Source organism: Paenibacillus cisolokensis, assembly GCF_050481165.1.
In the GTDB taxonomy this organism is placed as follows: Bacteria; Bacillota; Bacilli; order Paenibacillales; family Paenibacillaceae; genus Paenibacillus_AH; species Paenibacillus_AH cisolokensis.
This window is the reverse complement of sequence record NZ_JBCNFP010000098.1, coordinates 1-56,607: the sequence shown is the minus strand read 5'-3', so window position 1 is coordinate 56,607 and position 56,607 is coordinate 1. Positions and strand designations below refer to the sequence as shown.

General features: G+C 58.6%; 57 protein-coding genes (1 of these 57 only partly in view). 39 read left to right on the top strand and 18 right to left on the bottom strand.

The genetic code is table 11. The features are described 5' to 3' along the window. On the top strand, positions 1-439 hold the 3' portion of the coding sequence (locus ABEV74_RS16465) for a MerR family transcriptional regulator (RefSeq protein ID WP_430147621.1). The gene continues 314 nt to the left of window position 1, outside the view; 439 of the gene's 753 nt are visible here — the last part of the coding sequence; its start codon lies off the left edge, out of view; the stop codon is at positions 437-439. 177 nt (positions 440-616) lie between these two features. Here ABEV74_RS16465 and ABEV74_RS16460 read toward each other — a convergent pair whose 3' ends face one another. The 4 genes from ABEV74_RS16460 to mnmL are packed head-to-tail and all read right to left on the bottom strand — an operon-like array spanning position 617 to position 3,671. After that, positions 617-1,588, bottom strand: coding sequence for a type I phosphomannose isomerase catalytic subunit (locus ABEV74_RS16460; protein WP_062494983.1), 972 nt, complete (start codon positions 1,586-1,588; stop codon positions 617-619). 51 nt (positions 1,589-1,639) lie between these two features. Further along, the gene (locus ABEV74_RS16455; protein WP_062494982.1) at positions 1,640-2,038 is read right to left on the bottom strand and encodes a VOC family protein; all 399 of its coding nucleotides are present in this window, start codon (positions 2,036-2,038) and stop codon (positions 1,640-1,642) included. Between the two features lie 38 nt (positions 2,039-2,076). Further along, positions 2,077-2,703, bottom strand: coding sequence for a tRNA 5-(aminomethyl)-2-thiouridylate-methyltransferase MnmM (gene mnmM, locus ABEV74_RS16450; protein WP_430147618.1), 627 nt, complete (start codon positions 2,701-2,703; stop codon positions 2,077-2,079). Next, positions 2,703-3,671, bottom strand: coding sequence for a tRNA modification radical SAM protein MnmL/YtqA (gene mnmL / locus ABEV74_RS16445; RefSeq protein WP_213530810.1), 969 nt, complete (start codon positions 3,669-3,671; stop codon positions 2,703-2,705). Before mnmL ends, mnmM begins: the two co-directional genes overlap by 1 nt. Between mnmL and ABEV74_RS16440 the strand changes: the two genes are divergently transcribed. From ABEV74_RS16440 to trmB, 3 genes are all read left to right on the top strand, one after another. Further along, positions 3,661-3,885, top strand: coding sequence for a hypothetical protein (locus ABEV74_RS16440; protein WP_430147615.1), 225 nt, complete (start codon positions 3,661-3,663; stop codon positions 3,883-3,885). The two genes, mnmL and ABEV74_RS16440, sit on opposite strands and share 11 nt — an antisense overlap. 137 nt (positions 3,886-4,022) lie before the next feature. After that, positions 4,023-4,235, top strand: a complete 213-nt coding sequence (locus tag ABEV74_RS16435) for a hypothetical protein (RefSeq protein ID WP_430147612.1) — start codon at positions 4,023-4,025, stop codon at positions 4,233-4,235. Between the two features lie 222 nt (positions 4,236-4,457). Then, positions 4,458-5,237 (top strand): tRNA (guanosine(46)-N7)-methyltransferase TrmB, encoded by a 780-nt coding sequence (gene trmB, locus ABEV74_RS16430; protein WP_430147609.1) that lies wholly within the window; start codon positions 4,458-4,460, stop codon positions 5,235-5,237. Here the strand turns inward: trmB and ABEV74_RS16425 are convergent. After that, on the bottom strand, positions 5,156-5,710 hold the full coding sequence (locus ABEV74_RS16425) for a phosphatase PAP2 family protein (RefSeq protein WP_372447202.1): 555 nt from the start codon (positions 5,708-5,710) through the stop codon (positions 5,156-5,158). The two genes, trmB and ABEV74_RS16425, sit on opposite strands and share 82 nt — an antisense overlap. 684 nt (positions 5,711-6,394) lie before the next feature. Here ABEV74_RS16425 and ABEV74_RS16420 point away from each other — a divergent pair. The 4 genes from ABEV74_RS16420 (at position 6,395) to nagZ (ending at position 13,145) form a co-directional block, all read left to right on the top strand. Continuing rightward, positions 6,395-7,633 (top strand): glycosyltransferase family 2 protein, encoded by a 1,239-nt coding sequence (locus ABEV74_RS16420; RefSeq protein ID WP_062497150.1) that lies wholly within the window; start codon positions 6,395-6,397, stop codon positions 7,631-7,633. A 348-nt stretch (positions 7,634-7,981) separates the two neighbouring features. After that, complete coding sequence (locus ABEV74_RS16415; protein WP_430147606.1) at positions 7,982-9,811, top strand: sensor histidine kinase; 1,830 nt, start codon at positions 7,982-7,984, stop codon at positions 9,809-9,811. Positions 9,812-9,866: 55 nt separating this feature from the next. Further along, on the top strand, positions 9,867-11,501 hold the full coding sequence (locus ABEV74_RS16410) for a response regulator (protein ID WP_430147603.1): 1,635 nt from the start codon (positions 9,867-9,869) through the stop codon (positions 11,499-11,501). Next, positions 11,502-13,145, top strand: coding sequence for a beta-N-acetylhexosaminidase (nagZ, locus tag ABEV74_RS16405; protein WP_430147600.1), 1,644 nt, complete (start codon positions 11,502-11,504; stop codon positions 13,143-13,145). It abuts the gene before it with no gap. Here nagZ and ABEV74_RS16400 read toward each other — a convergent pair. Beyond that, positions 13,121-13,381, bottom strand: coding sequence for a hypothetical protein (locus tag ABEV74_RS16400; protein ID WP_430147597.1), 261 nt, complete (start codon positions 13,379-13,381; stop codon positions 13,121-13,123). The genes nagZ and ABEV74_RS16400 overlap by 25 nt on opposite strands. A gap of 222 nt (positions 13,382-13,603) precedes the next feature. On the opposite strand from ABEV74_RS16400, the gene ABEV74_RS16395 reads away from it, so the two are divergent. From ABEV74_RS16395 to rplT, 6 genes are all read left to right on the top strand, one after another. Continuing rightward, a complete protein-coding gene (locus tag ABEV74_RS16395; protein ID WP_430147594.1) occupies positions 13,604-15,004 on the top strand; it encodes an extracellular solute-binding protein in 1,401 nt (466 codons plus the stop codon). Between the two features lie 79 nt (positions 15,005-15,083). Continuing rightward, complete coding sequence (locus tag ABEV74_RS16390) at positions 15,084-15,965, top strand: carbohydrate ABC transporter permease (protein WP_145977267.1); 882 nt, start codon at positions 15,084-15,086, stop codon at positions 15,963-15,965. Continuing rightward, positions 15,965-16,795: a carbohydrate ABC transporter permease gene (locus ABEV74_RS16385; protein ID WP_430147591.1), complete on the top strand. Its 831-nt coding sequence runs from the start codon at positions 15,965-15,967 to the stop codon at positions 16,793-16,795. Before ABEV74_RS16390 ends, ABEV74_RS16385 begins: the two co-directional genes overlap by 1 nt. 313 nt (positions 16,796-17,108) lie before the next feature. Next, entirely contained in the window at positions 17,109-17,666 is a 558-nt protein-coding gene (gene infC / locus ABEV74_RS16380) for a translation initiation factor IF-3 (protein ID WP_430147588.1), read from the top strand. Between the two features lie 29 nt (positions 17,667-17,695). Further along, the gene (gene rpmI / locus ABEV74_RS16375) at positions 17,696-17,896 is read left to right on the top strand and encodes a 50S ribosomal protein L35 (protein WP_062494953.1); all 201 of its coding nucleotides are present in this window, start codon (positions 17,696-17,698) and stop codon (positions 17,894-17,896) included. 73 nt (positions 17,897-17,969) lie between these two features. Beyond that, entirely contained in the window at positions 17,970-18,329 is a 360-nt protein-coding gene (gene rplT, locus ABEV74_RS16370; RefSeq protein WP_062494950.1) for a 50S ribosomal protein L20, read from the top strand. Here rplT and ABEV74_RS16365 read toward each other — a convergent pair. Further along, positions 18,319-18,453: a hypothetical protein gene (locus ABEV74_RS16365; RefSeq protein ID WP_256364498.1), complete on the bottom strand. Its 135-nt coding sequence runs from the start codon at positions 18,451-18,453 to the stop codon at positions 18,319-18,321. The genes rplT and ABEV74_RS16365 overlap by 11 nt on opposite strands. 145 nt (positions 18,454-18,598) lie before the next feature. Beyond that, positions 18,599-18,691: a putative holin-like toxin gene (locus tag ABEV74_RS16360; protein ID WP_430147624.1), complete on the bottom strand. Its 93-nt coding sequence runs from the start codon at positions 18,689-18,691 to the stop codon at positions 18,599-18,601. A gap of 271 nt (positions 18,692-18,962) precedes the next feature. Here ABEV74_RS16360 and ABEV74_RS16355 point away from each other — a divergent pair, with 271 nt between their 5' ends. Next, entirely contained in the window at positions 18,963-19,382 is a 420-nt protein-coding gene (locus tag ABEV74_RS16355; protein ID WP_430147585.1) for a hypothetical protein, read from the top strand. On the opposite strand, the gene ABEV74_RS16350 is transcribed toward ABEV74_RS16355, so the two are convergent. Then, a complete protein-coding gene (locus ABEV74_RS16350; protein WP_430147582.1) occupies positions 19,379-19,891 on the bottom strand; it encodes a GNAT family N-acetyltransferase in 513 nt (170 codons plus the stop codon). The genes ABEV74_RS16355 and ABEV74_RS16350 overlap by 4 nt on opposite strands. A gap of 550 nt (positions 19,892-20,441) precedes the next feature. On the opposite strand from ABEV74_RS16350, the gene ilvB reads away from it, so the two are divergent. The 12 genes from ilvB to ABEV74_RS16290 all read left to right on the top strand — a co-directional run bounded on the left by ilvB (position 20,442) and on the right by ABEV74_RS16290 (position 34,090). Further along, a complete protein-coding gene (gene ilvB / locus ABEV74_RS16345; RefSeq protein WP_430147579.1) occupies positions 20,442-22,187 on the top strand; it encodes a biosynthetic-type acetolactate synthase large subunit in 1,746 nt (581 codons plus the stop codon). Continuing rightward, complete coding sequence (ilvN, locus tag ABEV74_RS16340; protein ID WP_062494943.1) at positions 22,184-22,669, top strand: acetolactate synthase small subunit; 486 nt, start codon at positions 22,184-22,186, stop codon at positions 22,667-22,669. The genes ilvB and ilvN overlap by 4 nt, the downstream gene beginning before the upstream one ends. Positions 22,670-22,826: 157 nt before the next feature. Further along, positions 22,827-23,819, top strand: coding sequence for a ketol-acid reductoisomerase (ilvC, locus tag ABEV74_RS16335; protein WP_062494941.1), 993 nt, complete (start codon positions 22,827-22,829; stop codon positions 23,817-23,819). A 142-nt stretch (positions 23,820-23,961) separates the two neighbouring features. Then, the gene (locus tag ABEV74_RS16330) at positions 23,962-25,506 is read left to right on the top strand and encodes a 2-isopropylmalate synthase (protein WP_062497148.1); all 1,545 of its coding nucleotides are present in this window, start codon (positions 23,962-23,964) and stop codon (positions 25,504-25,506) included. 69 nt (positions 25,507-25,575) lie between these two features. Continuing rightward, a complete protein-coding gene (gene leuB, locus ABEV74_RS16325) occupies positions 25,576-26,655 on the top strand; it encodes a 3-isopropylmalate dehydrogenase (RefSeq protein ID WP_430147575.1) in 1,080 nt (359 codons plus the stop codon). A 161-nt stretch (positions 26,656-26,816) separates the two neighbouring features. Beyond that, positions 26,817-27,365: a peroxiredoxin gene (locus ABEV74_RS16320; protein ID WP_430147572.1), complete on the top strand. Its 549-nt coding sequence runs from the start codon at positions 26,817-26,819 to the stop codon at positions 27,363-27,365. A gap of 179 nt (positions 27,366-27,544) precedes the next feature. Then, complete coding sequence (locus tag ABEV74_RS16315; protein WP_062494935.1) at positions 27,545-27,970, top strand: hypothetical protein; 426 nt, start codon at positions 27,545-27,547, stop codon at positions 27,968-27,970. A 143-nt stretch (positions 27,971-28,113) separates the two neighbouring features. After that, the gene (gene sigI / locus ABEV74_RS16310) at positions 28,114-28,926 is read left to right on the top strand and encodes an RNA polymerase sigma factor SigI (protein WP_307860676.1); all 813 of its coding nucleotides are present in this window, start codon (positions 28,114-28,116) and stop codon (positions 28,924-28,926) included. Further along, positions 28,923-30,470, top strand: a complete 1,548-nt coding sequence (locus tag ABEV74_RS16305) for an anti-sigma factor domain-containing protein (RefSeq protein WP_430147569.1) — start codon at positions 28,923-28,925, stop codon at positions 30,468-30,470. The genes sigI and ABEV74_RS16305 overlap by 4 nt, the downstream gene beginning before the upstream one ends. Before the next feature lie 268 nt (positions 30,471-30,738). Beyond that, a complete protein-coding gene (locus tag ABEV74_RS16300; protein ID WP_430147566.1) occupies positions 30,739-31,143 on the top strand; it encodes an ATP-binding protein in 405 nt (134 codons plus the stop codon). A 3-nt stretch (positions 31,144-31,146) separates the two neighbouring features. Continuing rightward, entirely contained in the window at positions 31,147-32,517 is a 1,371-nt protein-coding gene (locus ABEV74_RS16295) for an ATP-binding protein (protein WP_430147563.1), read from the top strand. Between the two features lie 55 nt (positions 32,518-32,572). Next, positions 32,573-34,090 (top strand): leucyl aminopeptidase, encoded by a 1,518-nt coding sequence (locus tag ABEV74_RS16290; protein ID WP_430147560.1) that lies wholly within the window; start codon positions 32,573-32,575, stop codon positions 34,088-34,090. A 218-nt stretch (positions 34,091-34,308) separates the two neighbouring features. Here the strand turns inward: ABEV74_RS16290 and mgrA are convergent, their stop codons facing one another. Then, the gene (gene mgrA, locus ABEV74_RS16285; protein WP_062494926.1) at positions 34,309-35,301 is read right to left on the bottom strand and encodes an L-glyceraldehyde 3-phosphate reductase; all 993 of its coding nucleotides are present in this window, start codon (positions 35,299-35,301) and stop codon (positions 34,309-34,311) included. A gap of 212 nt (positions 35,302-35,513) precedes the next feature. Between mgrA and ABEV74_RS16280 the strand changes: the two genes are divergently transcribed. The 8 genes from ABEV74_RS16280 to ABEV74_RS16245 all read left to right on the top strand — a co-directional run bounded on the left by ABEV74_RS16280 (position 35,514) and on the right by ABEV74_RS16245 (position 45,593). After that, positions 35,514-36,329 carry a ZIP family metal transporter gene (locus tag ABEV74_RS16280; protein WP_430147556.1) on the top strand — a complete coding sequence of 272 codons (816 nt, stop codon included), beginning with the start codon at positions 35,514-35,516 and terminating at the stop codon, positions 36,327-36,329. A 193-nt stretch (positions 36,330-36,522) separates the two neighbouring features. After that, complete coding sequence (locus ABEV74_RS16275; protein WP_062494922.1) at positions 36,523-37,485, top strand: aldolase catalytic domain-containing protein; 963 nt, start codon at positions 36,523-36,525, stop codon at positions 37,483-37,485. 173 nt (positions 37,486-37,658) lie between these two features. After that, positions 37,659-38,393, top strand: coding sequence for a FadR/GntR family transcriptional regulator (locus tag ABEV74_RS16270; protein WP_430147553.1), 735 nt, complete (start codon positions 37,659-37,661; stop codon positions 38,391-38,393). A gap of 134 nt (positions 38,394-38,527) precedes the next feature. After that, positions 38,528-39,259: a (Fe-S)-binding protein gene (locus ABEV74_RS16265; RefSeq protein ID WP_430147550.1), complete on the top strand. Its 732-nt coding sequence runs from the start codon at positions 38,528-38,530 to the stop codon at positions 39,257-39,259. Continuing rightward, positions 39,256-40,764 carry a LutB/LldF family L-lactate oxidation iron-sulfur protein gene (locus tag ABEV74_RS16260; protein ID WP_430147547.1) on the top strand — a complete coding sequence of 503 codons (1,509 nt, stop codon included), beginning with the start codon at positions 39,256-39,258 and terminating at the stop codon, positions 40,762-40,764. Before ABEV74_RS16265 ends, ABEV74_RS16260 begins: the two co-directional genes overlap by 4 nt. Then, positions 40,761-41,555: a LutC/YkgG family protein gene (locus ABEV74_RS16255; RefSeq protein WP_430147544.1), complete on the top strand. Its 795-nt coding sequence runs from the start codon at positions 40,761-40,763 to the stop codon at positions 41,553-41,555. Before ABEV74_RS16260 ends, ABEV74_RS16255 begins: the two co-directional genes overlap by 4 nt. 391 nt (positions 41,556-41,946) lie before the next feature. Beyond that, positions 41,947-42,405 (top strand): MarR family transcriptional regulator, encoded by a 459-nt coding sequence (locus tag ABEV74_RS16250; RefSeq protein ID WP_430147542.1) that lies wholly within the window; start codon positions 41,947-41,949, stop codon positions 42,403-42,405. Then, positions 42,402-45,593, top strand: coding sequence for an efflux RND transporter permease subunit (locus ABEV74_RS16245; protein ID WP_430147539.1), 3,192 nt, complete (start codon positions 42,402-42,404; stop codon positions 45,591-45,593). Before ABEV74_RS16250 ends, ABEV74_RS16245 begins: the two co-directional genes overlap by 4 nt. Before the next feature lie 150 nt (positions 45,594-45,743). Here ABEV74_RS16245 and ABEV74_RS16240 read toward each other — a convergent pair whose 3' ends face one another. Both ABEV74_RS16240 and ABEV74_RS16235 read right to left on the bottom strand, forming a co-directional pair. Next, positions 45,744-46,190 carry a hypothetical protein gene (locus ABEV74_RS16240; RefSeq protein WP_213530834.1) on the bottom strand — a complete coding sequence of 149 codons (447 nt, stop codon included), beginning with the start codon at positions 46,188-46,190 and terminating at the stop codon, positions 45,744-45,746. Between the two features lie 19 nt (positions 46,191-46,209). Then, positions 46,210-46,842: an iron-containing redox enzyme family protein gene (locus tag ABEV74_RS16235; RefSeq protein ID WP_430147536.1), complete on the bottom strand. Its 633-nt coding sequence runs from the start codon at positions 46,840-46,842 to the stop codon at positions 46,210-46,212. A gap of 207 nt (positions 46,843-47,049) precedes the next feature. Here ABEV74_RS16235 and ABEV74_RS16230 point away from each other — a divergent pair, with 207 nt between their 5' ends. After that, on the top strand, positions 47,050-47,643 hold the full coding sequence (locus tag ABEV74_RS16230; protein WP_430147533.1) for a hypothetical protein: 594 nt from the start codon (positions 47,050-47,052) through the stop codon (positions 47,641-47,643). Positions 47,644-47,654: 11 nt separating this feature from the next. Here the strand turns inward: ABEV74_RS16230 and ABEV74_RS16225 are convergent, their stop codons facing one another. Continuing rightward, on the bottom strand, positions 47,655-47,960 hold the full coding sequence (locus ABEV74_RS16225) for a hypothetical protein (protein ID WP_430147530.1): 306 nt from the start codon (positions 47,958-47,960) through the stop codon (positions 47,655-47,657). 207 nt (positions 47,961-48,167) lie between these two features. On the opposite strand from ABEV74_RS16225, the gene ABEV74_RS16220 reads away from it, so the two are divergent. Further along, entirely contained in the window at positions 48,168-49,541 is a 1,374-nt protein-coding gene (locus ABEV74_RS16220) for a VWA domain-containing protein (protein WP_430147528.1), read from the top strand. On the opposite strand, the gene ABEV74_RS16215 is transcribed toward ABEV74_RS16220, so the two are convergent. The 5 genes from ABEV74_RS16215 to ABEV74_RS16195 are packed head-to-tail and all read right to left on the bottom strand — an operon-like array spanning position 49,504 to position 54,915. Further along, on the bottom strand, positions 49,504-50,373 hold the full coding sequence (locus ABEV74_RS16215) for an ATP-binding cassette domain-containing protein (RefSeq protein WP_213531817.1): 870 nt from the start codon (positions 50,371-50,373) through the stop codon (positions 49,504-49,506). The genes ABEV74_RS16220 and ABEV74_RS16215 overlap by 38 nt on opposite strands. An 18-nt stretch (positions 50,374-50,391) precedes the next feature. Further along, positions 50,392-51,216, bottom strand: a complete 825-nt coding sequence (locus ABEV74_RS16210; RefSeq protein WP_430147524.1) for a hypothetical protein — start codon at positions 51,214-51,216, stop codon at positions 50,392-50,394. Next, positions 51,194-51,790: an RNA polymerase sigma factor gene (locus tag ABEV74_RS16205; RefSeq protein WP_430147521.1), complete on the bottom strand. Its 597-nt coding sequence runs from the start codon at positions 51,788-51,790 to the stop codon at positions 51,194-51,196. Before ABEV74_RS16205 ends, ABEV74_RS16210 begins: the two co-directional genes overlap by 23 nt. A 33-nt stretch (positions 51,791-51,823) precedes the next feature. Next, entirely contained in the window at positions 51,824-54,043 is a 2,220-nt protein-coding gene (locus ABEV74_RS16200; RefSeq protein WP_430147518.1) for a hypothetical protein, read from the bottom strand. After that, positions 54,040-54,915 (bottom strand): ATP-binding cassette domain-containing protein, encoded by an 876-nt coding sequence (locus ABEV74_RS16195; RefSeq protein ID WP_430147515.1) that lies wholly within the window; start codon positions 54,913-54,915, stop codon positions 54,040-54,042. The genes ABEV74_RS16200 and ABEV74_RS16195 overlap by 4 nt, the downstream gene beginning before the upstream one ends. 422 nt (positions 54,916-55,337) lie before the next feature. On the opposite strand from ABEV74_RS16195, the gene pxpB reads away from it, so the two are divergent. Next, entirely contained in the window at positions 55,338-56,141 is an 804-nt protein-coding gene (gene pxpB / locus ABEV74_RS16190; RefSeq protein WP_430147513.1) for a 5-oxoprolinase subunit PxpB, read from the top strand. A gap of 7 nt (positions 56,142-56,148) precedes the next feature. Further along, the coding region (locus tag ABEV74_RS16185; protein WP_430147510.1) for a 5-oxoprolinase subunit C family protein at positions 56,149-56,607 on the top strand (459 nt) is incomplete at its 3' end.

Below are 56,607 nucleotides of genomic sequence, written 5' to 3'. Positions count from 1 at the left end.
TGTGAAAGGAGAAATCGAAATGACAAATGCGGAAAAATTCGAAGGCTTCGATTTCAGCCGCAATCCTTACGAGCAAGAGGCGCGAGAGCGCTGGGGGGACGAGGCGGTTGACCGGTCGAAAGCAAAGCTCGGGAGCATGTCCAAGGCGGAACAGGAGGCGTTGGGAGAGGAAATGAACGCGATATACCGCAAGCTGGCGTCTCTCCGCCATGAATCGCCCGCATCGGAAGCGGCGCAGGACGCGATTCGAGAGTGGTTTGAGCTCCTGAACCGGATGGGCCATTACTCGCTCGACGCATTTAAGGGACTGGGCCAAATGTACGTCGACGACGTACGCTTCACGAAAAACATCGATCAATTCGGCGAAGGGCTGGCGGTATTCATGCGCGATGCGATGGCCGTGTTTGCGGATAACGGTAAAAAGCAAGCCGGCCAGTAAAGGCGGCGATCAGAGCAGGCCGACTTGACAAAATCGAAAGGACTCCGCTTCGATAACGGCAACTGTGCCTCAGCTTTCCTCCATACAACTGCAAAGGCCAACCGGATGCGACCCGGTTGGCCTTTGCATGTATATAGCGACGCTACGATGATGCCTTGCCGCCGAACGGCCCGGCTCTTACGGCAGCGTGCTGCGCAGAACGGTCATATTCCCGTTCAGCTCATAGCTGCCAAGCGTGGCGGGGAGCAGGAAACATTCGCCCGCCCGCAGCGCGATCTCGCCGCCGTTCCACTTCAGCGAGCCTTCGCCTTCGGCGACGACGAGAATGACGAAGCTCTCCGGTGTCGTGGACAGCGCCCACGGGCCCGCGACGACGCCCTTCTCCACCAGGAAGTAAGGGGACGAGGCGATCGTCAGCCATTGCCCGGCCGGCGTTCCCTGCGTTTTCATCCGCGTGGCGCCGGCGCCTTCGTATGCGATGACATTGAGCGAATCTTCGATATGCAGCTCGCGCGGCTTGCCGTCCAGTCCCGGCCGGTCATAATCGTAGAGCCGGTATGTCGTATCCGAGTTTTGCTGAATTTCCGCCACGACAACGCCGGAGCAAAGGGCGTGAACGGTGCCGGCCGGAATATAGAAAGCGTCGCCCGCCTCCACCGGCACCTCCTGCAGCGTATCCATAATCGAGCCTTCCCGGATCGCCTTTTCCATCGCCGCGCGATCCACGCCTTCTTTCAGCCCGTAAATAATTTTCGCTCCAGGCTTGGCGTCGAGAATGTACCACATTTCGGTTTTGCCGAGCTCGCCCTGCGGCAGGCGTTCGTAATCGTCGGTCGGGTGAACCTGGACGGAAAGATCGTCATTGCAGTCCAGCAGCTTGATCAGCAGCGGAAAACGTCCCGATTTTCCATTCAGCGCTTTCGAGCCGAACCATTCCCGGCCGTACGCCTCGCGTATCTCGTCGAGACCTTTGCCGGCCAGCTCCCCGTTTTTGACTTTGGTCGTCCCGTTCGGATGATCGCCGATCATCCAGCCTTCGCCGATCGCTCCTTCCGGGATGTTCAGGCCGAAGCGGGAAAGCGCCTGGCCGCCCCAAACTCTTTCTTTAAACACCGGTTCGAATTGCAGCGGATATGGTTGTACTGTCATGCTTGTAATCTCCCCACTTTTTATCTTGATTTGGATAACACCGGCCCGGCATCAGCCCAGCGGCCGTCCGGGCTGGAACAGCTCCAGCAGCTCGCCGTCCGGGCCGTAGAAGAAGAAATAGCGGCTTCCGTTCGGCAGCGTCGTAATTTCGGTATCGCGAAGCGGCACGCCGAGCGATTGAATCCGCTCGAATTCCGCCTCCACGTCGTCTACGGTAAAGGCGGCGTGATGGACCTTGCCTTCGGCCGGCAAATCCGGATTGTAGCCTTCGATCAGTTCGAGTTCCGTTTCTGCCGCATCCTCGAAGCTGAGGAAGGCGAGCCGGATAACGCCGTTCGTATGTGTCATCGTGTAGCGGTGCTTCATCCCGAGAACGGTAGTGTAAAACTCGATCGACTTTTCCAGATTGCGGACCATAATGCCGAGGTGCTCGATTTTTTTGACGGCCATGCTTCATTTCTCCTCCCGATTTTCGAAAAATGTTTGATTCAGCTTTGCCGGACCGGAAGCGGTGCTTCCGGATCGGCCGGGCGCGGTTTCCGCTTCTCCACCGCAATCAGATAAGGGGCGGCGGGTTTCTGGATATGGCGGTATATGGCCGACTGTCCCCGATCCGGCGGCAGCCCGGCGGCCCACGCCTCCACCGCTGCCGCTTCCGTCTCCCCGCCTTCGTGGCCGGGGTAGAGGACGCAGGTGACGATGCCGCCCGGACGAAGCAGCGTCATGGACGCTTCCAGCGCGGCGAGCGTGGAAGCCGTCTCGGTGATGACGGACGGATCGGCCCCCGGCAGATAGCCGAGATTGAACATGACGGCCGCGACCCGTCCGCGCTTCGCCGCCGGCACCTCGTCTTCCATGCCGGCATGGCTGCCGAGCACGAGCCGCACGTCAGGCAGCCGTCCGGCGGCGCGGAGCGGTTCCAGCCTTGCCTGCGTGCGATCGAGCGCCTGCCGCTGAACGTCGAAGGCGATCACCGTTCCGCGGGGGCCGACCGTCTCGGCAAGAAACAGCGTATCGACGCCGTTTCCGGCCGTGGCGTCGATGACGGTGTCGCCAGGCGAGACCCGTTCGGCGATCCAGCGGTGCGCCATGCTCAGAACCGACAGCAAGCCCATCAGCCGCGCGCCTCCGCGAATTTGCCCTGCCACGTGTTGCGGCGCCGAAGCTCGGCGTCGATCGCGTTCAGCACTTCCCATTTTTTCAGGCTCCACATCGGGCCGATCAGCAGCTCGCGCGGCGCATCGCCGGTCAGCCGGTGGACGATCATGTCCGGCGGCAGCATTTCCAGCGTGTCGACGACGAGGCCGACGTATTCGTCCAGCTCCAGGAAGCGCAGCAGGCCGGCTTCGTACTGCTTGACCATCGGCGTTTTGCGCATCAGATGCAGCAGGTGGATCTTGATGCCCTGCACGTCCATCCCCGCGACGGCGCGTCCGGTCGCCAGCATCATGTCCCGGTCCTCCTGCGGCAGTCCGTAAATGATATGGGCGCATACCCGGATGCCTCGCTCCCGGAGCCTGCGAACCGCGTCGATATAGCAAGCCGTATCGTGGGCGCGATTGATCAGCCTGGACGTCGATTCGTGTATCGTCTGCAGCCCCATCTCCACCCACAAATACGTCCGCTCGTTCAATTCGGCCAAGTAGTCGACGACATCGTCCGGCAAACAGTCCGGCCTTGTGGCGATCGACAGTCCGACGACGCCCGGCTGCTCGAGTATCGCTTCATAATACTCGCGCAGCGTTTCGACCGGGGCATACGTATTCGTATAAGCCTGGAAATAACCGATATAGCGGGCGTTCGGCCATTTCCGGTGCTGGCGGTCGCGGATCGTCGCGAACTGCGTGACGAGATCGTCGCGGCGCCTTCCGGCGAAATCGCCCGATCCGCGCGCGCTGCAGAAGGTGCATCCTCCCGTGGCGATCGTCCCGTCCCGGTTCGGACAAGTGAAGCCGGCGTCCAGCATGACCTTGAACACTTTGCCGCCGAATTGCCGTCTCATTTCGTAGTTCCATGTATGGAATCGTTTGTCGCCCCACATTAGCGGCTGTTCGGCCGCTATCGGCGATCGGTTGGCCAACATCGCAAACACCTTCTTTTTTATCGTCTTGATGTTTTCGCCAGAAGAGGCGCATAATCCTTTCTTCGTCAGGGCAGCCGTTTCGGGCAGCCGCATCGGCCTTGCGCGATTGTCCTCTTCCATTGTAGCGAAAACCGTCTTCGCGCGCCATGATCCGGCTGCAAATCGCGGGTTTCGTCTGACCGGCCACGGCGCCCTTATTTCAATTCAGACTTGATGTATCTTACATGATATGTTATATTTAAAGGGCGAAAAATCAACATTTTTATATACCTGCCTCTTCATCGTATCCATCGTAATAACGCATTTCGCAATCGGGAAAACTGTTTAAAAACCTGGACGAGGTGATGCGAGATGAACGAAGCGGTAAAAATTCCCCAAGGGGACCAGAAAGTAACGGTCGAATTGACGGTCAAGGAATTGATGGCGCTTGCCGGCTTGCGCTTCCACAACAATCACGACGTGGAGATCGCGGCGAAGAAAAAAATTAACGAGGCGATCGAGTCGACCTACGAGATCGAGAAGGCGGGCAAGCATGGCGAGACGACTTCGACATTCCTGAATTAGCATGACTTCGCATAATGGCGGCTGCCGGGTTCAGCAGAATCCGGCAGCCGCCTTTTTGCGGCGCAGTAATCGCGGACGATGCCCCTTTACATCCGGTGCGCCCATAAGGCACAATAGGGACGGGCCAGAATCGCCCGTTTCGCTCGAAACGGGGCGCCGGCAGAAGGCAGACGGCAGCCGCAGGCAAGCCGCAATGGAAAGATGTGACAGGGAGGACGCCGCATGCGTTTGAGAGGAAGAAAAGGAATACGGGAAAGTTTGGAGAATCAGCCGGATCTGGTCGTGCTGGACGCGAAGCCTCACCGCGGGCGCTGGCATCAGTTTTTCGGCAACGACCGTCCGATATATATCGAGCTTGGCATGGGCAAAGGCCGTTTCATCAGTGCGATGAGCGCGACGTACCCGGACATCAACTTCATCGGCGTCGATATGTACGACGAGCTGCTGCGCAGAGCAAGCGAGAAGGCGCGGGCCGTCTGGGCGGAGCGGGGAGTCGAAAGTCCGCCGAATTTGGCGCTTCTGAGGGCCAATATCGAATGGATCGAGACGATGTTCGCGCCCGGCGAAATCGAGCGGATTTACCTGAACTTCAGCGATCCGTGGCCGAAAGCGAAGCATGCCCGCCGCAGACTGACGCACCCGCGGTTTGTGGCGAAATATATCGAGCTGTTGAACGAGCGGGGCGAAATTCATTTGAAGACGGACTCGAAGCTGCTGTTCGAATTTTCGCTCAACAGCTTTTCCGATATGGGGCTTCAACTCCGCAACATTTCGCTCGATTTGCACCGGGGAGGCGTTCGCGAAGATCTGGTGCTGACGGAATATGAGAGCAAATTCATCGAGCAGGGACAGCCGATCCACCGGTGCGAAGTGGTGGTCGGCCGCGAGGCGCTGGCCGAGCATCGCGCGGCGATGCGCCGTCAAGTCGAGGGCCACAAGGCCGACACGCCGTATCCCGTCAGTGAGCCGAGCAGCAGCCCGGCGACGACGTCGGAAGGATAATGCAGCCCGAGATACATGCGGGACCAGCCGACGGATAAGCCGACGAACAGGGCGACGGGCACAAGAGCCGAAGGCAGCGCGTCCTGCATCAGCAGAAACGGCGTCAACCAGGCGAACACGGCGGTCGTATGCCCTGAAGGAAAAGAAGAATCGATCAGCGGATTTCTGCCGGTAATGACGTCCGGCATCGCCTGATACGGCCGCAGCCGCCGGACCGTACGCTTGACGACGGCTACCGGCACATGGCTGAGCACGACCGCCGTCAGGCTCTGCCATCCGGCCGTGTTCCACGGGGGCGGCGCGGCAATGGCGCACAGAAGCGAGCTTGAAAGCGTGAACGTGGCGCCCCCCATATGCGTCACCGTGCTAAGCCAGCCGCCGATCCCGAGCTTCAGCCACCGACGAACGGGACGGCGGTTCGCCCATTTGAGCAGGCGCTTCTCGCGCGTCCGCAACCATTTCCAAAATCCCACCTTCGCCATTCCCCTCCCCGATGCCGACAATTGATGCAAGTTAGGTTGTTCTATTGTACCATGATTTTGTTCGGCAAATATCATCCGCGCTCGTTTTTTTGTAAACGTTTTTATCCGCGCTTCGTTCATGAAACGTTTAACCGTCCGCAGCCGATGGTAAAAATAATATGGAGAGCTTCGAAGCCGGCGGACCGGAACGAGCGGAACCGGCTGTCCGAAAATTAGGGCTTCGGTCTCATTTTTCGGCGGGAGCGCCGCGGTCTTACGCGATTCATCGAAAGTTTTTCACCGACTCGTCACAACTTTTTTGCGGATTCTGTCGTATGTAAGGTCAAAAGAATTAAAAAGGCTGCAAATGGATGAAAATAAGGTTGTGCGTGTGGAAATCAGGGGAACGCAACCGTTGCATGCCCGTACAAGCGTTTTTCCTGCGGATAAGGACGGTATCGGGAGTATTTCCACTTTTGACAAACCGCTCCGAAGCGTGGAAAATCAGAATGGCGTGCGAACTTTAAAAAACAGAGAACACAGAGAACACAGAGAACAGAAACAGATAAGCGTAAAAGGCGGCTCCGCCGCATGGCGGGGAAGCAACGTTTCGCGACAACCGACAAGTCGAACACGCAGCAGACCAGACAGAGAGAATATAAAAAATGGGGTCGCAAGGGGGCAAAACCGAATATGATTTTGAACGCAGTCATGATCGCACTGCAAGTATTTCTGGCTTTTATCGGGCTGTACCAGTTTACGATCGCCTTGTTCGGCATCGTCAAGAAGTCCGGGCGCAAATCGCATGCGCCGCAAAAATCTTTCGCCGTGCTCGTCGCCGCCCACAACGAAGAGCAAGTGATCGGGGCGCTCGTCGAAAACCTGAAAAATCTCGATTATCCGAAAGAACTGTACGACATATTCGTCATATGTGACAACTGTACCGACAGAACGGCCGAAATCGTCCGCAGCTACGGCGTTCGCGCATGCGTGCGCAACAACCGCAAACTGCGCGGCAAAGGTTATGCGATCGAGTGGATGCTGAAGGAATTGTGGAAAATGCCGCGCCAATACGACGCGGTCGTCATGTTTGATGCCGACAACCTCGTAAATCCCGATTTTCTGCGGCATATGAACAACGATTTGTGCGAAGGGCACAAGGTGATCCAAGGTTATCTCGACACGAAAAATCCGGGAGATTCCTGGGTTACAGCCTCGTACGGCATTACGTACTGGTATTGCAACCGGCTGTGGCAGCTTTCGCGCAAAAATTTGAACATGAGCAACTTTCTCGGCGGCACGGGGATGTGCTTCGATGCCGGCCTGCTCAAGGAAATGGGATGGGGCGCGACCAGTCTTGTCGAGGATCTGGAGTTTTCGATGCGCTGCGTTCAGCGCGGCGTCTATCCGGTCCTGAACTACGATGCGAAGGTGTACGACGAGAAGCCGGTAACGTTCAAGGCTTCCGCCCGCCAGCGGCTGCGCTGGATGCAAGGACATTTTACGGTGGCGCGCCATTACTTCTTCCCGTTGCTGTGGGCCAGTCTGAAGGAACGCAATTTCGTCAAATTCGACGCCGCGCTGTACTCGATATCGGTGTACAATACGCTGCTCGGATTGATCGGCACGCTCGTGTTGTGGATCGATTACATCATCCCGAAGGACGACAAGCTTGTGTCGATTTACGCCTACCTCCCGTGGTGGGTTCCGGGTGTGGCGATTTTCTGCACCGTCGCGATGTTCCCGCTCGTCATGATGCTCGAGGGCGTCAAATCGTGGAAAATGTACGCAAGTCTTGTGCCAATGGTGCTGTTCCAGCTTTCGTGGCTGCCGATTACGTTTTATGCTTTCTTTACGCAGAACAACAAGCAATGGAGCCATACGAAGCATACGCGTGTCATCCGGCTCGAAGAAGTGCAAAGCAAGCAGGTGTAGATTTTGCCGTCGTGTCGCATATTTGCGACCTATGGCATCACGAACCGATGCAGTCCGTTCTCCTCTGGGAGACGGGCTGCATTTTGTTTTTGACGGGCCTTGCGATCCGCGTAACTTCAGCGCGAAACGCCCGCACCGCCTTTCCCGCTGCAGCGACACCGGGCAAAAAGAGGGTTTGGCACGCGAGCTATCGAATTTGTTGGCTTAGGCCACCGTGTAGACATTTTTATCCCTCTATCGGCAAAATAAGGACTTAAACCGGCCGATTCGCCGCCCTATAATGAAAGTGCGAGCATCTTCTTGCTGTACCGGACAATAACAGGCGGCCGAAAGGATGGCGCGCGGACGATGAGTTTGGGGAAACGGGTATTTACGGCTTTTTTCGTATTCGTCATGATTCCTTTGGTTGTGCTCGGCACCGTCTCTTCCCTCGCCTTCCAGCATGTGACGAGGGAGAAATACGAAGAGCAGCTTGAACTGTCCATGAACGCTATCGGACGCAACATCACCAACATGATCAAGGAGGCGAACTATTTCTCCGATTTTTGGGTGACGACCAAGGACAGCGTGCAAAGCGTCGAGCAGTCGATCGGGATGGGAAGCGCTCCGCCGCCGGCGGCGGACGATCCGTATATCGAAGAAATGGTGGAGCGGCAAAAGCTGAGTCAGCGGGTGCTGCTGACGTATCCGGGCATCAAATCGGTCACGCTGTACGGCGACGACGGCAAAGTCGTCAACGTCCGGTTCATTCCCGACACGCCGGCTCCGTTCGAGCAGTTGAAGACGAATCCGCTGTACGCCGAAGCGCTCGCCAAAAACGGCGCCCCCGTCTGGATCGGTCCTTACGAAGACCGGCTGCTGACCGGAGAAAACAATCTGTTTACCCAAATCCGGGTGCTGCTCGACATCGACACGCTTGCAAGCAAAGGCTTGCTCGTCATCCGGTTCCAGATGAACGAGCTGAGCCGGATATTCGATTTTTACAATACCGAAGCAAACGGCAACCGCCGTTTCCTGCTTGTCGGGCGGAGCGGCACGGTTATTTACGACAGCGGGGAGCAGCTGGCGGGAGAAAATTTTTATCGGCAAGCGGGCATCAGCGGACGGCTCGATCTTACGCAGCGCTACCAGAGCTCGAAGATGGATTTTCTCGGCCAAAAAAGTCTCGTCTCCGTCCACTATCTCCCGGAAATCAAGCGTCTCGGCACCGGGGACTGGACGCTCGTGACGGTGACCGACTGGGATTACCTGACCGGGGACCAGACGCGGATTCTCAGTTGGGTTGTCGGCATTACGGCCGCTTCGCTCGCCTGCGCGCTTGTCTTCAACCTGATGTTCGTCCGGCGAACCGTGAATACTTTCGTCCGCGTGGCCGGCGCCATGCGGCGCGTCGAACGCGGCGATCTGACGACGAGAGTGCCGGTTACCGGCAACGACGAGACGGTCATTCTCGCCAAAGGCTTCAACAGTCTCGTCGCGCGCGTCTCCGAGCTGCTCGACGAGGTCGTCCGGGAGCAGCATCGCAAGCGCAGGGCGGAGATGATGCTGCTGCAAGCGCAGATCAAGCCGCACTTTCTGTTTAACGCGCTGGAATCGATCAACATTTTGGCCGCCCGCAACGACGGACGCAAAGTAAGCCGCATGGTGCAGCAGCTTGCGAATATTTTCCGCATCAGCATTCAGCAGAAGGAAGAAATCCGCATCGATCAGGAACTCGAGCATGTGCGAAGCTATCTGGAGATCCAGAAATTCCGGTTCGAGGAACTGTTCGAATACGAAATCGACGTGCCGGACCGGCTGCTGCACCATCGGATTTTGAAGCTGACGCTGCAGCCGCTTGTGGAAAACTGCGTCCAGCACGGCTTCGAAGGCATCGATTACCTCGGCCGCATCCGCATCAGCGCCGTCGAGGAAGGGGACAACATCGCCTTCTATGTGGCGGACAACGGGATCGGCATTCCGCAGCGCAAGATGGCCATGTTCGCCGCCGGCGGCGCGACGGCGCTCGAAGCGCTGGACGGGGAGCCGGCGGAGACCGGCGAAAGGCGCGGACTCGGGGTCGGCAACGTGAACGACCGGCTCCGCATCCATTACGGTCCGGGCTACGGACTGCTCCTATGCAGCGCGGAAGGGATGGGCACGGTCATCAAATGTCTCATTCCGAAGTCCGCATCCTGACCCTGGCGGCAGTCGGCATAGCGGAACACGACATTTCCCGAGGAGGGGATGAGCCATGAAGCTGAAGATTTTGCTGGTCGACGACGAAATCAACATTTTGAAAAATCTTCAGGCTGTCGTGCCTTGGGAGGAATTGAACGCGGAGATCGTCGGCCTTGCCAAAAACGGGGAAATCGCGTTGGAGCTGGCCCGCGAGCACCGTCCGCATCTCATTCTGTGCGACATCCGCATGCCGGTCATGGACGGGATCGCATTTCTGGGCGCGCTGCGGGAATTCGACTCCGACGCCGAGGTCATGATGATGACCGGTTACCAGGATTTCAGCTACGTGCGGTCGGTTATCCGCTATGAAGTGAGGGATTATGTCCTGAAGCCGATCGACTACGAGGAACTGACCCGGACGATTGGGCGGCTCGCGGCCGGCATCCGCGAGCGAAACGCCGAGCGGCAGACGATCCAGCAGGAATGGCGGCAGATGTACCGGCTCGCTTACGAAAAGGCGCTGTACGATTTGCTGGTCGATATCGGAGACGGGACGGCCGGGCCGTTTCTCAAGCTCAGCGTACTGTCGGAAGAAAATTTGGCGTTTGCGATGCTGCTTATCGATATCGGGGACTATTCCAGACGGGATATCCGGTGGGACGAGCGGGAGCGCAAGCTGTGGAACTTCGCGGTGCGCAACATTGTGCAGGAGCATTTTGCCGATCTTGAAGTTCCGCACGCTGTATTGCAGGTGCGCGGCGGGGAATGGTGCGTGCTGGTCGAACGGGTGCCGCCGGAGTCGTTCGACCGGAACGAATGCACGTCATGGGCCGAAAATTTGCGCCGGAAGATCGGCCTCTATCTCAAGCTGGACACCCGCATGGCGCTGCATCCGGTCTCTGTCCCGCTCGACCGGCTGGCCAAGACCTACAAGCATTTGCAGCGCTCGCTGCATCTGAGCTCCGGCGCGGAAGGAAGCGTTATCGTGCCCGAGTTCCGCCGCGTCGGCGGGGAGGAGACGCAGCGCTTGTGGGACCGGATCGAAGAGATGGTTACGGGGCTCAAACGCTGCGACAGGCGGAGAACGGAAGCCGCGCTGCGCGAGCTGAACGAAAGTTTCCGCCGGCTGCCGGACGGATCGTTCGAGCGGATCGGGCCGATTCTGCATTATGTCTGCCTTCATCTGCTGCGGGAGATGCGGGCGATGGACGTCATCGGCAGGGACGAAGAAGCCGAATACTGGAGCCAAATCGACTGCAGTCCCGGCATCCGCGAAACGCTGGCGATCATCAACCGGCTGATCGACCGGTCCATCGACAGCGTGATGAAAAAGAAAACGGGCGACGTGCTCATGCTGGCGGCCAAAGATTACATCGAACGCAACCTGTCGTCGGATTTGAGCATCGATCTGCTGGCCGACTACCTCGGTATCAGCGGCAGTTATTTCAGCCTGCTGTTCAAACAGCATTTCGGCGAGACTTTCGTGGAATATGTCACCAGACAGCGGATGGAGATGGCGAAATCGCTGCTGGCTTTAAGCGACAAAAACGTAACGGCGATAGGACAAATGGTCGGCTACTCGGAACGCCGCTATTTTACGCGCGTGTTCAGCAAATATACGGGCATGCTTCCGTCGGAGTACCGCGAGATGTCGCATCGGCGTCATGACAAGCCGGTACTTTCCGGCTGGAACAACAAGGAGAAATGAATGATGACCAAAAAAGCGCAATCATGGCGTGAGATGGGATTAAAGGAAAAGATCGGGCAGCTGTTCATTTGCGGCTTCGACGGCTGCCGGCCGACGCCGGGAATCGCGAGGCTCATCGCGGAGTACGGCATCGGCGGCGTCGTCTATTTCCGCCGCAATTTGCGGGACGCCCGGCAGGTCGCGTCTTTGTCGGCGGAGCTTCAGGAGCTGGCAGCCGTTCCGCTATGGACCGCTATCGATCAGGAGGGCGGGATGGTGGTCCGGCTGGAGGAGGGCGTTACCGTCATGCCGGGCGCAATGGCTATCGGGGCGGCCGGCGACCCTGAGCTCGCATACGAGGCTGCGCGGCGGTCGGGGGCCGAACTGAAAGCGGTCGGCATCAACATGAATTTGGCGCCTTGTCTCGATGTCAACAACAACCCGGACAATCCGGTCATCGGGGTGCGTTCGTACGGCGAGAATCCGTCCGCCGTTGCGCTGCTGGGCGTGAAGGCGTTGCAAGGTTATCAGGACAGCGGCGTGGCGGCGGTCGCAAAGCATTTTCCCGGACACGGCGATACGGCCGCCGATTCCCATTTCGAACTGCCCGTCGTTCCGCATGGGCGGGAGAGGCTCGACGAAGTCGAGCTGCTGCCGTTCCGGGCGGCGATCGCGGCCGGGGTCGACGCCATTATGACCGCTCATGTCGTGTTCCCGGCGTATGAGCCCGATCATATCCCGGCCACCTTGTCCCGGCGCATTCTGACGGGGCTGCTTCGCGAACGGCTCGGCTACCGGGGCGTCGTCGTGACGGACTGCCTGGAAATGAACGCGATCGCCGAAACGATCGGCGTGGCGAAAGGCGCGGTGGAAGCGGTCAAAGGAGGGGCCGATCTGGTGCTGGTCAGCCACCGTCTGGACCGCCAGTTGGCGGCGCTTGAAGCCGTACACGACGCGGTGCTCGCCGGCGAGATTCCGCTCTCCCGCATTGACGAGGCGGTCGAGCGGGTATGGCTGCTGAAGGAGCGCAGGGGACTTATCCGACAGTCTGGCTCCGGCTCCGCACCGCAGCGGGCGGAAGCTGCGGGGGCGGAAGCTGCGGGGGCGGAAGTGCACTCGGCTGCGCAGGAGACGGCCATCCGTATATCCGAAGCGGCGGTAACGGTTGTGAAAGGCGGAGAACGGCTGCCGCTTGATCGCGGCGGCCGTACGCTGGTCGTATGGGCGGAACCGCGAGTGAGCACCGAGGTTGTCGAGGTAATCGAACAGGAGTGCACGCTGGCCGCCGCCTTGAAGGACGAAGGCTATGCGGCGGAAGAAACGCGGATCGGGCTCGACCCGGCGGAAAGCGAGGCTGCCGCCGCGCTTGGCGCGGCCGCGAAGGCCGACACGATCGTGTTCGTCTCCTATGACGCGGCATTTTCGCCCGGCCAGATTGCGCTGATCCGCAAACTGAACGAACTGCCGGACAAAGCTTTCGCGCTCGTCGCGGCCAGAACGCCTTACGATTTGTTGGCGGTGCCGGAGGTTCCGCTTTATCTATGCACCTACGAGAATAAACCGACGATGATGAACGCGCTGGCCGGCGTTCTGTCGGGGCGATTGCCGGCTCGCGGCGTCCTGCCGGTCACGATCGGCCCCTATCCGCGCGGGAGCCGCACCTGACGAAAGCGCAGCGCAGGCTCCCGGCTCGCCGCATGGCGGCGGTCAACCGCATATGAGCCCCTTTCCGCGGCCTGTACGAGGCCCGGCCGCAGGGCGTGCCCGGCAGACAACGGGACAGCCGCGCCGGCGTATGCGGCAGAAGAGCTTCTCCCCGCAATCGAGAGCGGAGAGAGGCTCTTTTGCATTTGCCGCCAGCTTAACCGGCCGCTTGGCGGATACCGGCCCATCTTCGCCATCCCTGCCCTCCCCGCAGATTTTTGTCCCCCGGACCTTTCCTGCGAGTGCGGGGACGAACGAGCGTCATTCCTTCGAACGGGACGCCCGTCTATACGGAACGGGACTGTGAAGACGATTGTATCCCTTTTTTATCGGAATGACGCACTTACTTCGGCGCCGTTGCCCTTTACAATGAAAGTACGGCAGCAAAACCCCTAACATCTTTAAGGAGGGTCCAAAGCGTGAAGAAAACATGTACGTTCGTCCTGGCCGCAACGCTCGCTTTATCCGCACTATTGGCCGGATGCGGCGGAGGCGGCAGCGATCCGTCCTCCACCGGCGGCACCGATACCGGCTCGAGCCCGCCGGCTTCCTCGGGCGAATCCGGCTCGACGGACAAGGTGGAGAAATTTACGATGTCTCTACGTCATATCCAGATTGGCGAGCCGCAGAAATTTCGGAAAGCGATTCTCGACGACGTCGTCAAGAAAACGGAAGAAGAAGTGCCGGGCCTGAAATTCGAGCTGGACGGCCTGGAAGACAGCGTCAACCGGTTTACGAAGCTGCCGGCCGAGATGGCCGCAGGCAATCCTCCGAAGATCATGTCCCTCTTCGGCGGCGCGGGCGATGCGCAGAAGTACGCCAAGGCGGGACGGCTGCTCGATCTGACGCCGATTCTCGAGGAGCTTGGCCTCAAGGACAAATTCCTCAACGTGCTCGATCCGTTCTCGGTCGACGGCAAAGTATACGGCCTGCCCATCGGGGGCAACGCCGAAGGCATTTTCTACAATACGGACATTTTCCAGCAATCTGGGCTGAACCCGCCGACGACGTGGGACGATTTGATCAAGGCGGCGGACACGCTGAAGGAAAACGGCATTACGCCGTTTGCCGTCGGCTCCAAGGGCGCATGGGTGCCGAACATGACGATCAATACGTTTATCGGCAGACTGGCCGGGCCGGAGACGATCACGGGATTCACGACGGGCGCCGCAAAATGGAATTCGCCGGACGTCGTGGCCGCTTATACGCTGTATAAAGAATGGGTGGATAAAGGCTATTTCACCAAAGGCGAATTGGGCAAGGAGTACGGAGATATGCTGAACGATTTCGTCGCCGGCAAGGCGGGGATGATGTTCGACGGCTCGTGGCGCTCCTCGGCGTTCAAGAACGACGCCGTCGGGGCGGCCGTCGCCGGCAAAGTCGCGTTCGTGTCGCTGCCGCCGCTGCCGAACGGCAAGGGCGATCAGACGTCCGTCAACGCCAATTACGGCGAAGGGTACGGCTTCTCCGCCGATTTGAACGACAATGAGCTGAAGGCCGTCAAAGCTTTCATCAAAAACATGTACAGCGACGAAATGCAGCTTCGCGGTCTGCTGGAGGATGGCGTACTGCCTTCGATGAAGCTGTCGGAGGCGTCCGTCGCGCAGGTAAGCGATCCGCTCGTCAAGCAGGTGCTGGACGTGTTGAACGGCGCGGGCGCGACGTTCCCGCACTTCGACTCGGTCGTGCAGTCGAAGGTGTACACCGAGACCGAAACGCAGCTGCAAAAGCTGATTGCCGGCAACGTGACGCCGCAGGAGGCGGCCGACGCCATCCAGAAGGTGCAGGACGCCGAGAACGCGGCCGCAGCAGCGGAATAAAACGGCCTGCGAGAAGGAGCCGCCCGGTCGCGGGCGGCTCCTTCCGCGTCGGACATTATACGACGGCGGAGGAATGCCTGTGAAAAACGCGCTTCGCAATCCATATGTTTACCTGATGTTTGTCCTGCCGGCGATCGCGCTTTATTTTCTGTTTTTCATTTATCCGATGCTCATGTCCGTTTATTACGGATTTACGGATTGGGACGGTCTGAGCAAACCGAACTTTATCGGCTTGGACAACTTCGTTGCGGCTTTCAGCGATCCCGAATTTCGCTCCTCCATTTTGAACAACATTTATATTTTGCTGTTTTCCTGCTGCGTACAGGTGCCGCTCATTGTCGTCCTATCTTTGGTCATCGCCGGCGTCAGACGTTTGCAGGGATTCTACAAAACGACCGTGTTCATGCCGTCCATTCTGTCCACCTCGGTGATCGGCATTTTATGGGGCTATATTTACGATCCCGATGTCGGGCTGCTCAACAATTTGCTCAAGTTGTTCGGCGCCGGTCCGATATACTGGCTGGCGGAGCCGCAGTGGGCGATGTTCGCGATTTTGATTACGAATGCCTGGCAGTGGGTCGGTTTTTATATCGTGCTGATGCTGGCGGCGATACTGGCAATCCCGAAAGATATCGACGAGGCGGCCGGAATCGACGGCGCGACCGGCGTGCAGCGGGCGTGGCATTTGACGGTGCCGCTGATCAAGCCGGTGATCAACGTCGTCATCATGCTGTCCATCGCGGGAGCGCTGCGCGTCGTGGACATCGTGCTGGTCATGACGGGCGGGGGACCGGCCGGAGCGACCGAAGTGATGGCCTCCTACATGGTCAACAAGGCGATCAAATACGGGGAATACGGCTACGGTACGGCGCTTTCGATCATCATTTTCGTTATTGCGCTCGTATTGACCGCCCTGTACCAGATCCTGATCGCGAGAAGACAGGAAAGGATTGAATACTGATGCCGGCGGCAATCAAAAAAGCGTTCCCTCATGCCGTCATGTTGACGTATGTGGCGGTCATCCTGCTTCCGTTCCTGTTCGTGCTGTTTTCTTCGTTCAAAGCGAACAACGTCGAGATTGCGATGAGGCCGTTCGGCTTACCGAAAACATGGGCGTTCGAGAACTACAAGGAGGCCTGGGTGAAGGCGAAAATCAACGTTTATTTTTGGAACAGCCTGTATTTGTCGCTTTCGTCCGCAGCCGTCGGCGTGCTGCTCGCCGCTGCCGCCGCCTTTGCGCTGGTGCGCATGAAATTCGAGGCGGTCAGCCGCTGGATCTACCAATATGTGCTCATCGGCATGCTGATTCCAGGCAACGTCCTGTTTATCGCGCAATACTTGCTCGTGCGCAACATGGGCATTCTGAATACGCACTGGTCGTTGTTTTTGCCTTATACGGCCGGCGCGCTGCCGCTCAGCGTGCTGCTGATCGCGGCGTTCATGCGCTCGATTCCGGGGGAGCTGGAAGAGGCGGCGATCGTCGACGGGCTGCGCGCGCCGGGGCTGTTTCTGCGAATCGTGCTGCCGCTTACGGTTCCCGCGCTTGTGACCGTGTTTATTATCAATTTCCTGGGAAATTGGAACGAATATTTGCTGGCGAACTTCTTTTTGAGCAAAGATTCGCTGCGCACGCTGCCGACCGGCATGGTAGGGTTTCGCGACGCTTTCCAGACCAACTATGCGCTTGTCTGCACCGGCATCGTGTACAGCGTCGTTCCGGTTCTCGTTATTTATACCTTTCTTCAGAAAAAAATAATCGAAGGCCTTACGGCGGGCAGCGTAAAAGGCTGACGTTTGCGCAAGCGAAAACCGGCGAGCCTCAATCGCAACCGCGCGGACGATTCGGGAAGCCGCGGCGGATAAGGGCACGGCGGCGCCATGACGGATCTGCAAAAACGCGTTGACAGTTGGTCGGCAGCTGTGGTATATTATTTTGGCAGTGTTATATGTTTACGCACAAGCAGAGGCGCCCGCTTCTCACCTGACCGGCAATGCCGGCTGGTTGCGACTGTTGACTTTTGGAGAGCGATCCTTCGCCGGATCGTGTCATCAATCGGTTCATGGGATGCGGGTCCGTGCGGGCTCGCATTTTTTTGCAGTAATTTTGCAGCGAATTTATGGAAATTATGCTTGGAGGTGGCAGGACATTAGCAGGGAACATCAAATCAATGACGAGATTCGTGCCAGAGAGGTTCGTCTCGTCGGTCCGGGCGGGGAGCAAATCGGAATCAAGCCGCTGCGCGAAGCGCTTCAGATGGCGATCGACATGAATATGGACCTGGTCAACGTTGCTCCGCAGGCCAAACCGCCTGTATGCCGGATTATGGATTACGGCAAATTCCGCTATGAGCAGCAGAAGAAAGAAAAGGAAGCGCGCAAGAATCAGAAGATCGTCGATCTGAAGGAAGTATGGTTCCGCGCGAATATCGAGGAGCATGATTACCAGACGAAGCTTCGCAATGTGGTGAAGTTTCTGAAGGATGGCGACAAGGTGAAGGCATCCGTACGGTTTCGGGGGCGCGAGATTACCCACGCGGAGATCGGACAGCGGATTCTCGACAGGCTGGCCAAGGAAGAAGCCGTCGCCGAGCTGTGCAACATCGAACGTATGCCGAAGCTTGAGGGCCGCAGCATGATTATGATTCTGGCTCCCAAAAACTAACGCAAGCTCTTTAAGGAGGATATATTGACATGCCTAAAATGAAAACTCACAGCAGTCTGAAAGACCGCTTTAAAATTACCGGGACCGGCAAAGTAAAACGGTTCAAAGCGTACAAAAACCATCTGCTTTCCGGAAAATCCGCGCGCCAGAAGCGCGTTCTCTCCACGCAGCCGCTGTTGGCCAAGGGAGATCAGCGCCGTCTGCAGCAAGGTCTGGCCAATCTGAAATAGCATACGCGAAGACGGACGGGAATCATTCGTCCGCAGTTATCGACTTTATTCAACCTACAGGAGGTTTCCATCAATGGCAAGAGTGAAAGGCGGCTTTGTCCGCGCACGTCGTCGGAAAAGAATTTTGAAGCTCGCGAAAGGTTACTTCGGTTCCAAACATAGATTGTTTAAAACGGCGAAAGAGCAAGTGATGAAATCGATGCTCTACGCTTATCGCGACCGCCGTCAGCGGAAGCGCGACTTCCGCAAGCTGTGGATCGTACGGATCAATGCAGCCGCCCGCCAAAGCGGTCTGTCCTACAGCAAATTTATGCACGGCCTGAAGCTGGCCGGCGTGGAAGTCAACCGCAAAATGCTGGCCGATATGGCAGTGAACGACATCAACTCGTTCAATTCGCTCGTCGGTATCGCCAAGGAAAAAATCAACGCTTAAGTCCGATCCGTTCGGACTTGTCCGGCAGCGCCGTTCCGTCGACCGGAACGGCGCTGCCGCATGAAAGGCCTGCCGCCGGCCCGCCGTGCATTCGCGCCAGGGCTGCGGCAGTCTTTTTTCTCATTGTCTGTTCGCCTCGAAAATGGTATGATAGACCTAGACATCGGACGGAAGCCGGCGGCCGCCGGCTTCCGTTGGACGCAGCCTGCCGCCGGCGGGCGGCAAGGAGCGGCATCGGGAAATAGACCGGAATCCTGGCACGGGACGGTCTATTTCTTTTTGTTTGATGATGTGAGAATAAGCAGGACAAGCGTCGCAAACGATATCATCAGCGATAAACTTTGATATACGTCCACCGGCATCACTCCTTCCCTGCGGGAAGTTGGCCGCCGCTGCTGCCGCCAGCCGAAAGCGCTGCGCTTGTCCATATTGTAGCATGAACCCCGCTATTTGAACAGAACAAATGTTCGCATCCCGGATGCCGCACGGTACGACGCGCGTACGGGCGCAAATCGGAAAGATATATGCGGTCCGGCAATGGCGGATAGTTCCGCTCGGCTTGCGGGACAATGATACAGACGTGATCCCTTCTTTCTGAATACGGTATAGAATTACGGGAAAGGAGGGATTTGCATGCGCGGGGTTTCAAGCGCGGCAGCCCGCAAGCTGATCGGCAAATCAATCTATGCGGTCCGGAAGGACGGCTCGGTTGTTACCGGCAAGCTCGTCCGCGTCAGCGGCGACCGGCTGATGCTCAGGCCTTTCGGCCCGAAGGACGGCAAGCAAGTTGCCGTAAGAGCGATATTACCGCTTGTTCTGCTCGATTTGCTCGCGATCGGCACGCTTCCTTACGCTTTCGGCCCGGGGTTCGGTCCAGGATTCGGCCCGGGATACGGCCCGGGCTTCGGATCGGGATACGGTCCTGGATTTGGCAATGGGTACGGCCCGGGATTTAAAGCAGGATACAACCCGGGATTCGGCCCCTACGGGCAAGGACCTTACGGAGGGGGATTCGGCGGCGTCCCATACGGATACAAAAATCCGTATTATTAACCGGCCGGATCACTGTTGCCGGCACCACCGCCGCCTCGGGTTTCCTGGCCGGGGGACGGCTTGGCATTAAGCGGCTTGAACATGTTGCGGCAGCGAATATGCGGATCGTATCCGCCGACGCGGTAGCCGATGCGGCAGTAAAACCGCTGCGCTCCCGGATTCGATTCGTCCACAACCAGCCGCGCGGTCGAGCATTGCCGCGATATGCCGTACGCTTCGCCGTATTCCATCAGCCGTTTTCCCCAGCCGCTTCCGCGGTGGTCGGGGTGGACGGCGAGCATGTCGATATACAGAACGTTTCCGAGAACGACGACGTGAAGGAAGCCGATCAGGGGATCGGAACGCCGCCGGACGGCGACGAACGTCACGCCTTGACGCAGCCGTTTGGGCAGCCCGCGCATCGTGAGCGCCACGTCGGTCTGGGCGGTGTGGGAGTACGGGATCAGTTCCGAACGGATGAGCCGCATAATTTCCTTATCGTCGCTTCGAGGCTGCCGAAGCCGAATCATGAAGGTCACTTCCATTCATGCGGAGCGCAGCGCCGAAGCGCCTTCCGTCTCCGGGCAATGTAGTTCCGCCGCGAGGGCTGGTGTATTTTATGCCGGCACGGCGCCGTTCGTTCGCGGCACTTGGCACACATAAGTTTTTGGTTCCGAAGCCAACCTAATCCTTGACGAACTGTCGGCCAAGGCATATAATTGGTTCTAAGCTAATACGACATCGGCAATGATGAGGACGAAGTGATAAGGGCTCTTTTGCTCAGAGAGCGTTCGGATATGCTGCGACCGGCGCCAAAATCCCTTTTCGACGAGCTCACCTCGGAGCTGTTTCCCTGAACGGCCCAAGCATTCGCTTCAAGGCTTATTAGGGGGAATCGCGAGGCACGCGTTACCGTGCTAAAGGTATGAACGACGGATCGTTTCATACCTGGTGAGGCTATGCACTGCGAGGTGCGTAGCAAATGGTGGGTGGTACCACGGAAGATTAACCTTTCGTCCCGGACGCTGGCATAGGCGCCCGAGGCGAAAGGTTTTTGTTTTTACGAAAGGAGGACGACTGATGGTCACGCAAAGTGCAACGCTGAAGTCAAAAGAAGAAATCATCGAAAGAATGAAGAAGCCCGAAGTGATAACGGGCTCGGAAATGCTGCTTCGAAGCCTTGTGCTCGAAGGCGTGGAATGCGTGTTCGGGTACCCGGGCGGAGCGGTTCTGTACATTTACGACGCCATGCATGGCTTCAAGGACTTTCACCATGTGCTCACCCGTCACGAACAAGGCGCCATACATGCGGCCGACGGCTATGCGCGCGCCAGCGGCAAGGTCGGGGTCTGCATCGCCACGTCGGGACCGGGAGCGACGAATCTGGTCACGGGCATCGCTACCGCCTATATGGATTCGGTGCCGCTGGTTGTAATTACGGGAAACGTGGCCACCAGCGCCATCGGAACGGACGCTTTCCAGGAAGCGGACATCACCGGCATTACGATGCCGATCACGAAACACAGCTACCTGGTGCGCCGGGTTGAAGATTTGCCGCGCATTATTCACGAAGCTTTCCATATCGCCAATACGGGACGCAAAGGTCCTGTTCTGATCGATATACCGAAAGACGTATCCGCCGCGAAAGCGCTGTTCCAACCGGTCACCGAGGTCAACATTCGCGGCTACAATCCGACCGTTGTGCCGCACAAGCCGCAGATCGACAAGCTGCTGCAAGCGATCGCGGAAGCCGAGCGTCCGCTCATCCTGGCCGGAGGCGGAGTCATCTACTCCGGGGGCCATGAAGAGCTGTATGAATTTGTGACGAAAACCAATATTCCGGTTACGACGACGCTGCTCGGCCTTGGCGGATTCCCGAGCGGACACGAGCTGTGGCTCGGCATGCCCGGCATGCACGGCACTTACGCCTCCAACAAGGCGATCCAGGCGGCGGATTTGCTGATTAATATCGGCGCCCGTTTCGACGACCGGGTGACGATGAAGCTGAGCGGCTTTGCGCCGAACGCCAAGATTGCCCATATCGATATCGATCCGGCCGAGATCGGCAAGAACGTGCCGACGGATATTCCGATCGTCGGCGATATCAAGACCGTGCTGACGATCATCAACCGCGAGGCGAAGCCGGCGGCCAAGGCGGACGCCTGGCGGGCGCAGACGCAGGCATGGAAGAAAGAAGTGCCGCTGAAATATAAAGATTCCGACACCGAGCTGAAACCGCAGTGGGTTATCGAGATGATTCACGATACGACCGGCGGCGACGCGATCGTCACGACGGACGTCGGCCAGCATCAGATGTGGGCGGCGCAATTTTACCGGTTCAACAAGCCGCGCTCGTGGATCACCTCCGGCGGTCTCGGCACGATGGGCTTCGGCTTCCCGTCTGCGATCGGCGCCCAGATGGCGCATCCCGACCGGCTCGTCGTATCGATCAACGGCGACGGCGGCATGCAGATGTGCGCCCAGGAGCTGGCGGTCTGCGCCATTAACAACATCCCGGTCAAAGTCGCGATTATCAACAATCAGGTGCTCGGCATGGTGCGCCAATGGCAGGAAATTATTTACGACAATCGCTACAGCCATATCGATCTGGCCGGCAGCCCCGATTTCGTCAAGCTGGCCGAAGCTTACGGCGTCAAAGGGTTCAGGGCGACGAACAAGGAGGAGGCCCGTTCCGCCTGGGAAGCGGCGCTCCGTCATCCCGGACCGGCCGTCGTCGAGTTCGTCGTCCGCAAAGAGGAGAACGTGTATCCGATGGTCACCCAAGGAAACACGATCGATGAAATGATCATGGGGGATGCGGAATGAACAAGCATACGATCGCCATTCTCGTTAATGACCAGCCGGGCGTTCTGCAGCGGGTATCCGGCCTGTTCGGCCGACGCGGTTTTAATATCGAGAGCATCACGGTAGGGGCCAGCGAGGAAGCCGGCCTCTCCCGGATGGTCATCGTCACGACCGGCGACAACAAGACGCTGGAGCAAGTTTCCAAACAGCTATACAAGCTGATCGACGTCATCAAGGTCGTCGACGTCAGCTCCGCGCCGATGGTCGCGCGCGAGCTGGCGCTGATCAAAGTCAACGCCGAGCCGTCCGCCCGCCCGGAAATTCTCGGCGTTGTGGAAACGTTCCGCGCGTCAATCGTCGACATCAGTCCGTCGACCGTTATCGTGCAGGCCGTCGGCGACACCGAGAAAATCGACGCCATCATCGAGCTGCTCAAGCCTTACGGCATACGCGAGTTGTGCCGCACCGGCGTCACCGCGATGAATCGCAGCGGCCACCGCTAACGCGTCCGCGTGCGGTTTGCGGTTGAGAAATTCCTATCGCTTCGCAAAGGGCGACCCGCCTTTGAGCGGGAGTGCAAGGCGGGGAACGGCAACGGATGTTCCCACCTTGCCCACCCGCTCAAAAGGGTCCATATATTATAAGGAGGCATTCATTCATATGGCAGTAAAAATGTACTACGAAAAAGACGCAGAGCTTAGCGCGCTGCACGGAAAAACGATCGCCGTTATCGGGTACGGAAGCCAGGGCCACGCCCAAGCGCAAAACTTGCGCGACAGCGGCCTGAAAGTCATCATCGGTCTGCGCCCGGGCAAATCGGCCGAGAAAGCGAAAAACGACGGGTTCGAGGTGCTGTCGGTCGCCGAAGCGGTAAAACTGGCCGATGTCGTACAAATTTTGATGCCTGACGAAACCCAGGCCAAAGTATACAAGGAAGAGATCGAGCCGAATCTGAAAAAAGGCGCGGCTCTGATGTTCTCCCACGGCTTCAACGTTCACTTCGGCCAAATCGTGCCGAACAAAGACACGGACGTGCTGCTCGTTGCTCCGAAATCGCCGGGCCATATGGTGCGCCGCACGTATGTGGAAGGCTTCGGCGTTCCCGGCCTGATCGCGATCGAGCAGGATGCGACAGGCAATGCGCTCGCCATCGGCCTTGCCTATGCCAAAGGTATCGGCTGCACCCGCGCAGGCGTCATCGAAACATCGTTCCGCGAGGAGACCGAAACGGACTTGTTCGGCGAGCAAGCCGTACTTTGCGGCGGCACGAGCGCGCTCGTCAAAGCCGGTTTCGAAACGCTTGTCGAAGCGGGCTATGCGCCGGAGATGGCATACTTCGAATGTCTGCATGAGCTGAAGCTGATCGTCGACCTGATGTACGAGGGCGGCTTGGCCAGCATGCGCGATTCGATCTCCAACACGGCGGAATACGGCGACTATGTAACCGGTCCCCGCATCGTGACGGAAGAGACGAAGAAAGAAATGAAGCGCGTGCTGGAAGATATCCAATCCGGCCGCTTCGCTCGCGATTTCATTCTGGAGAACCAGTCGAACCGCGCGGTGCTCACGGCAACCCGCCGCCGCGAAGCGGAGCATCCGATCGAGCAGGTTGGCAGCCAGCTTCGCGAGCTGATGCACTGGATCAAGAAATAATTCCGGCCGCCGCGTCATAGTCTAAAAATCGTAGAGCAAGCCGATATCCCGGACTATACAAGCCTTCGCGCTTCTTTCTTAACGAGGGAAGGTGCGAAGGCGTGTGCGCGTCCGGGTCATTCTGTTCCTGGAGGTGCGTCACTTGCGAAAAATCTATTTGTTTGACACCACCCTTCGCGACGGCGAGCAGTCGCCCGGCGTCAATCTGAACACAAAAGAGAAGGTTGAGATTGCGCTTCAGCTGGAGAAGCTCGGCATCGACCGGATCGAAGCCGGATTTCCGGCGGCGTCGCCCGGCGACCTGCAATCGGTGAACGCGGTCGCGAAAGCGATAAAGAACGCGACGGTTATCGGTCTTTCCCGCTCGCGCGTACAGGATATCGATGCCGCCCGCGAAGCGCTGAAGGGCGCGGAAGATCCGTGTCTGCATCTGTTTCTGGCGACGTCTCCGATTCACCGGAAATACAAGCTGCGCATGGAAAAAGAGCAGGTGCTGGAAACGGCGGAACGGGCGATTCGTTACGCGAAGCAGTATTTTGACAAAATCGAATTTTCTCCGGAGGATGCGGGCCGCACGGAGCTGGATTTTCTGTGCCAGGTAACGGAAATGGCGATTCGCGCCGGCGCGACGGTCGTCAATATTCCCGATACGGTCGGCTATATGACGCCGCTTGAGTTCGGCAACATTTTCAAGACGCTGCGGGAGAAAGTGCCGGGCATCGAGAAGATTCAGCTCAGCGCGCATTGTCATGACGATCTCGGCATGGCGACGGCCAATGCGTTGGCGGCCGTACTGAACGGCGCCGACCAGATCGAAGGGACGATCAACGGCATCGGCGAACGCGCCGGCAATACGGCGCTGGAGGAAGTGGCGATGGCGCTCGAAACCCGCTCCGATGTGTTCCAGGCCAAGACGACGCTGAATTTGAAAGAAATCGCCAGAACGAGCCGGCTGGTGAGCAAGCTGACGGGCATGGCCGTTCCGGGAAACAAGGCGATCGTCGGCGCGAACGCTTTCGCGCACGAATCCGGCATTCACCAGGACGGGATGCTCAAGGAGAAGACGACCTACGAAATCATTTCGCCCGAGACGATCGGCTTGAAAGAATCCAAGCTCGTGCTCGGCAAACATTCCGGCCGCCACGCCTTCCGCGAGAAGCTGATCGACCTCGGCTACGATCTGGGAGAAGAAGCGCTGAACGCCGCATTTGCGAAATTCAAGGATCTGGCCGACAGGAAAAAGGACGTCAGCGACGAAGACATCCGCGCGCTGCTGGAAGAGAAAATTGTCGATACGCCGGAAGTGTATGCGCTTGATACGATCGAAGTCCGTTACGGCAACCGTTCGACGCCGAGCGCGACGGTCGGCATTCGCGTCGAAGGCGATAAGCTGCTGCAGGGAACGGCGGAAGGCAACGGTTCGGTAGACGCCATCTACAACGCGATCGACGCGTTGACCGGCGAGACGGTGGAACTCGAGGATTACTCGATCAAATCGGTTACGCACGGCAAGGATGCGCTCGGCGAAGTCCATGTGGCGCTCAGGCAGGACGAAGTGTCGGCGAAGGGGCGCGGCGTCAGCACGGACATTCTGGAAGCGAGCGCCCGCGCGTATGTGGACGCTTTGAACCGCTTGATCGAGAAGCGGAAGACGCCGGGACGGCGGGACAAGATGAGCCTGATCTGATCTGCGGTCGCCAGCTTGAATATCCGGCAGATATTTGTGAAGTTTGCGAAGAGGGAGAGGAGCACAGATATGGCAGATGTGAAAAAGATCGCGGTAATCGCCGGGGACGGCATCGGCCCCGAAGTGGTGGCCGAGGCGTTGAAAGTGCTGAAGAAGACGGAGGAGCTGTTCGGTTACCGGTTTGAGACGGAGCACGGCCTGTTCGGGGGAATCGCCATCGACGAAAAAGGTACGCCGCTGCCCGAAGAGACGCTCGACATGTGCCGCCGCGCCGATGCCGTGCTGCTGGGCGCCGTCGGCGGGCCGAAATGGGACAACAATCCGAAGGAGCTGCGTCCCGAGACGGGGCTTCTCGGCATTCGCAAAGCGCTCGGCCTGTTCTCGAACATCCGTCCGGCGGTCATCTTCGACTGCCTGAAAGAAGCGTCCACGCTGAAGCCGGAAGTGCTCGAAGGCACGGACCTGATCGTCGTCCGCGAGCTGACGGGCGGCATCTACTTCGGCGAGAAGTTCCGCCGCGAAGGCGAAAACGGCCAGGAAGCGGTCGATACTTGCGTTTACAATGTCCGGGAAGTGGAGCGCATCGTCCGTCAGGCGTTCGACATTGCCCGCACGCGCCGCAAAAAGCTGGCTTCGGTCGACAAGGCGAACGTGCTGGAAACGTCGCGCCTGTGGCGCGAAGTGGTGAACCGGATCGCGCCAGAATACCCGGACGTGGAGCTGGAGCATGTGCTTGTCGACAACTGCGCGATGCAGCTGCTGCGCCGTCCTTCCAGCTTTGACGTCATCGTAACGGAAAATATGTTCGGCGATATTTTGAGCGACGAAGCGGCCATGCTGACCGGCTCGATCGGCATGCTGTCGTCGGCGTCGCTGGGCGAAGGCAGCTTCGGCCTCTACGAGCCGGTTCACGGCTCCGCGCCCGACATTGCCGGACAAGGCGTAGCCAACCCGATCGCGACGATACTGTCCGTTGCGCTCATGTTCCGGCTGACGTTCGGTTATGCGGATGCCGCGCAATCGATCGAAGACGCGGTCAAGGCCGTGCTGGACGCCGGACACCGTACGGCCGACATCGCGGCCGACAAGAGCCAAGCGATCGGCACTTCGGCCATGGGCGATCTGATCGTCAATGCGATGAAGAAATAAACGCGCGACACGGAATATCCATAAATTATAATTAATATCATTAAGAAACGATTTCAATCTTGACTGCTTTCTATTGTAGTGGTACGATTTATATCGGACAAGTCACACGCCGGTGACATTTTCAAAAATTAACGCAATTATGCGACAAGGAGGCTACTATTATGGCAGAACGTTTGGTAGGACGTCCGGCTCCGGATTTCACCATGGAAACGGCGCTGGGGAACGGTCAAGATTTCGGAACGGCATCCCTTTCCGACTACAGAGGCAAATGGCTCGTTCTGTTTTTCTATCCGCTGGACTTCACGTTCGTATGTCCGACGGAAATTACCGCGCTGAGCCAAGCTTATGAGCAGTTCAAGGCGCTGAATACGGAAATTCTCGGCGTAAGCGTGGACAGCAAGCACAGCCATCGCGCTTGGATCAACACGCCAGTAAGCGAGAACGGTCTTGGTCAGCTGAACTTCCCGCTTGCTTCCGATATTACGAAGAACGTCGCGAGAGATTACGGCGTACTCATTGAAGAAGAGGGCGTTGCATTGCGCGGCTTGTTCATCATCGATCCGGAAGGCGAACTGAAATACCAAGTTGTCAACCACAACGACGTAGGCCGCAGCGTAGAAGAGACGCTTCGCGTGCTGCAAGCTCTCCAATCCGGCGGTCTGTGCCCGATGAACTGGAAGCCTGGGGATAAGCATCTGGTCGCGAAGTAATCGTTTGGAACTATTACATTTCTGAAACCCGGACCGTGCAGGTCCGGGTTTCTTCTTTATAATTGAAAAGATTTGTCAGCAGGAATTTCAGGTGCTTGCAGCGAATAAAAGTAAAAGAAAGCAGCAGCGTCCTGTTTCAGGCGAAGGACCGGGACCGAGGAAAAGGAGGGAATCTCCCGATGAGCTTCTGCTGCGGAGCCAGTATGATCGGAACAAAAGGCACATTGAAGCATTACCGGACTCATATTCATAACGTTCCGATTTTGTTCTGTCCCGTATGCCACAGAGTCGAAATTCATCATTCGATCGAGAACGAGTACGAAATTTTGGCTGAATACGCGCATGGGGACGGCGCTTCCGAAATCGATTTTCAAGATTATGTCGATAAGGAAGACAAGGGGATATTCGAGAATTGCGTCAATAACGAGAACGAGGATCCGATGGATGTGGTGACAAGCCAGATCGATATGGCGCTGGATCTTCTTATTTTCGCGAAACAGTTGAACGACCAGGCGTGGCAGGACGAGTTGAAGAAGCGGCTCGGCGTGTTGAACGGCCGGCGCAATAAGCTTCGTCAGCGCCGTACCTCTGAAGGCTATTGCTGAATTTACAGCCTCCTTCCGGAGGCTTTTTTTCTATGGTTTGAAGCAAGTGTCCGTTTGTCGCAGGGAGATCGAACGAGTTTTTTTCATTTCGTTTCGCTGGCCGACCGATTTGACGTTGCCCGGACGAATGGTGTGAATGTGGGGTGGAACGGTTGCTGCTCGTTTTGTTTAAACGCTTTTTACGCAAGACCGGTTCCGCCGGATCGGCGGGAAAGCGAAACAAGAGTACGCCGGAAGAGATCGTCAACTGCATTCAGGCAGGGGACGACAGCCTTAGAGATCAATTTATTGCTGAATATCAGCCGTATATTGCGAAAGTGACGAGCAAGTTCTGCAAACGATATATCGATCCGTCGCGCGACGACGAGTTCAGCGTCGCGCTTGCCGCGTTTAACGAGGCGATTCAACAGTACGCCAAGGATGCGGGCCGTTCATTTCTCGGCTTCGCGGAGACGGTTATACGGAGGAGGCTGATCGATCACGTACGCAAGGAACAGCGCCATGCGAATCTGGTGCCTTACAGCAGCTTTGATGCGGAGGATGAGGACCAGCAGACGCTCAATCCGATCGAAACGCAGCAGGCGCTGGAGCGGTTTCAGCTGGAGCGGGAAGCCGAGGAACGCCGTCTTGAAATCGAAGAATACAGCCGCAAGCTGGCCGAGTTCGGCATTTCGTTCGAGGAGCTGGCGGAATCTTCGCCCAAGCACGCGGATTCCCGGTTAATGTTGTTTGAGATTGGCAAGCGGCTTTGCGAGGAGAGGCCCTTGTTCGAGGCGCTGCGCAAAAAGGGACGCCTGCCCGTCAAGGAACTGGCGGCGCTGTCCGGCGTTTCGCGCAAGACAGTAGAGCGAAACCGCAAATATTTGATTGCGGTCGCGCTCATTTTTGACGGGAAATATCCTTACTTACAAGCTTATTTGCAGCCTGAACAATCGGCGGAGGGAGTAGGAACATGAGAAGCGGTATCGTAGTACAGCTTGGCAAGCGGCATCTGATTGTAATTACCCGTGATGGCGAATTCCGCAAAGTGCGCCGGACCGGGGCTTGTCAAATCGGACAGGAAATCGCCATTTCTCCCGCTTCCGCACGATCCCGCCGTCCGTTTTATACCGCAGCTGCCGCGGCGCTGCTGCTGTTGCTTGCCTTGCCGCTCGCCTTCATCCCTCATACCTCGGCGCAGCCGATTGTCGCCTATTTGAATATGGATATCAATCCGAGTATTGAAATCGGCATCGATCGGGAAGATCGGGTATGGGAATTGCGCGGTTTGAACGACAGCGGAGCCGAGGTTGTATCGAGCATCACATCTAAAGCCTATAAAGGAAAACCTGTCGAGCAAGTGGCCGCCGTCGTCATGGAACGGGTCGCAGAGACGAGCTTTTCGCGCGCTTTCGGCGGAGAGATCGTCATTACGAGCATTGTCGTCGACGCCGACATCGCCGCCAAGTCCGGTTATGAACTGGCATTGACCGACAAAGTGAACGATGCCGTGCGCGAGTCGATACGGCGAATATTCGCGGACGAGTCGATGGAAATACAGCTCACGACGCTCCATGCGCCGAAGGAGCTGCGGGATGAAGCCCAGCAAAACGGCGTATCGGCGGGGCGAATGGCGCTGTACCTGATGGCGAAATACCAGGGCAAAGATTTGCGGATCGATGAACTGAAGACGACTTCGATTCATGATATTGCCGCGGAATGGGGCGGCGTCGAAGCGATAGTGAAAAACTCGATTCATTCCGGAACGGACGATTCGGCCAAGGAAGCGTTGAGGCTGATGCTGGAGTCGGAACATACGGCCGCAGAGGCTAATCCGGGAAGCGATACGGCCGGCGCCAAAGCGGAACACGACGGCAAGCAGCCGTCGGCCGGTATAGCCTCCGCCGCTCCCGAACCGGCGGACGCGAAGGAAGAGCTCGGCAGGAAAGAGGCACAGCCGCCGCAGAAGACAGGAGAAGCGCGACAGGACGACAAGAAGGAGAAAGACCGGAAAGAAACCGGGCGGGATGCGCAAGGGGCGAAAGCAGGAACGGCAAAGAACGGGCAGAAGCAAACGGAAAATCGCCAGCAGGATACGGATCTGCGTCAAGTCCGGCTGAAGCCGGACAAGAAAACGAGCGAACATTCGAAGAATAATAGGCCGGCGCAGAATAAAAACATCCAGAATAAAGACAACGTTAACGGTAAGGTCGGCGAGAAAGCCCGGGAGGCGTTCGAAGAGAAAGCTGAAGCTCGCAAGAAAGCCCGTGAGGCATTCAAAGAGAAGGCCGAAGAAGCTCGCAAGAAAGCCCGTGAGGCTTGTTGTGAGGGCAGGGAGCGGAAAGCAAAGGACGATGCGGAAAGAAAAGAATACTTCAGGCCGGCCGGCATTCCCCAGGATCACGATAGCCGCCGTCATTCTGATCTGGATAAGGAGAAGACAAAGGAGCGAAAGACGGATCGGGAGAACAAAGACGGCCATCATGACGAGGACAAAGACAATGAAAACCGACGATGTTAGTCGGAAATCGACAAATGACGCATCGCCCGCCGTCCATTATCTGGGAATTCGGAACGATATGCCGTCAAGGCCGATGAGAAAAGGCATGAAAACAACAATTTGCGACCTCGTTTTTGGCTTCCGCTCGATTGTAAAACGCTAACAATAAAAACAAAATTCGACAGTTTTTCCGGTTGACACCTCTTGCGCGATAATTCTATGATAGGTGTACATTAAGGATTGTCAGTTTTAATAGTATGCAGGCGATGAGAGCGGAGGCGATGAATGTATGGACATCATCCATATCAGAAAGCCAGCAGACGTAATCAAAGCCCGCCAAAAAGGGCGAGAGATTGCCAGAGCGCTTGGATTCGGACTGGTCGAACAGACCAGAATCGCATTTGCGATCTCGGAACTGTCGTTAAAGCTGATTGAACTGCCGGAACAGGGTCATTTGGTCATCAAGCCGGTTTGCAAAGGAAAGCAGGAAGCGGGGATAGAGGTTCGGTTGTATGAGCATCACAGAGGCCCAAGCAGACTCGATTCGGCATGGGCCGAACGATTAGTCGACGCTCTGGAGGTTAAGAACGATCGAATAAGGTGGACACTGACGACCGCTCGCAAATGGCTTATACCATCCCATTGCGGGGATGCGTTGATTGCCTCGTCCGTGCTTGCTGCCGGGGAGGAATGATTGATGCAAGCGATTCGTAAGCGTTATTTTCCAACGCTTGCCGAATACATACGCAGCGGCAGCGAAGCGTCGTTATACGAGGCGGCGGAGCTGGGCAAGCTGCTGGACGATATCCATCCGGAAGAAATTATCGCGATTCACGAAGAATGCATGCACACGCTCGTATCCAATGTCGAATCAGAAGAAGCGTTGCAACTGTACAACCGGTCGTTTATTTTTCTTATCGAATTGATGGTCGCGTACCGTTTCCGCAACTACCCCGAGAAATCTACCGAACAAAAATACACTGAAATGCGCGAAATGCTGTTCCAATCCCACCGTTCTTTTGTCATGGTCAAAAACAAGTACGAAAATGTTCTGCAGCATATGGACAGCGGCATTGCGCTGTTTGACGGAGACGGCATCCTCTCTTTCATCAATCTGCAAATGGCCAAGCTTTTGGATATTCCCCGCAAGACGCTGGTCGGCTGCACGATACGCGAAATTCTTCTTCATCCGCAATTGAAGCGGGGAACGAAGCGGATGATTTTGCGGCTTTACAAAGAGATGTTTCTGCGACGGAGCCGTTACTATGAATTGCAGGATGCGAGCGACAGACATCTGCTCGTCACGGTCACCTACGGCGATCAACTGGACGGCGACTATCTGATCAGCGTCAAGGACGTGACGGAGTACAAGCAAATCGAACAGACCGCCTATCAGAACGACAAGCTGGCGATGCTCGGCAAGATCGCGGCGGCGATCGCCCACGAGATTCGCAATCCGCTCACCTCCATCCGCGGCTTCATCCAACTGCTTCGCCCGCATTTGCAGCAGCTCGGCAAGGAGGAATACGCCCGCATTATCGTCGCGGAAATTGATCGGGCGAACGACATTATTTATGAATTTCTCAATTCGTCCAAGCCGTCCGCTCCGATGAAGCAGGAGATTCAGGTCGACGCGCTGCTCAAGGAAGTGACGCTGCTGACCGAAAGCGAAGCGCTGATGAAAAATTGCGATATTCATGTCGAAACATACGATCAGATGAAAGTATCGATCGACGTCAAGCAAGTCAAGCAGGTGCTGCTCAATTTGCTCCGCAACGCGATGGACGCGATCGAGGACGTCAAAGGGGAAAGACGCGGCCGCATCGATCTGTCGGCGCGCAGCGAGGGACGATACGTGGAAATTAAGGTTCGCGATAACGGTAAAGGAATGGACCGGGCGACGATGAATCGGTTGTTCGATCCTTTTTTTACGACGAAGGAGGCCGGGACCGGACTCGGATTATCCGTAAGCTATCGCATTATCCGCAACCACGGCGGGTCGATACGGGTCAACAGCCTTTCGGGGGAAGGGACCGAGTTCAATATTTATTTGCCAATGCTGATGTAAATGGTTAGAATCGGGGAAGAAAGCCCGATTCTTTTCGTTTCGAGGAGGTAGAAGAATGAAGTTTGAATTCCGTTTGGATTCGGCCGGTTCGGCGCAAGGGGCAACCGCGATTGTCCGGCCGGTCGCCAAATCCGAATTGCAGCGGGAGGCGGCGGAAGCCGCCGAATGGGTTCACCCGCAAATCGATGACGCGCTTCGCAATTCGTACGCCAAAGGATTGTTCAAGGCCGAGCCGGGCGAGACGGAGACGATGCCGACATTCGGACTCCTTCCGGCGGATTACGTCATCTTCGCCGGTCTGGACGATGCGGCCGACGATCTCCGCCTGACCGCGGCATCCGCGGCGAAGGCGGTCAAACGGCTGAAGGCGGATCGGGTACAGGTCGTGCTGCCGGCCAAGACCGTGGACGGCACATCCAAATGCGAGCCGTCGCAGGCGTTTCAGGCGCTGGTCGAAGGTTGGGTGCTTGGCGCATATGAGCGCCAGCCGCGCAAACGCGAGGAAGCGGCGGAGCCGGCCGAGACGACCGTCGTATTTGCCGTCGCAGGGGATGCGGAAGACGGAAAGCGGGCCGAGTTATGGAAGCAAGGGATCGAACGCGGACGGATTTTTGCGGAGGCGGTCTGCTATGCGCGCGATCTGATCAATACGCCGGGCAATGAGCTGACGCCGGAAGGGCTGGCCGAGCAGGCCGAAGAGCTGGCGGCCCGCTACGAACTGGAATGCGAGGTGCTCGACGAATGGAGCGCGGCCGAGCAAGGCATGGGCGGATTGCTTGGCGTCGGCCAAGGAAGTGTCAACCCGCCCCGCATGATTGTGCTTCATTACGAGGGCGCGCCTGGAAATAACGAAAGATGGGGACTGGTCGGCAAAGGCATTACGTTCGATACCGGCGGCATATCGCTGAAGCGGGCCGAAGGCATGGAGAACATGATCTCGGATATGAGCGGCGCGGCCGCTGTGCTGGGCGCCATGCAAATTATTGGCGAGCTGAAGCCGGCGGTCAATGTTGTCGCCGTTATTGCCGCCGCGGAGAATATGCCGTCCGACCGGGCGCTGAAGCCGGGAGACGTCATCCGCATGATGAACGGTCTGACGGTCGAGGTGGTGAATACCGATGCGGAAGGCCGGCTTGTGCTGGCCGACGGCCTGACGACGGCGATCCGCCGGGGCGCTACGCGGCTGATCGATGTCGCGACGCTGACCGGAGCGGTTACGGTAGCGCTTGGCGATGTGGCGACGGGCGCGGTATCCAACGACGAAGTTTTCCTGCAAAATATTATGCGCGCCTCGTTCCGCACCGGGGAAAAAATATGGCCGCTGCCGTCCTATCGCGAGTATCGCAAGCAGTTGAAAAGCGATGCGGCCGATCTGAAAAATACAGGCGGCCGCAAAGCGGGAACGATTACCGGAGGGCTCTTTATCGGCGAGTTCGCCGAGGAAAAGCCCTGGGTGCATCTGGATATTGCCGGTACGGCCTATCTGGACAAGAGCCGCGGCTGGGAGCCGAAAGGCGCAACCGGCGTCATGGTGCGCACGCTCGCCGAGCTTCTGACGACGGCGTCGAGTTGATGCGAAACGGCATCTCCTTCAACGGGAATGCCGTTTTTTTGTGTGGCGCTAGTGGATCGGGACCTGCTGGTACGGCAGGTACGCTAAAGACCGCGCCGCTGGTACGCCTCGGTCGGATAGAGCCCTGCAGGTGCGCTTCGGCCGCGATGCGGGCGAATAGAAATCATGCACCGCCCGCAGAGGCGAAGCAATGCACCGTCCGCAGGTCCCGCGCCGGCTTACTCGCTCAAAATTTCGTCGATTTTCGCGAGCTCTTCCGCCGAGAACGACAGATTGTTCAGCGCGCCCAGATTCTCCTCAATCTGGCTGACGCGGCTTGCGCCGATCAGCGCCGAGGTGACGCGTCCGCCGCGCAGCACCCAGGCGAGGGCAAGCTGGGCGATCGACTGGCCGCGCGACTCGGCTACTTCGCGAAGCTTGCGGACTTTGGCGAGAGTCCGCTCGTTCACGTCGCTTTCACGCAGCGCCCCCGACGGCTTGGCCGCACGGGAATCGCTTGGAATGCCCTGTATATATTTGTTCGTGAGCAGCCCTTGCTGCAGCGGGCAGAACGCGATGCTGCCGACGCCGTGCTCGTCGAGCACGTCCTGCAGTCCGTCCTCGATCCAACGGTTCAGCATCGAATAGGAAGGCTGATGAATCGCAAGCGGCGTGCCCAGTTCCTTAAGAATGGAGATCGCTTGCCGCGTCTGTTCCGGATCATAGCTGGAAATGCCAATATAAAGCGCCTTTCCTTGCCGGACAATGCCGTCCAGCGCCATCATCGTCTCTTCAAGCGGCGTTTCCGGGTCGAACCGGTGGGAGTAGAAAATATCGACATAATCGAGCCCCATCCGTTTCAGGCTTTGATCGAGACTGGCGACGAGATATTTTTTGGAGCCCCACTCCCCGTACGGCCCCGGCCACATGTAATAGCCCGCCTTGGTCGAAATGATCAGCTCGTCCCGATAAGGAGCGAGGTCGCTTTTCAGCAGCTTGCCGAACATCTCTTCCGCGGAGCCCGGGGGCGGACCGTAGTTGTTGGCCAGATCAAAATGCGTAATGCCGCGGTCGAATGCATAGCGGATCATCTCACGGCCGTTCTCGAATGTGTCGATGCCGCCGAAATTATGCCACAGTCCGAGGGAAATGGCGGGCAGCTTCAGACCTGTCCGGCCGCAGCGGTTGTAAATCATGCTGTCGTAGCGTTTCTCGTTTGCCGAATAAACCATATCATACCTCCGGGATCTAAGAAATAGACTTTATCATGCTCTTTTTACTATAATCGAAGCGAAAGAATGACGTAAGTACTGAAATTCGGTTTCGTTAGTAAACGAAAGGGAAGTTGCTTCTGCTGCAGGCGCCGCCGGTCAATGCGGCTCTGGCGATGTCCAGCCGCGGCGTGCGGTGAGCAGCAGATAGGAAAAGGGGCTGATGATGGAGCATGTGGGACTGGTTCGCTTCGCAAGGTGCGGTGACGCAGGCGCTTGCGGGCACGCTGTTCACCTGGTTCATGACGGCGGTGGGCGCCTCGCTCGTTTTTTTCACGCGCATTGTCAATGAAAGGTTTATGGACGCGATGCTCGGCTTTGCCGGCGGCGTCATGATTGCGGCCAGCTATTGGTCGCTTCTCGCTCCCGCTCTCGAGATGGGAGAAGAGGGGCCGCTGCCCGCCTGGATTCCCGCAGCGACGGGATTTATGCTGGGCGGCGTGTTTCTGTGGCTCGTCAACCGGTTTTTGCCGCACGAGCATCCGAACGCGCCCGTGACGGCCGGCACTCGTACCGGGCCGCTGATGAACCGCCGCAGCACGTTGCTCGTGCTGGCGATTACGCTGCACAACATTCCCGAAGGGCTCGCGGTCGGCGTCGCCTTCGGGGCTGTAGCGGCCGATCTGAGCGGCGCCTCGCTGAGCGGCGCCCTCGCGCTGGCGCTCGGCATCGGCATTCAGAATTTTCCGGAAGGCACTGCTGTGGCGATGCCGCTTCGCCGGGAAGGAATGTCCCGCAGACGCAGCTTTTTCTACGGCCAGCTGTCGGGGATGTTCGAACCGATCGCCGCCGTTGTCGGCGCGGCCGCCGTCCTGTTCATCGAGCCGCTCTTGCCTTATGCGCTCAGCTTCGCGGCGGGCGCGATGATTTTCGTCGTCGCCGAAGAAGTCATTCCGAGTTCGCAGGAGCACGGTCATAAAAGCATGGCGTCGATGAGCCTGATGGCCGGATTCGCCGTCATGATGATATTGGACGTGGCGCTCGGCTGAAGCGGGGCCGACGCCTTCCGAATGCCTCGCCCGGCAGGCCGGAAGCCCGGCTGAAGTGGATTTTACCGCATGAAGCTGCGATGCCGATTGTCCGCCAATGGTCTGCAAAATGTTTTGCGTTCCGGTATCATTTCAAGTATTATGAATAGATATAGCATTCATAACTTGTAACCGGAAAAAGGAGCAACAGCATATGAGTTCAAAAACGAGCCATTGCAAAATCGTCGATTGCACAATCCGCGACGGCGGCCTTGTGAACAACTGGGATTTCAGCGTCGAATTCGTTCAATATTTATATCAATGCCTGAACGAGGCCGGCGTCGATTATATGGAGATCGGCTACAAAAACTCGCCGAAGCTGCTGAAGGGCGCCGATTCGGCCGGCCCCTGGCGGTTTCTGGACGACGGCTTTCTGCGCGAAGTCATCCCGAACAAAGGCCGGACGAAGCTGTCCGCCCTCGTCGATATCGGCCGTGTGGACGAGAACGACATTTTGCCGCGCAGCGAAAGCCTGCTTGATCTGATCCGCGTAGCCTGCTACATCCAGGATGTGGACAAGGCGCTCGAGCTTGTTCAAATCTTCCATGACCGCGGCTACGAGACGACGATCAACATTATGGCGCTGTCGAACGTCATGGAAAATCAGCTTGTCGAGGCATTCGATCTGATCCGGGAAAGCGTGGTCGATGTCGTATACATCGTCGATTCCTACGGCAGCCTGAAGCCGAACGACATCGTATATTTGGTGGACAAGTTCCGCAGCCATCTGCCGAATAAACGTCTTGGCGTGCATACGCACAACAATATGCAGCTTGCGTTCGCCAACACGCTGACGGCGGCCGAGAAAGGCGTGGAGTTGCTGGACGCCTCCGTTTACGGCATGGGCCGGGCGGCGGGCAATTGCACGACGGAGCTGCTTGTGGCGCATTTGCAAAATACGAAGTACAACGTTCGTCCCGTTCTCGATATGATCGAGAAGTATATGATTCCGCTCCGCGAGAAGGAAGAATGGGGCTACCTTATTCCGTACATGATTACCGGCATGCTGGACGAGCATCCGCGTTCCGCCATGGCGCTCCGCGCTTCCGCGGACAAAGACAAATGCGTCGATTTCTACGACAAGCTGACGACACCCGAAGTCGCGCATTCCAAGTAAGCCATTGCCGTATAAATCGAGCCCGGGCGCTGCCCGGGCTTTCGGCTGCCGCAGGAGAGACTGCGCAGAAGTGACTGCGCAGGCGGGACTGCGCAGAAGGGCTGCCGCAGAAGGGACACTGCCGCAGGCGGCATGAGACCGTAAGGCCGGAATCCGGCGGAATGGAGGGGGCTATGGCGTTTTCTAAAGTGTCGACCAAAAAAGTTTATGAGCTGATTGCCGAGCAGTTGAAGGACCATATTGTCGGCGGCGGCTGGAAAGCCGGCGATAAACTGCCGTCGACGAAGGAGCTGTCGGAGCAGTTTCAGGTCGGACGTTCGACGATGCGGGAAGCGCTCAGCGCGCTGAAAGCGATGGGACTCATCGAAATCCGCCACGGCGAGGGCTGCTTCGTTCGTTCGGTGGATTCGGCCGATCTTCGGCTGACGCAATTCGAATCGCTGCTGCTGAACCGTAAGACAGTGCTGGAGCTGCTGGAAGCGCGCAAGGCGCTGGAAATTTCCAACGCCGCCCTTGCCGCCGAGAAGCGGACGGCCGACGACGTCGCCGAATTCGAGAAGCTTATGGCGAACATGGAGGACGGCATCGGCGACGAGGAGCGGGGGGAAACGGCCGACATCCGGTTCCACCGGCTGCTGGCGGAAGCGACGCACAATTCGATCATGGTGAAGCTTCTCGAATCGATCTCGTCGCAGATGGAGATGGCGATCCGGGAAACCCGGCGCATTCAGATGTACAGCAGCAAAGAGGTGTCCCTCCGGCTGTGGCGCGAGCATGCCGCCATTTTCGAAGCGGTGAAGGCGGGCGATGCGGCGGCCGCGCAGGAGCGGATGCGGGAACATCTGCATCATGTCGAGCAGGTGCTGCTCCGGTATCTGGGGGGCGACATGAAGCCGCGCGACCGATAGCGGCGGAGACGCTATTATTTTTACGCTCCCCTCTTTCTTTTTTGATAGATGTCTGATAACCTGATAATTAAGAAGGTCACATGCTGCAAACGGCCTTTGCAGACTTTAGCGTAGACGAAAGGATGCGGACCGCATTGAAAGTTTCGATCTTCATTACTTGTCTGTCGGATCTCCTCTACCCCGAAGTGGGGGAGAGCGTCGTCCGGATTTTAAGCGATTACGGTTGTGACGTCGATTTTCCGGAAATGCAGGTCTGCTGCGGACAACCGGCGTTCAACAGCGGCTACCAGGACGAGGCGCGAGAAGTGGCGCGCGGCATCATTCGCGCCTTCGAGCACAGCGAATATGTCGTATCGCCTTCCGGCTCGTGCACGGGTATGATTCATCATTATTATCCGCATTTATTTCGGGACGATCCCGAATGGCTGGCGAAGGCGGAAGCGCTTACGGCCAAGACGTACGAATTCTCGCAATTTCTTGTCAACGTGCTCGGCGTCGTCGATCTGAAAGCGAAATTTCCGCACCGCGTCACGTATCATCCGTCCTGCCACGCCATGCGGCTGCTCGGCGTTCGGGAAGAACCGATGAAGCTCTTGCGGCATATCGAGGGCTTGAAGTATGAAGAGCTGCCCCGCAAGGAAGACTGCTGCGGCTTCGGCGGCACATTCTCGGTGAAGATGGCGGATATGTCCGAAGCGATGGTGTGCGACAAGGCCGCCTGCGTCTGCGAGACCGGAGCGGAGGTGCTGGTCGGCACCGACATGGGCTGCCTGATGAACATCGGCGGCAGGCTGAACAAGGAAGGCAAGCCGGTGCGCGTCATGCATCTGGCACAGGTGCTGGACGAAGGGAGGAACAGCCGATGAGCGGTTCGGCGGCAACCGGAACGGCGCATCCAGACGAGCGGATCGGCTCGGGGCTGAAAAGCCGGGCGAAGCGGGCGCTGGGCGATGAGTTTTTGCGCAAGGCGGTCGCCTTTACGACGGATAAGCTGAGAAAGGGAAGGCTGGATGCGGCGGATATGCTGGGCGATTGGGAAGCGTGGCGCGAGCGCGCCAGGGCGATCCGGTCGCATACGATCAGCCATTTGGATTATTACCTCGGGCAGTTTGCCGACAATGTGCAGAAGCGCGGCGGGCATGTCTATTTTTGCAGTGACGGGCGCGAAGCGGTGAAGACGTTTCTGAGCATCGCCGAACGGCACAAGGCGAAGCTGGTCGCGAAAGGCAAGTCGATGGTATCCGAGGAGATTCATCTCAACCATCATCTCGAAGAGCGCGGCATCGAAGCGATCGAGACCGATCTCGGGGAATACATTTTGCAATTGGCCAGAGAAACGCCCTCGCATCTGATCATTCCGGCGATTCATAAAAACAAGTCGCAGATTGCCGCGCTGTTCGAGGAGGATGCCGGACGTCCTTTCGAGCCGGAGACGAAGGTGCTCGCGGCATATGCGCGGCAGAAGCTGCGGAATTATTTTTTGGAGGCGGACATCGGCTTGACGGGCTGCAACTTCGGCGTGGCCGAATCGGGCTCGATCACGCTCGTCTCCAATGAAGGCAACGGACGGATGGTATCGACGCTGCCGAAGGTTCATGTCGTCGTAATGGGGATGGAGCGGCTCGTCCCGACGTTCGAAGATTTGGAAGTGGTGCTCAATATGCTGGCGCGCAGCGCTACGGGTCAGAAGCTGACGACGTATACGTCGATTCTGACGGGGCCGAAGCAGGAAGGGGATCTCGACGGGCCGGAGGAGCTGCACGTCATCATTCTCGACAACGGACGCTCCAATCAGCTTGGCGATCCGATATTCCAGGAAGTGCTCAATTGCATCCGTTGCGCGGCTTGCCTGAACGTCTGTCCGGTCTACCGCCATGTCGGCGGCCATACGTACGGCACCGTCTACAGCGGTCCGATCGGCGCGGTGCTGACGCCGCTGCTGCAGCAGGACATGAAGGAAGCGGGAACGCTGGCCTACGCTTCCAGTCTGTGCGGGGCTTGCTACGAAGCGTGTCCCGTCAAAATTCCGCTGCACGACATGCTCGTCCATCTTCGCCACCGCAAAGTGAAGATGAAGCTGACGTCGCTTCCGGAGCGGGTCGCATTCAAGTCCTACGCGACCATGTTCGGCAACATTACGCTGTATAAGCTGGCGACCCGGTCGGCTTACTACGCCCAGCTGCCGCTTGTGCGGGAGGGCAAGATCAAGAGCGGTCCGCCGCCGTTGTCGGGCTGGACGCAATCGCGCTTCATGCCGATGCTGCCGAAGCGTTCGTTCCGCGACCGATGGGCGGAGCTGCAGCAGGAATTGGCGCAGCGCAAGACAGACGGCGCCGCTCCGAACGGAACCCGGAAGGAGGAGAAGCGATGACGAAGCCGGGCACGATGACGGGGAAAGAAGCATTCATGCAAAATATTGCCCGCCGGCTCGGACGAAGCGAGCCGCTTCGCGAGGCGCCGGCTCGCATGCTGAAGGGCGTGCCGGAATTTTATCGCGACCGCAAGCTGCACGGGGACGAGCTGGTGGAGGAATTCAGCCGCAACTGGATGGCGCTCAGCGGCAAAGTGCTGCTTGTGGGCGAAGCCGAGGCGGCGGTGACAATCGGGGCGTATGCGCGGGAAATTTGCAAAGAGCACGGCATCGAACGCGCCGCGCGCTGGGATCACCCCGAGCTGAACAAGCTCGGACTGGATGAGACGCTGGCCGAAGACGGCATCGCCGTGCTGCCGTGGCGGCCGGACGGCGCCGAAATCGCCGGTCTTGCGGACGGCGGCGCAAAGCCGGATTCGTCCGGAGCCGCGGGCAATTGGGCGCGCCGTTCCGCATTGCTGCGGGCGGCCGAGACGTGCCGGCTCGGCATCGTCTGGCCGGACGTCGCGATCGCGAACACCGCGACGCTGGCGCTGTTCAGCCATGGCGGCAAAGGCCGCTCCGTCAGTCTGCTGACGGACGCGCTGCTGGCGGTATTCCGCGCCGACCAGCTCGTTACGCGCATGGGCGAGGCTTTCGAACGGTTCAAGGCGGCGCATCCGACGTTGGAGTCGATGCCGTCGTCGCTGAACCTGATTACGGGACCGAGCCGCAGCGCCGATATCGAGAACGATTTGACGATCGGCATACACGGCCCCGGCAAAGTATACGCGGTCATTATTCGCCCGTGACCCGAGCTTGCCGCAGGACAGCGGCAAAGCGGCAAGAAGAAGACGGACTGCGGCCTTGCAGGGCGCGCAGTCCGTTCGCGTTTTGGCGGATGATTCATGCAAATCGGGCGAGCCGGGCAATGAACGAACCCGGGAGCGAACGCATGAAGCGGGGGATTATCAATAGATAAAGCCGTCCGGGCTGGCGGCGGGGATGCCGGAAAACTGCTGGACGCTCATCTGGACGACCCGGACGGCGACGACTCGGGCGTCTGGTATGCGGAAATATGGAGCGCGGCCGATCTGTCGCGATTGGTTGAAAGCGGGCTGTTGCTGTGATATAGTTCAATAATGAAACTGTATCATAGGTGAACGAATTGGGACAAGAGAAACAGACAGAGAGGGAGGATGTATGGACGGCAACATGCTGGAGCAGCTGATCGAGCGCTACGAAATGGCGACGTTCTCCGTCAACCGGAGCCTGCACGTCATCCTGCGCGACCGGATGCCCGCCCAGCTCACGATCGAGCAGTATGGCGTGCTCCGCTACATCGAGAGCCGGCAACTATGCCATTCGTCCGATTTGGCGGAATTTATGTGCGTCGGCAAAAGCGCCATAACGGCCATCGTGACGCGGCTCGTCGACAAAGGGCTGGTCGGCCGGAAGCCGGACGATCGCGACAGGCGAATGATCTGGCTTTATTTGACGCCGGAGGGCAAGCGGATGGTTGCGGATTGCAAAGCGGCGATCGGCCGGATGCTGGCCGGGTATATCGGGTATTTCGAGGAAAAGGAAGCGCTCGGTTTTATCGAAACGTATGAGAAGCTTGCCGCCGTCATGGCGGAGGACGAGAGGAGAAACAGGGAATGAAAACCGTCGTCAAGCTGAGATGGCTGATTCTGGCGCTGTGGATCGCCGCAGCGGCGGCATTGGCCGCCGGCGCGCCGGACATGGCGGCCCTCGTGCGGGACAAAGGGCAGATTACGTTACCGGAAGGCTATTCGTCTTCCGTGGCCGGCGAACTGCTCGCGGAATTCAAGGCGAGCGGGTCGGAAGGGGAAGGCGAGAAAGAGATATCGGCGGTTCTCGTTTTTCACCGGGATGAAGGTTTGCGCGACGAGGACTGGAAGGAGATCGAACGCGGCATCGGGCTGCTGAAGGAAGGCCGGGATACATACGGCATCACCTCGGTTCTGACTCATTTCGACAACGAGGAATTGAAGGAGCAGTTCGCGGCCGAAGACGGCCGGACGGTACTGGCGATCGTCAACGCCGCGGCGGACGGGCGGACGGCCGCCGAGTTGCGGGACGATCTGTACGAAGCGCTGGCCGGTGTGAACGTGGAGCATTATTATACGGCGGAATGGCTCATCAACGAAGATGTCATTCAGAGCTCCCAGGACGGCTTGCACAGAACCGAATGGATAACGGTCATCCTATTGCTCGTCATCTTGCTGATCGTATTTCGTTCGTTTATCGCGCCGCTCATTCCGCTGCTGACGGTGGGGATCAGCTATCTGGTATCCCAGTCGGTCGTTGCCTATCTGGTGGATTGGGTCGATTTCCCGCTGTCCAACTTTACGCAAATTTTTCTGGTGGCGGTTCTGTTCGGGATCGGCACCGATTACTGCATCCTGCTGATCAGCCGTTTCAAGGAAGAATTGTCGCACGGCCGGGACCGGACCGAAGCGATCGTCGAAACGTACCGGACGGCGGGGAAAACGGTCCTTTATGCCGGCGCCGTCGTGCTAATCGGCTTCGCCTCGATCGGGCTGTCCACATTTTCGCTGTACCGGTCCGCCGTTGCCGTAGCGGTCGGCATTGCCGTCATGCTGCTGGCGCTCGTGACGCTTGTGCCGTTCTTTATGGCGGTGCTCGGCAAGGCGATATTCTGGCCGTCCAGAGGGAAGCTGGAGCATCGGGACAACGCGCTGTGGGGAGCGGTCGGCCGGTTCTCGCTGCGCCGGCCGCTGTGGGCGCTCGTGCTGATCGCCGTGCTGGCGGCGCCGTTCCTGGCCGCTTATCAGGGACTGACCTCCTTTAATTCGCTGGAGGAAATTGGCGACAAATACAATTCGGTCAAAGCATTCAACGCGATCGCGGACAGCTTCGGCCCCGGGGAATCGATGCCTGCCGAGGTGGTCGTGAAAGCGAAGGTGCCGCTCGACACGCAGCAGGGAATGGCGGCGATCGAACGCGTCAGCCGGGAGCTGATGCAAGTTGACGGGGTGAGCGCGGTGCGCAGCGCCGCCCGGCCGACCGGAAGCGCGCCGGACGATTTCCGCGTCGCGAACCAGATGGAGACGGTCGGCAGCGGGCTCAGCGAAGGCGAGGAAGCGCTCGGACAAATTGGCGAAGGCTTGAGCGAAGCGAGCCGGGCGCTCGGCGAGAATGCGCCGAAGCTGGAGGAAGCGGCAGGCGGCGTGTCGCAGCTGATTGCAGGCACGAACGAATTGAGGCAAGGCGTCGTGCAGCTCGGGGATGCGCTCAAGGCGATCGAGAGCGGACTGAAGGACGGCAGCAAAGGCGCGTCGGAGCTGGCCGCCGGCATGAAGCAGGCGCAGGACAGCGCCGAACAGCTGGCCGCAGGAGCGGCCGAGCTGCAGCGCAGCTACGAGCAGCTCGGCGGCGGACTGCAGCAGCTTAAGCAGGCATACGGCGAAGCGGCGAAGCAGGCTGCCGGACTATCGGACGGCCTGGCCCGAGTCGGACAGGGGCTCAGCGGTCTCGCCCGGAAATATCCCGATCTGCAATCGGACGAAGACTTTATTGCGCTGCAGGGCGCCGTATCCGAGCTCGAGCAGGGCGCTTCGCGTCTCGGCGGCGGTCTTGCGCAGCTGAACGAGCAGTTGTCCGGCGTTGCGTCCGGGCTGAATCAGGCCAATGCCGGATTCCGTCAGGCGTCCGCCGGCCAGGCGGAACTGGCGAAGGGACTGCGGGCACTGACCGCCGGCATCGGCGAGCTGCAGCGGGGGATCGCCCGGGCGGCTGACGGCCAAGGGCGAATCGTCGGCGAAATGACATCGATGACGAACGGCTTCGATCAAATGATCGAGGGGCAGAAAGAGCTGCAAGACGGTTTTGCCGAGCTGAACGGCCAGCTTGAGGAGCTGACGAAAGGACTGACGCAAAGCGCTGACGGACTGCTGCAAATTAAAGGCGGGTTGTCGGAGGCGGGAAGTTATTTGAACGGTCTGGCCGGGGAGCGCGACAACGATCTGAGCGGATGGTATTTGCCGGACGAAGCGCTTCAATCGGAACAGTTCCGGACGATACTCGATACGTATATGTCCGCCGATCGCACGATGACGACCTTCCAGGTCGTGCTGGACGGCAACCCGTACGATGAACGGATGCTCGGTACGATCGATCTGGTGAAGGAGGCCGTAAAACGCGGCATCAAGGATACGCCGCTGGAAGGCGCGGAAATTGCGGTCGGGGGCGTATCGAGCATGAACAACGACCTCAGCCATGTATCCGGAGAAGACTACTCGCGGACGGTCGTGGTCGTTATTGCGGCGATTTCGCTCATTCTCATTTTGCTGTTCCGTTCTGTCGTCATTCCGATTTATGTCATGCTGTCGCTGCTGCTGACGTTTTTCACGTCGATGGCGGTGACGGAAGCGATTTTCGTCCATCTGCTCGGATACAGCGGCATCAGCTGGGCGGTCCCGTTCTTCGGCTTCGTGATGCTGATGGCGCTCGGCGTCGACTACAGCATTTTCTTGATGGGCCGGTTTAAGGAATACCGGCACTTGCCGCCCGGAGAAGCGATTTTGACGGCCATGAAGAAGATGGGGGGCGTCATTATTTCCGCCGCTGTCATCCTTGGAGGAACGTTCGCGGCGATGCTTCCTTCCGGCGTGTTGTCGCTGCTGCAAATCGCCACGATCGTTCTCGTCGGCCTGTTCCTGTACGCGCTCGTCATGCTGCCGCTCTTCATTCCGGTCATGGTGCGCACGTTCGGCGAGGCGAACTGGTGGCCGTTCATGAGAAGCGGCGAACGGCTGGCCGACGAAAGCCCGGCCGCTTCCGGACGGACCGTGCAGGACGTCTGAGCGAGGGACATTCCGCCCGGCGGAAGCGGCTTGACCGCAGCAGAAAGCAGAAAGCAGAAAGCGCCCGATCCGCATGCAAGCGAATCGGGCGCTTGTTTCACCTGCCGGCCGCAGCCCGGCCCGTCCGGCGAACGCTGTCTTAAAGAGCCGTTATCTCGGTTTGACGATGTCGTTCGCGGCGATGCCGAGAAATTCGAACGCTTCGCGGAGCATCACGCTGTCGTCGTCGTTCCAGAAGCTTTGGCTCACCCGGGCAATTTCCGAATTGCGGGAGATGCGGTCCATCTGCATTTTCATAATGGCGCCGCTGCACAGCACCGCGACCTTGGAAACGAGCGGAAATACGGTGCGCTGCGCATCTTCCCATATGTCGTTCACTTCGGGCGAAAATACGATCGCCCGGCCGTTGCGGATCATAAAGCGGTTGTCCACGAGCAGCTTCGGTTTGACGGGGGCGAATCCTTTCACCGAGCGGACGATGATGTCGGCCGCTTCGGTCGCTTCTTCCGTCGTCAGGCTGTCGAGCACTTGCCAGGCGAATACTTCGTTTGCTTTGTCGATGTGATGAATAAATTTCTGTCTGAGATTTGATGCCATAATGCCAGCTTGCTCCTCCTTATTCGAACCAGGAGGCGAGCATTTTGTCCAATGTGTCGCACGTATATTTGACAAGATGCTTCGCTTCCCGCAACTCCTTGTCGGTCATGCCTCCGATGAGGTGGTAGACGTCGCTGTGCTCTTCATCGGCTTCGCAGTGAATCGCCCAATATTCCAGGTTGTCGAAACCGATTTCCTTCAGGATGCCGTAAGCGTGCAGGTATACGGCATGGGCGAAGCCTTCGCTCGTGCTGTTGATAATGAGCATTGACATCTGCTCGCTCATCGAAGCGACTGCACGATATTGAAGGGAAATAAAATGCTCCGTTTCATAATTCGGCAGCGATCGCTCGGGGTCCTCCAGGCCGATTCCGATCATCCATTTGCGCAGCATCTCGGCGTGGTCTTTCTCCTCCTCGTAATGGGTGGAGAACACATCGTGCCCGACATCCGGAAACCGTTCCCAGCGAAGCTTCAGCAGCTCGCCAAAATGTTTCGACAGATGATACAGATGTCTGCACCACTTGAAATGCTCGGCCTTCGCTTCCTTTGGAAACTGGCGGAAAAAAGGGTTTTCCTTCTTCACTCTTGCCAGCTCGCTGTCGATGATTTCCTTGATGCTCTCGACAACTTCAGCAGCATTGGACGTCATTTCATCACTCCTTTTGAGCTTCATAAGCTTCATATCATTGTATACATCGGTAAATTATCCCTAAAAATGAAGATGCGGATAGATCTCCGGTCGGATATCTCGAACCGGTCAAGAGTCTCGGGAACTGCCGCTTCCATCCGTTTGCCCGGTTGCACATCGGTGAAAGCGTTGTTACAATGTTTCCATTAAGAATGGAGGTGCGAATCTATGTCCAGCCAATTGCAAGCGATCGTCAGGACGCTCGAATTGCGCACGCCCGCGCAGCCGCTCACGCCCGTCAACGTATGGGACGAAGAGTTGGACCGGCGAATTTCGAGCCTGACCGAAGAAGATTTGCCGATCGGGAGAGGCGGAAGGGAAACGCTCGATACCGTAAAGGCGGGGCTCCACTTGTGGAACGACAACCTCTTCGCCTCGCATGAGCTGGTGCAAAACATCGATACGCCAACCGGAAGTTACTGGCACGGCATTATGCATCGGATGGAGGGCGACTACCCGAACGCCAAATACTGGTTCAGGCAAACGGGACGCCACCCGGCGATGATTCGGCTGATCCGCGAAGCGTCCGCCTGGCTGAAGACGGAAGCCGGACTGTTCGATATGCAGGAGAGCGAAGGTCGGGCGGGATTAATGAAGTTGGCGGCAGAAAGCGAATGGAACCCTTACTGGTTCGTCGATCTGGTCGAGCTTCTGGAAAGAGGAAGGGCGGACCGTTCGCTGCGCCCGATTCTGGAACATATTCAGCGGCTTGAAATCAAAGCGTTGATCGAGTCGACGATATTCGGTGATCCGGCCGGGTAAACCGGTTGCCGCTACCCGATTCCTTCCAATTCACCGTCCCCGCGTACGGCCGCCGAACCGCGCGTTACGTTCGGATGCATGAAGCCGATGCCTCGCAGAACCCGTCCATCCGTCGTCACCGCGCTCAGCGCAATCCGGATATTATCGCTTGCGGCGAGCGCTTCGAGCAGCTCCTTCGGCTCGATGCCTTCGATATCCGCGTACCAGAACCGGGTGCCCAGATCGGTCACGACAACGATGCGGCCCTCCCTGAACGATAGCGGCGTCGTTACGTATTCTCTCGTCACTTCGATTGCTGTCAATTCATACTCGTCCATACTGCTGCCTCCCGGTTAGCTGCCTGAAAATATTTGCATCGTTCAAGCGGTTCGTTCCCGTCTTCCCGACCGTTCGCGAAGATGGGATGAGCCGCTTTTCCTTCGAACATACGTTTGATACATATGGTAAAGGATTACGTTTCCGTCTGCAACAATTTCCGGTTTTTAGCCGTCAATATGCGAAACGTGCATAGGGGGAAGATCGGAATGGACGGTGAAAAAGAAAGAAAAAAAGAACGGACGCGTAGAGTACCCGGGGCTGTCGTCGCAGCTGTGATCCGGTTTGCCATCGTTTGTCTGCTTGCCGCGGGCTGCGCGACAGGCGAACGCCATGACGGCGAGGCGAGCGATGCTGCGCGGAACGCCGGTTCCGCCGAGACCGAATCGGCCGCTTCGGCGCAGGGTGCGGACGCCGGCCTGCATTCGCCAGGCTCGGCTGCGAAGGCGGAAGATCGGACGGGCGTATCGGAGTCCGTATCGCCGGAAGGGGAGCGGAGCCGCCATCATGATAAGAGAGGCGGCGGACCGCAACCCCAGGCCGGCCAATTGACCGCTGGAGAGTGGAGCGATCTGGACGATTGGGAAGGATGGACGGATCAGCTGAACGGCAGGGATGCGGACCGCTACCGGAAAAGTTGGCTGTTTTTCGGATTTGACCGTATCGCCGTGCAGGTGATGGATGGCGAAAGGCCGGTAGCCGACGCCGAGGTGACGGCAATATCGGGGAAACAGCCGTTATGGACGGCCCGCACCGACATAAACGGGATGGCTTATCTGTTTCCGGTATTGTTCGATGAGGACGACCAACGCGCCGAAGCGCCGAACGGATACGGCATCGAGGTGCGTGCCGGCCAAGCCGTCAAACGGGTCGGCGAGACCGGCTTTTCGCGGAACGAGCCGCTTGTCGTCGATATAAGCGATGCGCCCAGGCCTTCCGATACCGTCGATATTTTGTTCGCGATCGATACGACCGGCTCCATGTCCGACGAGCTGCAGTATCTGGAGGAAGAGTTGAAGGATGTCATAGCCAGAGTGGCCCGGGACAACGGCCGGCAGTTGGACATTCGGCTCAGTCCGAACTTCTACCGCGATGTGCATGACGATTATGTCGTACGTTCGTTTCCGTTCACGCGGGATGTGGATCGGGCGGTAAGACAAATCGCGAAGCAGGAGGCTTCCGGCGGCGGCGACTATCCGGAAGCGGTCGAAGAGGCGCTGCGGGAGGCGATCGAGGAGCATGAATGGAGCGAAGAGGCGAGAGCGCGGCTGCTCTTCCTCGTGCTCGACGCCCCGCCCCGCGAGGAAGCGGCGCGGGAAATTCACCGGCTGACGCGCCGGGCGGCGGAGGAAGGCATTCGCATCATACCGGTCGCTTCAAGCGGCGTCGATGCGGCCACCGAATATTTGCTCCGGTTTCTGGCCGTCTCGACCGGAGGAACGTATCTCTTTCTGACCGACGACAGCGGCATCGGCAACGACCATCTGGAACCGGCTGTCGGCGAATATGAAGTCAAGCTGCTCAACGATCTGCTGGTGGAAGTGATTAACCGGTATTGCGGATTTGGGAAAGCGACCTTATGAAATAGGCGTCTTCCATCGTCGGCGGCTGCCGTATGAAGCCGGGACCGGGCGCCTGTGCGGCCAGCATCCGCACCGCCAGGCGGCCGTGCTCCGGCCGCACGTGAATGACCGAATCGTGGGGAAGCGCCGCATATGCCGCTTCGTCCGTGATGCCTTCCCAGACGGAAAGCGGCAGTTGTCCGGTCCATGCCGCCGTCGTTCCGTAGAAGAGCGGGCGCCCGTCGTGCAGCCACAAAATGCGGCGCGCCCACGCGTTCCATTCGTTCAGCTCGTGAGTGGAAACGACGACGATGCGGTCCCGGGAATATTCGGCCAGATGACGGATGAACTGCAGCCGTTCCAGGGAATCCATCGCGTTGAGCGGCTCGTCGAGAAACAGGTAATCGGGCGAGCCGATCCACGCTTGCGCAAGGGCGATCCGCTGCCGGACACCGTGCGGCAGCGTTTTGATTTTGCGGTTGCGGTACGGTTCGAGCCGGAACAACGCGATAATCCGGTCGATTTCGCCGGTCACGGCGCCGCCCTTCAACTCGGCAAGATAGCGGAGCAGTCGGACCGTCTTCAAATCTTCATAAAGCTCGATGCCGGTCGGCACGAAGCCGATCGAAGCCCGAATGGCAGGCAAATCCCGGTCGACCGACCGCCCATGGTACAGAATTTGGCCGGATGTCGGCAGCTCCGCTGTCGCGAGCAAGTGAAGCAGCGACGATTTGCCGGCCCCGTTGCGTCCGACGAGCAGCGTAATGCCCGGCATAAGCGTCATGCGCGGCACGGCAACTTCGAATTGCGATCCCGGCCTGCGCCAGCGGAGCTGATCAATCTCGAGCATCATATCGCCTCCTGGCAGTCGTCATGATCCCGCTTTGGCGATCTTCATCCCGATGCTGCGCCGGTAGGCAAGCCGCAGCAGCAGCAGTCCCGCAGCCAGCCCGGCGGCCTGCAGCGTCATCTGAATGTCGTCCGCAAGCAGCCCCGACGACCGGTTCAACAGATCGGAGCCGTTCCAGGCGATCCACGAAATGCAGGAGCAAGCGAATGCGGTTTTGACGCCTTTGCGCATCATGATATAGGCCGTAATGCCGCCGACGAGAACGAGAACCGACATCCATTGCAGCAAAAACGGCAGCAAGGGAAAGCGGTCGAGCCTGGCCAGCAGGTACAGCGAGACGATGGCGCCGAGCACGACCGTCAAGATGACGACGAGCAGCATCCGGCACAGGATCAGCAGCGCCGGCGGATAAGGCGTAATGCTCTCCACGAGACGCATCTCGCGGTTCTGGCTGCGGAAGCTGTACAGCATGCCGGCGAGCAGCGTCGCGGGCAGCACCAGCGCGAACATATCGCCGATTATCGCGTAATTGGAATAGTTGTTGAACGTGGACGAGATGAGCAGCAGCATGACGAGCACGCTTAACCCGGCAAGCCAATACATTTTCGGATAAGCGTGAAGCTGGGCCTTCATCAGCTTGGCAAGTGACGGCTGATAAGGGACGCGCTTGCTTTCCGCGGCGGGAAAGGCGTTGACCGCATGGCGCATATCGTCAAATGCCGGCTGAAGCGCCTGAAGCAGTCTGGCCGTATCCCCGGATGTTACCGGGTGAACCGTATAGGCGGAAAGCGGCCCCCGCATCTCGTCTTCCAGCTGTTTCAGTTCATGATCGTTTGGCATGCTCAAATCGCTCACCTCCTTTGGTAGCGTTGCGCTGTCCGGTCGTTTCCGGATGCAGACGCGTCTTCAGCTTTCGCAGCGCCTTGTACAGATACGTTTTGACCGAACCGAGCGGGAGCCCGGTAACGTCGGCGATATCCTGCAGCTTCATGTCCTGGTAGAAGCGCAGCGTTACGATTTCCCGCTGCACCTCCGGCAGTTCGTCCAGCGTCTCCATAATTTCCCTGCGGGTTTCTTGCCGCTCCGCCAGCTCTACGACCGACGGACTGGCATCGTGCTGTTCGGGCGGTTCGCCAAAACGGTTTTTCTCGCTTTTATAAGCGGCGCTTTTCCAGTAATCGCGGCACATATTCATGGCTACCCGGTACAGCCACGCCTGCAAATTGTCCGGAATGCGCTTTTCCTTCAACTGGCGGATCAGCCGCAAAAACGTTTCCTGCACGAAATCTTCGACACGACCGGGATCGCGCAGGTGGCGGTACAAATATCCGGACAGCGGAGCATGGTAGCGGTGCACGAGCGCTTCGAAGGAAGCCTGGTCGCCGCGCGCCATTCCCCGCAGCAATTCCTCGTCCGTCAAACGTCTCTCCCCTTTCTGCCTTGCGGCAAAACGTCATTTCGGTAGTTTCAAAAGGTCCGCGTCACCGGGCATCGCCCTGTTCCAGGCTTCCGCCCAATCGTCCGCCGTAATGATCGGGTACTCCTGCACGTATTGGCCGTTCGGCCCGTCATGGTAGACGGAAATGGACAGCCCCCGATCCCAGAACGAAGCGAGCACCTGCCATACTTTCGCCTCGTCGCCGCGCGCGATAGCCCGGTCGATCATGGATTTCATCATGTGCCAATATTCCGTTTCGATAATCGGCTTGAACGGAATGATCCGGTTATCGCGGTCAGCCATATACAGGATCGCCGAACGGATTTCCGTTACGAGCGAGAATTCGGATTCCGGAGAATGGCTTGCATCGATCTGATAGCTGTTCGTATCGCCGAACAGGATCAGCTCCATCGTATGATAAAGGATCTGCGAGCTGCTCATCATTTGCGGATAGACCGGCAGCAGCAGCGTATGGCCGACTTTTTGCTCGAACGGCCAAAACGATGTCAGATCAATGCTTTCCATCGGGAAGTACAAAATCCGCTCGATGCTGTCGAGGCGCCTTCCCCACGATTCATAATATTCCCGTATCGAGCGAATCCTTTGCAGCAAGTTTTCCGCATCACGCATGCTTCCCGGCGTCGTCACGACGGTAATCGGTTCGCCGCTTACGGATACTTCGCGGAAATGGCCGCCGAACAGCGACAGCCCTTTGCTGTCCGCTTCGTAAAACCGCTTCATTCCGCTATGCCCGCTGTCGGCGGCTTCCGGGATCGACGCGTACAGGGGACCGTCGAAACCGGTCAGCGTGGCGCGGAAATCGCTGTGAAAAAAGAGATCCGCATCTTTCCGGGCACCCAATATTCTGTCGTATAACATATAGAACAGGCTGTCCCCGCCGGGGAGCGGATACCATCCACTGTACGACGGCAGATAGATGTTGTCGCCGCGAATAAAAGATAAATATCCGTCCCAAGAGGAACCGTATGCCCAGACCGTCATGTCGCCGCCGTATTCGACGACGAGCCGCTGCTCGCCGGTCCGGCCGCGCAGCGAAGCGGACGGAATATGCAGATAAGCCCCTTCCCGCACAGCTTCGACCGGCGTCCCGTTCAACTCGGTGCGCGTCACCTTCAGCAGCGGATGAAGCAGAAACGTAATATAGCCCGGCTTGTGCGATTTGACTTCGCGGACGCCCGCGGCGGCCGGAACCGGCTTTCCGTCCGCGACGGGAAACCGGATGCTCGCTACGGCGCCGAACGCATCGTCTGCACGCCGCACGACGTTCAGATCGTAGGACGATGCACGAAAGGCGTAGCGGCTCTGCGGCTGCGTTTCGCCCATCGACCAGAGGGGAGCGCCCGTTCCGAGCGTCGCCATCATTTCGTAGCGTTCGTGCCACAGACCGGCGTACGGCACGAAGGCCGCGACTGCGGCGGCGAACGCGACGAGCGTCAACAGCCGGGGACGTTTCGGATGGAGCAGCGAGCGTGTCCCGGAGATGCGCGCCCACGACCAGACGAGCATGAACAGTCCGAAGACGACGGCGAACGGGACGAGCCGCGCATATTCTTCCGCTGCGAGTGGGACGCTCCACACTTCGTTGCTCCATAACGATGTATGAAAAAAATGGTTGAGAAAAAATGCCCTTACCGGATAGAAATGGAGACTTTGCGCCACGAACAGCTGCAGAAAGATCGCGCCGAATACCCAGCCGCAAAACGCGATCGGCAGCGAAAAGCGGGCCGGCATCAGTGCGCCGAGCAGCAGCCCGAGCGCGAGCGAGATGCCGTAGTATGTCTCGTACATGAAACCGGTAAGCGTCAGTACGCCGGCGATCGAAGACAGCGGTATGCCGTGTTTCAGCGCGCAAATGGCGTAAGCGGCGGAAATTGCCAGCGTGAACAGGCTCATATACAGGAAGCCTGCAAGCCATTTGGTGCCGATGATCGTCCAGTTGGATACCGGAAGGCTGAGGCTCCATTCGTAAGACGGGTGAAGCGTGTCCCGGCGAATAAGCATGACGCCGAGCAGCACCGGTACGGCGAGCGTAACCGTCATCAGCACGGCATGGCTTTCGAAGGCCAGCAAGTTGTCGTCGGCCATATCGTACACGTTCCCGCCGAGCAGCCTGATCGCCATATACAGACCGGCCGCCGGAGGCAGCAGCAGCGGCCAGCGGTATTTCAGAAGCAGGCGCAGCTCCAGCGCCAGTTGGGCCATCCAGCGGGTCATCGGAAATCCACCGCCTGACGTCCGCTGATGAGCGAGATGTAGCCTTCCTCCATCGTCGGCTCGGCCTGAACCGCGTAAGGAGTCGGAGGCTGCGCGCCGAGCGCCCGGCATATAATGCCGTCGGACGTTTCCCGGGCCGACAGAAGGCCGTCAAGGCGCAGCCGCGACCATTCGAAATGCGACGCCTCCCATGTCCATACGCGCCGATCGGCGAAGCTGGCCAGTCCGGACGGACCGCCCTGATACAGCAGCCGTCCTTCGCTGAGCACGAGAAGGTTGCGGCAGCTCGATTGAATATCGCTCAGCACATGGGTGGACAGCAGAACGGTCCGGGTCAGGGCCGCTTCGGCCAGCACGTTGCGCAGCCGGACCCGTTCCTCGGGATCGAGACCGGCCGTCGGCTCGTCGACGATGACGACGTCGGGGGAGCCGATTAACGCTTGGCCGATGCCGAGCCGTTTGATCATTCCGCCGGAGTAGGTGCGGGCCGGACGGTCGGCTTGCTTCGTCAGATTGACCGCATGCAGCGTCCGCTCCACGGCTTCCTCGACGGCCGCGCGGCCGCCAAGTCCCTTGACGCGCGCGACATGGCGGAGCCATTCGCGGGCGGTAAGCTGCGGATACATGCGGAAAACCTGCGGCACATAGCCGATTCTGCTCCGCACCTTGCGTCCGTCGCGGACGGACACGCCGTCGAGCATGGCGTCGCCTGACGATGGCTGCAGCAGCCCGGCCAGCAGCCGCATCAGCGTCGACTTGCCGGCTCCGTTCGGGCCGAGCAGCCCGTGCATGCCCGGACCGAGTCTAAGATTGAGCGGGTACAGCGCCCAATCGGATTTATATCGTTTGCCTAATCGTTCGGCCGTCAGCATTGCGGCGTTCTACCTCCTGAACAGTCGGCGAAACGAAGCTTGCGGCCAGCCGGCTGTCGCAGCCAGCCTATCGCGGTCTTCGCGGATGCGCCAGCTCCATGGCGCGAGCGGGTGTCATGCCGCATGAAGACCGGTTGCGCCGCCTTTATCGTTGCGCCTACCCCAAAGACGAAACGGACTTTATAAAAGTTTTAACTTTTGTTCGGGGTGTATGGACTTTTTCAACAGAATGGTACACACTTGGTTTTAACGGTTTGGTTCAAATATAAATTTTTAAGTTTTACCGCGAACAGTACGTGAACAGTATGTCCTCAGACAGAGACGACGGAGCCGTTTCCGCTTGGGTCCCATTTTACCATATCGAAGCTTGTCGTTATACCTGCGGCCCGGGCCGTGTATAATGAAAGAAAGGATGAGAGCCGATGGCGGAACAGGTGAGAAAAGAACGGATCGGACTGCCGCAATCCCGGGACTGGCGGATCGCTCCGGCCGGGGATCGCGCGCTCGTGCTGGAAGCCGCCGATTTGCCGGAGGACGGCTGGCGGCTTATGGCGCTGGCCGCCTCCGTGCTGAACGAGGCGCGGCCCGAGTGGATCGTCGATATCGTGCCGGCCTATGCGACGGTTACGATCGTCTACGATCCGGTCCGGCTTCTGCGGTCGGCCGGCGGCGGCCGATTTGGCGCAGCATGGAACGGGCAGGAGACGGGGGCCGGCAGCAACGGGGAAGGCAGGCCGCCGCTGCCGTACGAGCTGGCCGCCGAAGAGGTTCGCCGGCTGCTGGACGGCAGGCAAGGACGGGAGGCGGACAGGCCGCGCACGATCCGCATTCCGGTCATATACGGCGGAACGGACGGGCCGGATTTGGCGGAGGCCGCCGATAGAGCCGGCATGACGCCGGAAGCGCTCGTCGCCAGGCATGCCGGGGCGGAGTATACGGTCGTTATGATCGGCTTTATGCCGGGCTTTCCCTATTTGATCGGGCTGCCGCCGGAATTGGCGCAGCCGCGGAGAAGTCCGCCGCGGGTCCGGGTGCCGGCCGGCTCGGTCGGCATCGCGGGCATGCAGACGGGCGTGTATCCGTTGGCGACGCCGGGCGGCTGGCAAATTATCGGGCGGACCCCGATGAAGCTGTTCGATCCCGATGCGGCGGAGGCCGCACTGCTGCGTCCGGGAGACAAGGTTCGGTTCGTGGCGGCAAGTGACAACATCGAAGGAATCGGGTGAGCGGAGGTTGACGTTACAGGTAGTTCGGCCGGGGGCGCTTACGACCGTGCAGGATTTGGGGCGGCCCGGATATCGCGCGGCAGGGCTTGGCGAAGGCGGAGCGATGGACAAGTATGCGCTGCGAGTCGCCAATCTGCTGGTCGGCAACGAAGAATCCGCCGCCGCGCTCGAGATGACGTTGGCCGGTCCCGAGCTTGAAGCCGGCTGCGATCTGCTAGTCGCCGTCTGCGGCGCTTACATGTCGCCGCGCCTGGACGGCGAAGAGCTGCCGATGTGGCGGCCCGTGCTCGTTCCCCGCGGCGCGCGGCTGTCTTTCGGCAGCGCGAAATTCGGCTGCCGCGCCTATCTCGCGGTGGCCGGCGGCATCGACGTGCCGCTTGTGCTCGGCAGCCGCAGCACGGACCTGCGCGCCGGCATCGGCGGCTTCTCCGGCCGCGCGCTGGCTGCGGGCGACGCGCTGCCGTGC

Bases quoted from the DNA above. Each gene is read 5' to 3' on its own strand.
- ABEV74_RS16460 (WP_062494983.1), bottom strand. From the start codon at position 1,588: ATGACAGTACAACCATATCCGCTGCAATTCGAACCGGTGTTTAAAGAA.
- ABEV74_RS16455 (WP_062494982.1), bottom strand. From the start codon at position 2,038: ATGGCCGTCAAAAAAATCGAGCACCTCGGCATTATGGTCCGCAATCTG.
- mnmM (WP_430147618.1), bottom strand. From the start codon at position 2,703: ATGGGCTTGCTGTCGGTTCTGAGCATGGCGCACCGCTGGATCGCCGAA.
- mnmL (WP_213530810.1), bottom strand. From the start codon at position 3,671: ATGTTGGCCAACCGATCGCCGATAGCGGCCGAACAGCCGCTAATGTGG.
- ABEV74_RS16435 (WP_430147612.1), top strand. From the start codon at position 4,023: ATGAACGAAGCGGTAAAAATTCCCCAAGGGGACCAGAAAGTAACGGTC.
- trmB (WP_430147609.1), top strand. From the start codon at position 4,458: ATGCGTTTGAGAGGAAGAAAAGGAATACGGGAAAGTTTGGAGAATCAG.
- ABEV74_RS16415 (WP_430147606.1), top strand. From the start codon at position 7,982: ATGAGTTTGGGGAAACGGGTATTTACGGCTTTTTTCGTATTCGTCATG.
- ABEV74_RS16410 (WP_430147603.1), top strand. From the start codon at position 9,867: ATGAAGCTGAAGATTTTGCTGGTCGACGACGAAATCAACATTTTGAAA.
- nagZ (WP_430147600.1), top strand. From the start codon at position 11,502: ATGATGACCAAAAAAGCGCAATCATGGCGTGAGATGGGATTAAAGGAA.
- ABEV74_RS16400 (WP_430147597.1), bottom strand. From the start codon at position 13,381: ATGGCGAAGATGGGCCGGTATCCGCCAAGCGGCCGGTTAAGCTGGCGG.
- ABEV74_RS16385 (WP_430147591.1), top strand. From the start codon at position 15,965: ATGCCGGCGGCAATCAAAAAAGCGTTCCCTCATGCCGTCATGTTGACG.
- rpmI (WP_062494953.1), top strand. From the start codon at position 17,696: ATGCCTAAAATGAAAACTCACAGCAGTCTGAAAGACCGCTTTAAAATT.
- rplT (WP_062494950.1), top strand. From the start codon at position 17,970: ATGGCAAGAGTGAAAGGCGGCTTTGTCCGCGCACGTCGTCGGAAAAGA.
- ABEV74_RS16365 (WP_256364498.1), bottom strand. From the start codon at position 18,453: ATGAGAAAAAAGACTGCCGCAGCCCTGGCGCGAATGCACGGCGGGCCG.
- ABEV74_RS16360 (WP_430147624.1), bottom strand. From the start codon at position 18,691: ATGCCGGTGGACGTATATCAAAGTTTATCGCTGATGATATCGTTTGCG.
- ABEV74_RS16355 (WP_430147585.1), top strand. From the start codon at position 18,963: ATGCGCGGGGTTTCAAGCGCGGCAGCCCGCAAGCTGATCGGCAAATCA.
- ABEV74_RS16350 (WP_430147582.1), bottom strand. From the start codon at position 19,891: ATGATTCGGCTTCGGCAGCCTCGAAGCGACGATAAGGAAATTATGCGG.
- ilvB (WP_430147579.1), top strand. From the start codon at position 20,442: ATGGTCACGCAAAGTGCAACGCTGAAGTCAAAAGAAGAAATCATCGAA.
- ilvN (WP_062494943.1), top strand. From the start codon at position 22,184: ATGAACAAGCATACGATCGCCATTCTCGTTAATGACCAGCCGGGCGTT.
- ilvC (WP_062494941.1), top strand. From the start codon at position 22,827: ATGGCAGTAAAAATGTACTACGAAAAAGACGCAGAGCTTAGCGCGCTG.
- leuB (WP_430147575.1), top strand. From the start codon at position 25,576: ATGGCAGATGTGAAAAAGATCGCGGTAATCGCCGGGGACGGCATCGGC.
- ABEV74_RS16320 (WP_430147572.1), top strand. From the start codon at position 26,817: ATGGCAGAACGTTTGGTAGGACGTCCGGCTCCGGATTTCACCATGGAA.
- ABEV74_RS16315 (WP_062494935.1), top strand. From the start codon at position 27,545: ATGAGCTTCTGCTGCGGAGCCAGTATGATCGGAACAAAAGGCACATTG.
- ABEV74_RS16305 (WP_430147569.1), top strand. From the start codon at position 28,923: ATGAGAAGCGGTATCGTAGTACAGCTTGGCAAGCGGCATCTGATTGTA.
- ABEV74_RS16300 (WP_430147566.1), top strand. From the start codon at position 30,739: ATGGACATCATCCATATCAGAAAGCCAGCAGACGTAATCAAAGCCCGC.
- ABEV74_RS16295 (WP_430147563.1), top strand. From the start codon at position 31,147: ATGCAAGCGATTCGTAAGCGTTATTTTCCAACGCTTGCCGAATACATA.
- ABEV74_RS16290 (WP_430147560.1), top strand. From the start codon at position 32,573: ATGAAGTTTGAATTCCGTTTGGATTCGGCCGGTTCGGCGCAAGGGGCA.
- mgrA (WP_062494926.1), bottom strand. From the start codon at position 35,301: ATGGTTTATTCGGCAAACGAGAAACGCTACGACAGCATGATTTACAAC.
- ABEV74_RS16280 (WP_430147556.1), top strand. From the start codon at position 35,514: ATGTGGGACTGGTTCGCTTCGCAAGGTGCGGTGACGCAGGCGCTTGCG.
- ABEV74_RS16275 (WP_062494922.1), top strand. From the start codon at position 36,523: ATGAGTTCAAAAACGAGCCATTGCAAAATCGTCGATTGCACAATCCGC.
- ABEV74_RS16270 (WP_430147553.1), top strand. From the start codon at position 37,659: ATGGCGTTTTCTAAAGTGTCGACCAAAAAAGTTTATGAGCTGATTGCC.
- ABEV74_RS16260 (WP_430147547.1), top strand. From the start codon at position 39,256: ATGAGCGGTTCGGCGGCAACCGGAACGGCGCATCCAGACGAGCGGATC.
- ABEV74_RS16255 (WP_430147544.1), top strand. From the start codon at position 40,761: ATGACGAAGCCGGGCACGATGACGGGGAAAGAAGCATTCATGCAAAAT.
- ABEV74_RS16250 (WP_430147542.1), top strand. From the start codon at position 41,947: ATGGACGGCAACATGCTGGAGCAGCTGATCGAGCGCTACGAAATGGCG.
- ABEV74_RS16245 (WP_430147539.1), top strand. From the start codon at position 42,402: ATGAAAACCGTCGTCAAGCTGAGATGGCTGATTCTGGCGCTGTGGATC.
- ABEV74_RS16240 (WP_213530834.1), bottom strand. From the start codon at position 46,190: ATGGCATCAAATCTCAGACAGAAATTTATTCATCACATCGACAAAGCA.
- ABEV74_RS16235 (WP_430147536.1), bottom strand. From the start codon at position 46,842: ATGACGTCCAATGCTGCTGAAGTTGTCGAGAGCATCAAGGAAATCATC.
- ABEV74_RS16230 (WP_430147533.1), top strand. From the start codon at position 47,050: ATGTCCAGCCAATTGCAAGCGATCGTCAGGACGCTCGAATTGCGCACG.
- ABEV74_RS16225 (WP_430147530.1), bottom strand. From the start codon at position 47,960: ATGGACGAGTATGAATTGACAGCAATCGAAGTGACGAGAGAATACGTA.
- ABEV74_RS16220 (WP_430147528.1), top strand. From the start codon at position 48,168: ATGGACGGTGAAAAAGAAAGAAAAAAAGAACGGACGCGTAGAGTACCC.
- ABEV74_RS16215 (WP_213531817.1), bottom strand. From the start codon at position 50,373: ATGATGCTCGAGATTGATCAGCTCCGCTGGCGCAGGCCGGGATCGCAA.
- ABEV74_RS16200 (WP_430147518.1), bottom strand. From the start codon at position 54,043: ATGACCCGCTGGATGGCCCAACTGGCGCTGGAGCTGCGCCTGCTTCTG.
- ABEV74_RS16195 (WP_430147515.1), bottom strand. From the start codon at position 54,915: ATGCTGACGGCCGAACGATTAGGCAAACGATATAAATCCGATTGGGCG.
- pxpB (WP_430147513.1), top strand. From the start codon at position 55,338: ATGGCGGAACAGGTGAGAAAAGAACGGATCGGACTGCCGCAATCCCGG.